Source organism: Agrobacterium sp. 10MFCol1.1, from assembly GCF_000381165.1.
Taxonomy (GTDB): Bacteria; Pseudomonadota; Alphaproteobacteria; order Rhizobiales; family Rhizobiaceae; genus Agrobacterium; species Agrobacterium tumefaciens.
The window spans coordinates 115344-173014 of the sequence record NZ_KB906079.1; the positions used below are offsets into that span (position 1 = coordinate 115344).

Consider the following 57671-nt stretch of genomic DNA (forward strand, 5'->3'; position numbering starts at 1 on the left):
AAATAATACAGGGGGCATTGTCGTCATGATCCAGAACCACACATCCGAAAACCCGCCGGAAGGCGCACTGCATCCGCAGGCCGCAGCAAGTGCGGCTGGCTATATCGGCATCATAGATCGTCGCATGCTGGAGCGGGAATGCCTCGCCCATAGTCTCAACTATCAATATGCGGACAGGCGCATCCTGACCTTCTCCAATCTCGGCGAATGGCAACAGGCACGCGCGGAAATCGGCATGCCTGCGGCAGTTCTGGTCAGCGCCTGGCCCGGTCCGTCTGCAGAGACAAACCGCGATCTTGCAGAGATTGTGGCTGCCGTGTCTCCGGCCGCCGTCGTCGTGCTCTCTGACGATCAGGATATCAATACCATTCTGGATACGATCGCTCTTGGCGTGCGCGGGTACATATCGAGTTCCGTCAGCATCGACGTCTGCGTCCAGGCGATCAGTCTTGCAATCGCGGGCGGCCGTTTCATACCAGCCAGCAGCGTCATGAACATGAAAAGTCTGTTTGGCCTGACTGCACACGCATCCGTTCCTCCGACGAAATTTACAAGCCGTCAATCGGCTATTGCGGAGGCCTTGCGGTGCGGAAAGGCGAACAAGGATATCGCTCTGGAGCTGAACCTTTGTGAAAGCACCATCAAGGTGCATATCCGCAATATCATGAAGAAGCTTGGAGCAACGAACCGCACGGAAGTTGCCTGCAAGATCGGCGACATGGCGTACGACCGCTAAGCACACGACATCCACTGACCGCTACCGAACGCCCCGCTTACAGCAGGAACCGTCATGATCCAGTCGTCATCATCTCCGGTTGAGCAGGAAGGTATTTCCCGCTTCATATCCATACTGCGGGAGCGGCGCAGAGCCGTCTTCATCTGCTTTCTCGCCAGTTTCGCAATCGCGGCAATCGGCTATGCGCTAACCCCCATCCGTTACAAGGCCGAGGCAACCCTTGCGCTTGATGTCCGCAAGCTTCAGGCGCTCCCCACCGAATCCGTGGTCTCTCCGCTGCCGCAGGAAAGCCCGGTGCTTCGAACCGAACTCGACATCATCGGGTCGAGGTCCATGGCGGAACGGGTTCTCGTCATCCTGCAAAAAGATCGACTGCTCGAAGGGCGGCAAACCAAATCCGACCGGACGGCCAACGACGCGATCGTGCTTGGCAACGACGCCGAGACATCGAAAATGATCGATAACCTCATGACCAATGTTCGTGTGATGAATGATGGCCGGTCGTATACAATCTACATATCCTATTATGCCAACGATCCGGCGCTTGCCGCGAAAGTCGCCAATGCTTTCGGAGCAGCCTATATCGACTATCAGATCGACCTCCAGACAACGGCAACCCGGCGTGTCAGCGCATGGCTCGGCGAACGGCTGGTCAGTCTTCGGACGGAACTCGAGGAGTCCGAACGCCAGGCGTCGCAATTTCGCGAAAAATCCGGATTGATAGACACTGGTGGTCTTCCGTTGCAGTCGCAGCGTCTTTCAAGTCTAAATGTCGAGCTGACAACGCTACAGGCCAAGTTGGCGGGGTCAAGGGCGCGCCTGGCCACAGCACTCGAACTGCAGAAAAGCGGTGACGGGCTCGGGATCACCGAAGTTCTGTCCTCACCATCAATCCAGCTTTTAAGGGCCGAGCAGGCAAGGGTCATCAGAGCCATTGCCCAGATCGATGAAAGCGGCGCCGTCATGAATCCAGAGCGGCCGCAGTTATCCTCCCAGCTCAGTTCACTCAACAAGCAGATCGATTCAGAGATCGCCCAGATCATCGCTGCCTTGCGCAACGAGATCGAGGTCAACGAAAAACAGCGGCAGGAAGTAGAGGCCAGCCTCAATGATGTGCAACGCGCCATATCCACGACGGACATGGCAATGGTTCAATCCGGGCAACTTGACCGGGAAGCAGCAGCGAACCGCTCGATCTACGAGACATACCTGGCACGCTACAAGCAGACCATCGAACAGGACGGTATCGCAACTGCCGAGGCGCGGATCATATCGAGCGCCATGCCTTCCCGTAAACCGACCAGTCCTGACGAGCGTCTGTGGGCACTGGTCGCACTTCTTCTCGGTTGCAGCACCGGCTTGGCGGCAGCTTTTATCCTGAACTTTACGGACCGGTCCGTTGGCTCCATCACGTCTCTTCAACAGAAAACCGGACTGAACGTCATCGGGAGCATTCCACGCATTTCCTTCAGAGAGCTCCAGAACACGCCCGGAAAATTCAGCAGCGGCGCGGCGGATTTCTACAGCGCGTTTGCCGACCTTCAGACCCACATACAGTTGGCCGAGAGCAAGGCGAAAGTGATCGCCTTCACCTCTTCGGCCGATGGGGAAGGCAAGACGTTCGTGATCGCCAATCTTGCCAGATCTCTTGCGATGAGCGGCGTTAATCTGCTGCTGATCGATGCCAATCTGCGGAACCCGGCTCTCGGGGGGGAATTCGATGTGGGATCGACGTCGCATGTTGGCCAGGCGGTCAGCCGTGAGGTGTCTCTGGACGACATCATCCAACGCGATCAGGCCTCCGGGGTCGATATCATCGTCGCCGAGAAAAGCGACCTGCCGCCAAATCTTGTTCTTGGAAGCAAGCGCTTCGCCGGCCTGATTGCAGAGGCGAGACAGCGATACGAACTGGTATTGATCGAGGCCCCATCCGTTTCCCATGACCTGGACCTGTTGCGGATCGCCACCCTGTCGGATGCCGTATCATTCGTGGTCCGGCAGGACGTCGCAGATGGCACGGGCATGAAAAATGCCGTCATCAAACTGCGGGTCGCGGGCCGGCCGATCACAGGCATCATCCTCAACGGAATCCGACGCCCGAAAAAGCGCCATCCCCCAGTCTGGCCGAGGATTTTCCGGGACTGGAATACTCATTTCAAGCTGCGGAAACGGGCGACCAGTCTGCGCCCCCCGGCTGTCGTCCATAGCGAGAGGTGAAACATGCGCTTCGTGACAAGGTCCAGGGGCTTTTCCTTGATGATGGCCAGCACCACCTTTCTGTCTCTGGCGGTTTGCCAATTACCGGCCGCCGCAGATGGCACGAACTACAAGGTCGCTACCGGCGACGTCTTGACAATCTCCGTCTATGGCGACCCGGGCCTGACCGGCCTCTTCCCCGTCAGTGCAGATGGAACGATCGGTTATCCGCTTCTTGGCAATGTCAACGTGGTCGACCAGACAGTGAACGAAATCGGTGCGCGGATCAGCCGCGATCTGGCAAGCCATGTGGCAAACCGCTCCGTTGCCGTTGCGGTCAAGGAATATGCTCCGATCTTCGTTGTCGGCGACGTCCAGAAGCCCGGAAAATATGAATACCGTCCCGGCATGATCGTGCTTGAACTCTTCGCACTCGGCGGCGGATTGCGCGAGTCGAATGCACAGAGGGATACCTCGGGCATACAGTTGATCTCGGCCCAGCAGGAATATGAAGACATGTCGATGCAACTCCTGTCGCAGGATATCCGGCGCGTCCGACTGGAAGCGGAACTCAACGACACCGAATTTGAATATAAGGGCGACGAAATCGGACTCGTCCGGGATCGCACCGCACTGGAGAAGATCGTAGAATCTGAAAAAAGTCTGTTTCGCCTTCGCCTCTCGGCGCAGCAAGACGAAAAGACCAACCTCGAGGTCCAACGACAGAACTTCATTCAGGAGATAGACACGCTCCAGAAAAGCAACGTCATGCGCACCCAGCAACTAGAGTTGCTCGACATGGACGTCAACGCCTCGAAGGAACTTGTCACGCGCGGCGCAGCCTCAGAATCAGCACTGAGAGAGCGTAAGCGCGAACTCCTATCCATGAACCAGCAGGTGCTGGAATCGACATCGTTTCTGGCGCGCGCGCAACAAAACAAAAGCGAAGTAGAGCGGCGTATTCTGGAGCTGAAAAGCAAAAGGCACAATGACGCTGCGACCGAATTGCGGGAAACCTCCCTGGACATCATGCGTTTGAAGAAAAAGCTGGCCTTCAGCCTTCAATCCATGGCCGAGATCGGCTCGACGGCGCGGCGGGTTTCCAGCCTCGAGGACATGATCCAGACCAAATTCTTCATCGTGCGTCAGGTTGCAGGTACATACCGCGAAACAGCTGCGGACGAGCATACGCAGGTCCGGGCGGGAGACGTTGTGCGCGTCCGCCTGTCGGTATCCGGCAGAGACCCTGTTTCAGCAGCAGTCGTCACAGGAAGCGTCAACTAAGAGAGACGCGCGTCTCCGACGCCCCTGCTTGAGCGGCCCTGAAAGCAGCTACCGCTTTTGGAGAGCTATAGCGCCATGTCGCAATTTGCTATCCTCAATAGTGCCCTCCAGCAGTCTCGTAGGACCGGCACCAATCAAAAGAGTTTGCCGGCGTTCCGATCGGTAGGATCCCGATTTCCTCCACAGAATAGAAACGACCGGTACCAATGCCAGGGAGACGGAGATGGAATCTGCGAACGTTCCGGTTGGTTATCATATGGTCAGGCAGCGTGCCGTCATCATCGTGAACGGCGAGAAAGGGCTTCAGCCCGTCCATGTGACACAGGATGCCCTGAACGACATCCAGTCCCCACCGCGGTGCGATGCGCAACGTCTGGCGCAATTCGTCGACGTGTTTGCAACGATAGCGGCATCCAAAATCGAGAAGGGAATGTTCGCGTTCGATGGACGGATCTGGATCACAGCGACCGACGTGCATGCCTGGCTAAATTTGGCGGCGGAAAACGGGGCCGCCAAGTAACGTCTCTCAACCTCTAACGCTTTTGTCCCTATACTTTTACCCCAAGCGCGAAAATTCGGCGCACAGCACATGGATGGATGCGAACCCTACCGCTTATAGCTAGATTGAACCGAAACGATAAAAGCGGTTTGTAAGAGTAACCCGTCGCCCCCTGATACTTTGGCGGGTCCCTGGCAACCGGGGTTACCCGGTAACTGGGAGGGCTCGCTCGTTCAACCGGGCGAGCCTATTTGCGTTCGGCACAAACCGTCACCAGCGCCGCGCAAATCTTGTTGCGCCGACGGGTTGAGATTGAAATTTGCAAGAATATTACCCTCGTCAAACTGGAACCACAGATCGCTCGCCACTCATGGAGTAACGAACGATCCGTCGGTCCCCTCGCCTGAAATGAAAACCGTCGAGCCTTGATCTCAATGGCCCGTGGCATCGCATTGCCTTGATTGATTGAGCCATATTCGCCACTTTCCGGCAGCTCGTCAATTCACCGCAGATACGTCATTAGAGGTACCTTGCCGGGGTTTTCGGGGAATAGACTCCGGTTCAATCAGGTGTCAGCCTTGCAGCATTGGAGGACGATTTAACGGTGACGGCCTTAGGCCCCTCGTTTCCCACTGCAAAACCGCTCCATGTAGAGCCGACATTTACCCAGCTGTTCTGCGGATGCATCGTCACGAAGCCCGCACTTTGAACGGGCCCTGGCGTTCCTCCGGTAAAATGATTGTCGTAGAGCACCGTGTTGATCCGCCTTGAGCGTTCGGCCGGTCCGGCCTTGAAGCTGCCGTCGTGCGTCCACATGAGTTTGTATGCATCTACGAAGCCGTAACGGACGTTGGCGAAGGTATTTCCATCGAAGACCGTCCCATTATAGTCGGCGCCGGAGTGGTTCCAGGTTTCATATTCGACGCCGATATAGGCGATATCCGTGAACCTGTTCCTGCGATAAATATTCCCCAGACCGCCCCAGATGCCGGCAACCCCGGAATCCGCGAATGTCGTGCCGACATAGAGGCCGCTGTTGCTGCGTGTCACACTGTTGTTGGAATATTGCAGGAAATACGGGCTGAGTCCCCGCGTCGAGTCCAGCGCAACCGTCATCATGCCGTGTCGCATCTGGGAGATGCGGTTGCTGTCGACCACCACGTCATAGACGTTGCCGTAGAGAAGAACGCCGGTGGAATCGGAATCGTGCTCCGCATAGCTTGCCCTGCCATCGAACACATTATCGTATATCACGGCTCTCGATGCGGTCGCTGCCAGAGCAAAACGGCTCGTTCGATCCGGCACGACATTCCAGGGTTGCTCGAGCAGAACAACAGAACCGTCCGTCGACGCGATGTGACGGTGTTGCCCGGCCCCTCGCCCGCCAACGATGACGAGATCGAAGCCGCCCGGCTTGGCATCCTCCAGATCCGACAGGGACTTGAAGGTAACCGAGTTCGAGGAAGCGCGGACGAAATCGTTTTTAAGCTTGCTCCCGACGATTTCGAAGCAGATCTGTTCGCCCTTGTTGCAATCGACCTTGGTGCAATCATGGGGAGCGGCGTTTCGCGAGATGTTTTTCTCAAAATAGAGGTTTCGCATGCTCCCGAAATGCGCCTGGCCAACAAAAAAACGTCCGATGCCATGACCGTCGTCGCGGCTTTCATCCGCATTTGTCAGCTCGTTGTCCGTCATGGCGAAATCGCGCCCACCCCATAGCGCGACGACGGATTCGCCATAACCCGTCATCCGGAACCGGTTGTTGGAGAAAAATACCTGCCGGCTCGCGCCGTAAAAGGATCCGTTCTCGATCAACTCGGACGCATGCACAAAAAGACCTACGGTGTCCTGGGCATCGAACGCCGGCACGCCCCAGGCGTCGATACGTACGGAATCCAGCCGTGTGTTTTTGGCGTTGCGCAAAGCAAGAAGAGGTTTACCTGCAATGTTGCGGTTGGCATTGAGGGTCAGGTTTCCGAACCGGGTGTCGTCGCCATTAACGACAACCATGCTCTGATCAATCCCTTGGTTCAGCCTGATCTCCGTTTTGTTCACCCCTTCCCCGAACCACGCCACATTGGCGGGCGCAATCAAAGGCTTTGTCACGAGATAAATCCCGGCGGGGAAATACAAAACCGATGGCGCCGTTGCGGCCGCGGCGTCGAGCGCGCGCAAAATGGCTGCGGTGTCGTCGGTCATGCCATCGCCCGTTGCACCGAACTGCCTGGCATCGATGCGCTTTTTATCCTGCGCCGCCCATGGCGATTGCGACAGGATCTCAAGTGTCAGCGGACCGCTCCAGCCGAAGCGGCCGCCATGGGTATTGTGGACCCAAACTTCATAGTTACCCGGTGGCAGAGCCGGCACCTCGAAATCAACCTTGAAGGGGTTGACGGAGATTGCCGGAACATACGAGCCGGCAGCAGCGACCGGCTTGATATAGAGATAGGATTGGCTGGTCCCGTTGGACCGCGAAAGGTTGCGTCCATAGACCGAGACGATGGCTCCCGGCGCTGCGGCATCGGGCCCGACCCACCAGCTTTCCGTGCGATTGATTGCGAAGCTGCGCCCTTGAACAGAGCTACCCTGGGGCCTGATCAGGTAGGTTGACCATGAAGGAAGCGTGGCTGGCAGCAGCAGCGTCGCCGCCGTCGCGTCAGCCGTCAGCGGCGCCAACGGGGTCACCACGCCCTCCGCGGCACCGGGGTGTTGCGAAAAGACTTCGAAACCCGTTCGTCCATCGAGATCGACGCCGGTCATCGAGACAACCTCGCCAGGGCCCGCCGTTCTCGAAATTTCCGCGATTGCCGGCCCCTTGCCGCCTACCTCTGTCCAAGGTGGATTGAAGGCATCCGCATCATCCGGCAATCGTGGTTCTGGAACAGGTATCGGGAAACCGAACTGGCGTGGATCAGGTTGGCTGCCTTGCTTTTGCTCTTGCTCTAGCCCTCCCCGCACCGCAGGCTGCCCGGCAGACGAGAGACCCGAAAATGCGAGCACAAGGGCGGCAAGCAAAACCGATGATGTCAGGGCATTTGGCGATCTCATCTTGCCGCTTGTCGTAACATATCCGATTGCAGCGACTTCGGTTGTCGCCACCACTCATACAAATCCTGAATTCCGTATCTGAGTTCGACCGTCGAGTTCCAGCCAAGCGCGTTGAGCCGCGAGCAGTCTAGCAGCTTTCTGGGGGCTCCATCCGGTTTGCTGGTGTCAAAAACGATCTGCCCATCGTAGCCGACGATGCCTGCAATCAGGTGGGCGAGATTGCGGATGGATATCTCCCGCCCCGAGCCGATGTTGATCAGCGGAAAATGCGCCGATGATTTCATGAGGAAGCAACAGGCATCCGCCAGATCGTCCACATGGAGAAACTCGCGCAGAGGACTGCCCGTACCCCATAGTACAATCTTGTTCTGGCCGCTGATTTTCGCTTCATGCATTCTCCTGATCATCGCAGGAATGACGTGTGAGCTTTGCGGATCGAAATTGTCGTTCAGCCCGTAAATATTTGTCGGCATGACGGAGACGCAATTCAGGCCGTACTGACTGGAGTAGAATTGAGAAAGCTTGAGCGCCGCGATCTTCGCAATCGCGTAGGCCTCGTTGGTCGGCTCCAAAGGGCCTGTCAAAAGGGAATTTTCCGTGATCGGCTGGGCTGCGAATTTCGGATAGATGCAGCTAGATCCCATCCAGAGAAGCTTTTCAACACCGATATCGGCAGCCGATTTCATGATATTCATCGAAATTAGCGTATTGGTGTAAAGAAAGTCCGCCGGATAGGCCGCATTTGCTGCGATGCCTCCAACCTTGGCGGCAGCGACAAAAATGACCTCAGGTCTTGCCGCCGCCATCCATTGCTCCGTCTCGTACTGTCGGGTCAGATCAAGCTCGCTGCGAGAGACTTTGAGAATTTCGCAATTTTCGCGCTGGAGACGTCGCACGAGTGCCGAGCCGACCATTCCGGTATGGCCGGCAACCCAGACGCGCTTGCCATTCAAGCTGAACGGGATTTCTTGCGATTTATGCGACGAATTCATTTCTTCCCTCTTCCAACATCACGAGGCGAAGATCCGCTTCGACCATTTCCTGAACGAGGTCGCAAAAGGAAGTCGAGTGGCTCCAGTTGAGTTTCCTGCGCGCCTTGCTGGGGTCGCCGAGAAGAAAATCCACTTCCGCCGGACGAAAATATCTGGGATCGATTTCGATGATCGTATTGCCGGTTTTGGCGTCGTATCCCACTTCGTCACTGCCATCGCCGTTCCACTCGATGGTCTTGCCGACCACGCCGAAAGCAAGCTCAACGAATTCCCGCACCGTATGTGCCTCGCCGGTTGCGAGCACATAGTCCTCGGGTATTTCCTGCTGCACGATGCGCCACATGCCTTCAACATAATCGCGCGCATGCCCCCAATCCCTCTTTGCGTCGAGATTACCAAGACGCAGCTTGCTCATGAGACCGCGTTCGATGGCAGCAACGCCGCGCGTGATTTTCCGCGTGACGAATGTCTCCCCGCGAATGGGGCTCTCATGGTTGAAGAGAATGCCGTTGGATGCGTGAAAGCCGTAACTTTCCCGGTAATTGACCGTCATCCAGTATGCGTAGAGTTTTGCCGCAGCATAGGGGCTTCTCGGATAGAACGGCGTACCCTCGTGCTGAGCAACGGTGCCCATCCCTCCGAACAGCTCCGATGTGGACGCCTGATAAAACCGGCAACGGTCGCCGAGGTTGAGAATGCGCATGGCTTCCAGCAGCCTCAGCGTGCCAAGCGCATCCGCATTTGCCGTATATTCCGGCGTCTCGAAGCTGACCTGGACATGGCTCTGGGCGCCGAGATTATAGATCTCGTCGGGCTGGACCTCCTGAATGACCCGGCACAGGTTCGTTGCGTCCGTCAGGTCACCGAAGTGAAGACGAAAGCGAAGGTTTTCCTCGAAGGGATCTTGATAAAGATGATCGATCCGGCCGGTGTTGAATGAGGAAGACCGCCTTTTCAGGCCGTGCACGATATATCCCTTGGCAAGCAGCAATTCACTGAGATAAGCGCCGTCCTGCCCGGTTACGCCGATAATCAAGGCTCTCTTGTCTACCATCCACCACATCTCCCAGCGGTTCCGGCCCCGGATGGCGCCTCCTTGAAAGGTATAACGAGGCCCTGCGCATCGGCAGCATACCAAAAGGGAGAGGACGGCCGGTCAGAACTGGCTGATTCACTGTCCACCACGTCGACATCTGCCTTTAAGAGGAGGCAGGGTGGGTATCCCCGCTTCCGACTTAAGCCTTTTGGTCGAGTTGCAGGTCACGCAGGCCGTGCCAGACTTCAAAAATACAACGCCGGGTCGCGCACGATCTTTACGATAACAGGGAGCGCGAGACGACATCATCTACGGTTCATGGAGGCGGATTGGATGGGTACGTTCGCGACGACTTACGAAAAAATGCAGAACTTCAACTGGCTGACGCGCTTTCTGCATGCAGGCCGCTATCGAAAGCTGCTTGAGGTCCTCGAAACAGTGCAGAAGGACGTCGGCAATCGGAAGGTCAGAATACTGGATATCGGCTGCGGCCCCGGAACCGCGGTCGGACATATTCTGGAAAAGTTCGACGTTGATTACGTCGGTATCGACTACGATCCAATCTTCATCGAGGCCGCGCGCAATCGCTACAGCAACTACGAAAACTGCCGTTTCATCGTCGGCGACGCCACCGACGAGAGCCTTTACGAAACGATCGAGGCCGACATCGTCATCGCGCTGGAAACGCTTGAACATATCCACCTCAACCGCACCGTCCGTGTCATCGAGCACGTGTGCGCGATCGTTCGTCCCCGCATTTTCCTGGTTACGGTACCCGTCGAAGTCGGGCCAGCCGTATGGATCAAGAACTGGGGTTCGGCCCTCATGGGCTATAATCGGCAATCCGGCAATCTGAAAGAGACTTTTTGGGCAGGCTTATACCGGCTGGACCGGGTGCCCGCGCACCATACGTCACATCAGGGTTTCGACTGGCGGTGTCTGGCGCAGCTTATCCGCGTCAACGCGCCCCTGCGCGAAATCCGCAGCCTACCGTTTTCTTTTGTTCCACGCTTGCTCAGTCCGAACGTCGCGCTGATCGCCGAGCCGGTAAAATCGAGGATCGATCTGGCAAACGATGACCCCGAAGCATGGAAGATCAACCATGGCCAGACAACCTGGAACCAACAGCATATTGTCGACGGTGCCGTTGCAACCGATGCTGCGCGCCACGCCAAGTCCTCGTCAACATGGTCGATGCGCCTCAAGGGATTGCTGGGAATGGGCCTCGCCACCATGCCATTTGCCTGGCATCGCTGGTCTTACATCTCCATTTCCCCAGGCGAACTGCACTCATCGCATTTCCTGCTGACGATCGACAAACACTTGCTGCGGCCTCATCAACCGATGGAGGGCGACATTATCGTCCTTGCAGGGCAAGCCATTGTTCAACGCATTTCTGAAGCCAGCTATCTGCTGATCTAGGATAAGGACTTGTCAGCCGTAGCGAGCGCAGAGAAGACGAAAGTCGGACATGGATCGTTCCGGGTTGCGGACATCCAAAGGGGGCCGACAACTCCCGTCAAACCCGATATCGCAGGGCCTCCAAAACCCTGACGAACGCCGGTGATGCCTGGCGACGGCTGGGGTAATAGAGGTAATATCCGTCCCAGGGCGGGGAATATTTCTGCAGCACGCGAACCAGCCGGCCGTCTGCGACATAAGGAAGGATCATTTCCTCCGGGATGTAGGCAAGCCCGAAGCCGTCAAGCGCGGCTTCCAGCGAATTGAAACTGTTGTTGAAGGCGAGCTGGCCATCGACCTTGATCTTGATCTCGCGGCCCTTGTCCTCGAACTCCCATACATAAAGGCCGCCGGCACTCGGCAGCCGGAAGTTGATGCAATCATGGCCGACCAGGTCCTTGGGATGCCTCGGGTGTGGTCGGTTCTTGAAGTAGGCGGGCGATCCGACGACAGCGAGACAAAAGTCGGGACCGATCCTTGCGGAGATCATGTCTTTCGCGAGATGTTCACCCATACGCACCCCCGCATCATAACGCTCCGTAACGATGTCGGTCAGTCCGTTGTCGAGGATCAGCTCGACCTTGATGTCGGGATATTGAGGCAAAAATTTCCTGAGTTTGGGCCAGAGGACATAGGTGATCGCGTACTCGGCGGCGACGATACGGATCGTTCCCGCCGGCTTTTCCCTCAGTTCGTTCAACGCATCGACATGCGCTTCGATCTCGTCGAAATGTGGACCGATCCCGTTTAGCAGACGCTCGCCCGCCTCCGTCGGCGAAACCGCTCTGGTCGTCCGCATCAGGAGACGCACGCCCAACCTGGCTTCAAGCTGGCGAAGCGTGTGGCTCAATGCTGACTGCGATACGCCCAGCTTCGCCGCCGCCCGGGTAAAGCTCTGTTCTCGGGCAACAGCAATGAAAGCTGCAAGATCGTTGACGGTATCGCGTGCCATTCATGAGCCTCCTGCATCCAGACCTGTTGATTATGGCATAATGCTCATGCCGCACTAACAGAAAAAGAGCCCGCTTTGGGCGGGCTCCTGAGCTTTTACGTCACTGCAGGACGTATCAAGCCGACAGGTGCTGCTCAAAGAAGCTGGCGAGCTTGGTGAAGGGGATCACATCCATCTTGTCGTAGAGGTCCGTGTGGCTTGCGCCGGGAATGACATGGAGTTCCTTCGGTTCGGCCGCCGCCGCATACGCGGTCTCTGCGAAATAGAGAGAATGGGCCTTCTCGCCATGAATGAATAGAACCGGACGCGGCGAAATTTCCGCGATGTAGCTCAGGATCGGCATGTTCATGAAAGAAATTGGCGTTGTCTGCGACCAGGCGTTACGGGAGTTGACCGCCCGTTTATGATAACCGCGTGGTGTCGAGTAGTAGTCGTGATAATCGATCATGAACTGCGGCGCATTGGGTCCGACTTCCGCGTTGTAGGCCGCCTGATAGGCAGGTGTACCCTTTTTCGCATCGACCCACCGCTGGCGGCTCAACTGTTCCAGGGTCGCCGTGCGCTGCTCCAGCGTGACGCTGTCGTTGTAGCCCTTGGACATGACGCGGGTCATATCGTACATGGTGCTGGCAACCACGGCCTTCACACGCTTGTCCGAGGCTACGGCATTGAGCGCCATGCCACCCCAGCCGCAGACACCGATGACGCCGATCCGTTCGCGATCGACTTCGGGACGCAGGCCGATGTAGTCCACAGCCGCGCTGAAATCCTCGGTGTTGATGTCGGGAGACGCGATATTGCGCGGTTCGCCGCCGCTCTCACCTGTATAGGAAGGATCGAATGCCAGAGTGACGAAACCGCGTTCGGCCATCGTCTGTGCGTAAAGGCCGGACGATTGTTCCTTGACCGCGCCAAACGGTCCGCTCACCACGATTGCGGGGTTTCCGACGCTGTTGCGGGTTTTGGGCATGTAGAGGTCGGCCGCCAGGATGATACCATAACGGTTTTTGAACGAGACCTTCTGGTGATCGACCTTCTCGCTCTTCGGAAAAACCTTGTCCCAGTCCTGCGTCATCTTCAATGTTTGCGCCTCTGCCTTCGATACCGCCATCACTGACGCCGCGCCAATCGCGGCGATGCCGACACCCGTAATCTTGAGAAGGCCACGGCGGCCCATGTCCAGGCCCTCTCCCGTAAAAGCGTTTTCGTTCTGATTGCTCACTTCACTCTCCATTGTCGTTGCCGTGACGAGCGGCCGGTGGGCTGCTTTGAGGGGTGATGCAGCAGCGTCGTTCAAAAGATAGATCGGAGATTGTCGCGAGATTAGACCGCGGCGAAGGCATGCCGTCATGAGCGATATTCATGAATGAACCGAGCCCTTGCATCGACGTGGATAATACGCAAGCAGGCCGGGCGCGGCTAAACAAGACCCTTTGATGAGCATCGTTCATGACTGCATCCCGTGACAGGCGGCTTATTGCAAGATGCTTCATGACTTATGTTCACCTCGCTGCCTCCCATCAGCAGCGGAAGACCGTTGAAGCAATAGCCAAGAAAAGCTGCCGTACCATGTCCATAGAAACTACAATTTCCACAGGGGAAGCCAGATCCCGATCCGCAAACTGGGGCGGTGTGTTGGCGATGACGCTCTGCGTTTTCGCCCTGATCGCGTCTGAATTCATGCCTCTCAGCCTGCTGACGCCGATCGCGGATGAACTGCGCATCAGCGAAGGATCGGCCGGACATTCGATCGCGATCTCCGGCGCTTTCGCCGTCGTCACGAGCCTCTTTGTCTCGTATCTCGCGGGAGAGTGGGACCGTAAGCTGCTGCTGCTTGCCCTGACGGCACTGATGGCCCTTTCTGGCGTGACCGTGGCGATCGCACCGAACTATGAACTATTCATGGTCGGGCGCGCGCTCATCGGGATAGTGATCGGTGGGTTCTGGTCCATATCGGTGGCGACCGCCATGCGTCTTGTACCGGAGCATCTCGTTCCCCGAGCGCTTGCAATCTTTAACAGCGGTAACGCGCTGGCAACTGTCGTTGCTCCTCCGGTCGGCGCGTTTCTCGGATCGATCATCGGTTGGCGAGGTGCCTTCTTCACTGTCGTCCCCGTCGCGGCGATCGCATTCCTGTGGCAGCTGGCAAGCCTCCCTTCCATGAAACCCCTCCCCGGGAAAACGTCAAAGAATGCATTCAGGCTACTGAACCGTCCTTTGATCGCTATCGGCATGGCATCGGTCTCGGTTTTCTTCATGGGCCAGTTCACGCTGTTCACCTATGTCCGCCCGTTTCTCGAAACTGTGACACGAGTAGATATCTCGATACTCACCTTCATTCTTCTGGGCATCGGCGTTGCCGGTATCGTTGGCACGAGCCTTATCGGTTACTTTCTCGCCGACCGCCTGTATCGCGTTCTGATCGTCATCCCGGCTCTGATGGCGGTGACGGCCGTGATACTTGTTGCCTTCGGCAACAGTCTCCCTGTCGCGGCGATAGCGCTTGCGGCCTGGGGAATGATTGCCACCGCAGCGCCAGTGGGTTGGTGGGCGTGGCTCGCCCGCTCACTGCCGCAGGATGCGGAAGCCGGAGGTGGTCTCATGGTTGCGGTCATCCAGCTTGCGATATCAGCCGGTGCGATAGTGGGCGGATTTCTCTACGACGCATCCGGCTACCGCATGACTTTCCTGGCAAGCGCAGGTCTGCTCCTGGCCGCGTCAGCGCTGGCATTCAAATCATCGAGAATATCCTCGTAAAGCAGTTCGGCATGAGAGCATTCCAATGATCGACCGGCGTCTATTTCTTGGGCTGGCTACCGCGGCCACAGCTTTCCCGTCCGCATCGTTCGGTCAGGCAACAAAAACGGAGGTATCCTTGATGAGTTTCCGAATGGCCTTTGGTGGTCACAGCATGACCGCGACCTTGTTTGACAACCCGTCGGCACGCGAGCTCATGAAAATGCTGCCGCTCGATCTCACGATCGAAGACTATTCGACCAACGAGAAAATCGCATATCTGCCTCGAAAGTTGACGCAGGTGACTGACACGCCTTTCGATAACGCACGTCCCGGCGACATCGCTTATTACGCGCCATGGGGTAATCTGGTCTTCTATTACGACAGCTACCGATACTCGAAAGGGCTGATCCGCCTCGGACGTTTCGATGACGGCTTCGAGCCACTTTTCACCCGAGGCGAATTCTTTCTGCGCATAGAGCGCGCCTGACACGCGCCTGCCAACGGTAAATGCCACTAACGACGGGAAAGCAAGCGGGCCATGGCATGATGGGGTGCCGGCTTATCACTATCCGGTCCGCTTTCCCTTTCGAGACGTGCACGAATCTTTTCGATTTCCTCTTCCGTGAGGTGCTCAATCCCAATGAAGTCACCGCGCGCCTGCTCCACCGCCCGCAGCAGCTCGTCCAGTTTTGCTTCCATCGCTGCGGAATCCCTGTTCTGTGAATTCTGCACGAGGAAAATCATCAGGAAGGTGACAATGGTCGTACCCGTATTGATGACCAGTTGCCAGACCTCCGAAAACCCAAACAGTGGTCCGCTTATCCCCCAGACGAGCACGGTTCCGAGAGCCACCATGAAAGCCGTTGGAGAGCCGGAAAATGAAGCTATAGTGCTTGCGAAGCGAGTGAAGAATTTATTCATAACACGCTGCCCCTTGTTGCCGTTTTAGGGATGCCAACCAACAAAATGCACGATTGTTCCGGGGTGCCGTGACAGCAGAAGTTCCAATTTGCACTTCGATCCGCGGCAAGCCCTCATTCTGTTCGTTCTCGCCAAAGTGGTCGGTGAATTCTCCCCAACGACAATGAGCGGCCACCAACTCTCCTACCCCGGCATTCAAGCAGGTCAGCACAAGCGTCGGTGCCATCACCTCCGCTTGACTATTCTCCGCAGCATGGAGCCTCTCGCCTTGCGAGGAATGAGATCGATATCGCTGACAAGCTTTGCGCCCCCCTCCCGCCGTTCCAATGTGATCTTCCGGCTATGAAACGCTTCCAGTTCGGCACGATGCGCTACGCTTACGATCGTCGCATCGGGTAGCTCATCAATTACCGTCTGCATCATCTTGTCCTGACTTTTCTCGTCCAGAGCCGCCGTCGCCTCGTCCATGACGATGATGTCGGGGGCGTTCAGCAACAGGCGTGCGAAGGTCAGCCGTTGTTTTTCGCCACCTGATAACGTCTGGTCCCACGGCGCCTCGTCTTCAATCTTGTCCTTGAGTTGACCCAGACCGACCTTGTCGAGAGCGGCCCCGATCTCTTCCGGCGTCCAGCTCTCGGCCGGTTGCGGATAGCAGACCGCCCGACGTAGCGTGCCGGCCGGAATATATGGCCGCTGCGGCAGCATGAACAATCGGCTGCCGGCGCGAAAATTGACGCTGCCTCCACCCCATGGCCAGAGACCGGAAATGGCCCGAACCAGTGTGCTTTTGCCCGAGCCCGATTCCCCCGCGACAAGCACTCTCTCACCCGCGCCGATCTCGACATCCGTCTCCTTGACGACGGCCGTTCCGTCACCGAGAGAAACAGACACATCCTTGAGGCTGAGTATTGTCTCGCCTTCCGTTTCGCCTCGCACGATCCGACCGAGAGTGTCGCTCTTTTCGGCCCGCTCCAGGCCATCGAGCGACATCATCAGGGAGGCAACACGTCGCGCGCAGGCATTCCAGTCGGCCAGACGGGGATAGTTGTCGACCAGCCAGCCAAATGCGGATTGGACAATGGTGAAAGCGGAAGCAGCCTGCATTACCTCGCCGAGAGACATGCTTCCATCGAGAAACTTCGGCGCGCACAACAGAACCGGTACGACGGGGGCAATCAACATCGATCCATTCGATACGACCGTGGTGCGCATGTATTGCTGCGCCATGAGACGCCACTGCCGCCGGACATTGCCGAAGCGCTTGTCCAGATCGCTGCGCTCCTCGTCTTCGCCGCCAAGCAGGGCGATGCTCTCACCATTCTCCCTGACGCGCGTAAGCGTGTAGCGAAACTCCGCTTCAACCTGGTTCTTGACTTCGGAAACCTTGACGAAGTTCCTGGCAATGAAGGCGATGGAACTGGATGTGATGATTGCATAGATAACAGCCGCAATCACGAGAAAGCCGGGGATCGTGATCCAGACACCCGCGATGGAAACCGTGAGAGCGCCACCAATCGTCCACAAGACAACGATAAAAGTGGAGGCAGACACGAATGCAGCGATGACACCTGAAACAAAATCCACGGGCGCCTCGGTGGCAATACGCATATCCTCCGAGAGCCTTGCCTCGGGGTTTTGATGGTCACCATCGATCAAATTGAGCTGATAATAGCGGCCATTCGCAATCCATCTTCCAACGAGCGCCTTTGTCAGCCAGGAGCGCCAGCGCCGCTGAATGCGCATCCTGACATAGACCTGCGAGGTCACGATAAAGACACTTCCCAGGACGAGCAGCGGAAAGACGGATCCGAGAAAATAGACCGTCGACGCGTCGCGTTTCTCAATCGCGTCAAAAATCCCGCGATTCCAGACGTTGATGCCATACTGGAAGCCGACATTTATGCCGATCATAGCCAGAAGCCCGAGCGAAAACAGCCAGGCCAGCCGATCGCCGCGACGGCTCCAGAAACCTCGCGCGCTGATCCAGAAGCGCTTCAGCAGATATTTCCTGCGAGCCTCCTCGGCCTCCTCCGGCGTCAAGCCCAAAGCAGGTTCCATCTCCTCTGGCGGGAGCGGATCATCGTTTTCATGGGCATCGTTTTCGGATGCGGTTTGGGTGCCAGTCTCGTCGGCACCAACGACCGGCTTCGGTCCTGCGTCATTATCGATCATGGGCGCTAAACGAACGATGCGTCGAAAGGTTTCACGGCTTTGTGATGCGTCGTGAAATATAATTCCGTTGCTGCGCGGGGCTTTTCAAAAGCCTCTAAATACACGGCTTTCTGGCCCGCTGCCGACATACCGGAATCGCGCTGGCGGATATTGTGACCGTTGGTGGAGACGGTCCAGGTGCATCGCCATGGGGTGCCTGACTTGGCCCGCGGTGCGACAGATCATATTGACGGTTAACCGCGTGTTGACTTCCCGTTTGACGAGATGGCCTAACATAAGCAGAATCTGAAATTGGACCCCGCCGCACCCGGTTTTCATGCCGTGCGGCAAGCATACGGCGCCATCATGCGACTTAGTACCATCACGAACCTGGCTTATGCTGTCACCCTCGTGCTCACGACAGTATCGGCGACCACATTCATTCTATCGGCCAGAAGCGCTTCTCAAGAGCGGGTGGCAATCCAGAATCATCTTGAACTGACCGATCTCGCCGAAGAACTGGCGATCATTGCGGACGAGCGCACCGAGGAGGCGCGTCTTTACGTCATGCGAGGCGACGAACAGCATCTCGCAAAATTCTACGTCGACGAAGATCAGGAAAAGCACCTTGAAAACACCCTGGACAAACTCGCAGCTCTTGGTGTTTCGCCGCAAGAGGCAGGCTCATTTCAGGACATACGAAAGAGCGCCGACGCACTGGACAAAATGGAGCGCGATGCAATCGGTTTCTATCGATCCGGCCGCCAGAACGATGCACAGCAGGTCCTGTTCGGCGATGAGCACTATCGACTGCATACGGACCTGCTGACAACCGTCGCGACGCTGAGAGAAGCCATTGCGGCCCGCTCGCAGGCGATGGTTGACCAGGCTAAAGACCGAAGCGATTTCTACGGATCGATCGCGAAAGTGATGCTTGCGCTCACCGCCCTGATGTTTGTGGCCGTACTCTATTTTGTCCTCAGCAGACGCGTTGCCTTGCCGCTTATCAAAATGAGCAACATCGTCACGCGCCTTGCCCGGCAGGATTACAGTATCGACCTGCCCGACGAAGGCCGGCGTGACGAAATCGGTGAAATGAACCAGGCTATCAGGATCTTCCGCAGCAACGGGCTGGAACGGGAACGGCTTGACGCGGAGCACCGCAGGAATCAACGCATCAAGGACCTGATCCTGCAGATGATGCATCGGATTCAGGCCTGCCAGAATCAGGAAGAATTGTCCGACGTCGTTTCGAAATTCATGCCGCAGATTTTCCCGGCCATTGCCGGCCGCCTGCTTGTTCTCAAGGAAAACAGTTCGGTTCTCCAATCGACCGGACAATGGTCCGATCCTTCGTTTTCCGCCCCGGAATTTTCGATAGACGATTGCTGGGCTCTCCGTCGCGGACGTCCCCACGCCAGCAACCCGGGCGGAGACGATGTTGTCTGCCATCACCTACATGGCAGTTTCGGAACAGGCCTGTGCATACCACTCACCGCATTGGGAGAAACCGTCGGCTTATTGTATCTTGAAATTCCGCAGAGTAGCGAGACGCTGGAGTTAGAGCGGCTATATCTCGAACTCCTCGCCGAAAATATAGGCCTTGCCGTTGCAAACCTCCAGCTTCGGCAGCGGCTGGTTGGCATGGCACGGCAAGACGCACTGACTGGTCTTTTGAACCGTCGATCGCTTGATGAGACGCTGAACAGGCATATTGAAAAGCCAACCAATTCGCTTGCATGTCTGATGCTCGACATCGACCATTTCAAGCGCTTCAATGACCGGTTTGGCCATGATGCCGGAGATGCAGTGATGCAATATGTCGCCCAGGTGCTGTCGGAAGCTGTCGGCGATCTGGGTGAACTATTCCGTTTCGGCGGCGAGGAATTCACCGTGCTCATGCCGACTGGAGGCATTGAAGATGCCATCAAGGTTGCGGAGAAACTCCGGCACGCGGTCGAGCGCGCACCTTTCACCTACCGGGGCCGTCTGCTTGACTCGATCACCATATCCATCGGTATCGCAACGTCACCGGGCGCCGGAACCGTGAGCAGCGTCCTGGAACGGGCGGACGCTGCGCTTTTGAGCGCCAAGCAGACAGGCCGGAACAAGTGGGTGTCGGCCGAGAAGCCTCCAACCGATTAGGTAGAGGCTCCGCCGCGCCGATTGCGTGGTTATCGAAGCAGCAGCCGACCTAGCATATTTGACCTACTAGACGATGAGGTTCGGGTTCTTCCACAGCTGGAATCCGCCTTCGAAAGCAAGCGCATTGTCTCCGCGGCGGCATCGGGGCGGCAGGGTATCGAGTTTTTCGACATTACCGCCGCCGATGACCACCTCATCCGGTTCAAGGGCGGCAGTCAGACGCTCTACGACATCAGTGACGCGCTTTTGCCATTTGGCATTGCCCTTCTCTTCGCGATACGCCTCTCGGAGATAGTGCTCGTACGTTTTGCCCTTCCGATAGGGAAGATGAGCGATCTCCATGGGCTGGGCCACGTTTTCAACGATCATCGCAGCCCCCAGGCCTGTTCCGAGACCGAGAAACAACATGCGCCCGCCCTGATAGGAGCCGATTGCCTGCATCAGCGCATCGTTAACGATACGAACGGGGCAGCGGAAAGCGCCGGCGTAATCATAACCGACCCAGCCTGTACCCAGATTGACCGGTTCGCGAAGCGGTTTGTTGTGGACGACCGGACCGGGATATCCCATGGCGATGACGTCATAGGTCATGTCTTTCGCCATGGCGGTTACGGCAATGACCATTTCTAGCCCAGTCATCGCCTTGCCGCTTTCGACCTTGCGCTCGTCGCCACCGGCACTTGAGCGGATCTTGACGTGGCTGCCGCCGATATCGATCGCTAGAACGATCCGATCCTGTGTCATTGAACTACCGTCCGTAGTATTTGCCGGCATGGGCGTCACTCCGGATCAACCCAACCGCCAGGCGGCGCGAAACTCTCCATCTCGACCGGACCCCAGCTTCCTACGGCATAGCGTGGCGGCACCGCCGGGTCGTCGAGAATGGGCTCAACGATTTTCCATGCAAGTTCTGCCGCATCCTGACGGGTGAAAAGCTGGCGTTCGCCCGCCATCGCATCGCCGATAAGCCGTTCATAAGGCGCCATGTCGCCGATGCCGTCATCGACAGCACCCAGTTCCACCGCCTCGCCGAGCATACCGTCCCCGGCAGCCTTGCGGCGCGCGCCAATGCCGATGGCGATATCTGGCCCGAGCCGAAAGCGCACATAATTTGCGGCCGCCGCCTCAACATCGCCGAAAAGCGCTATCGGCGGCCGCTTGAAACGCACCACAACTTCGGTTGCATGGGCAGGTAGGTTCTTTCCGGCGCGGATGAAGAAAGGCACGCCGTTCCAGCGCCATGTGGCCACACGAAACCGCACGGCGGCAAAGGTCTCGCGGCTGGAGCCGGGCGCAACGCCGGGTTCGTCGAGATAACCGTCGAACTGGCCACGCACAACATCCTCGCGGCTGAGTGGTGGCATGGCTTTGAGGATCTGCACTTTCTCATCGACAAGATCGTCCGAAGCGCTTGTTGCCGGTGGCTCCATGGCCAGTAGCAACAGCACGTTGATGAGATGGTTCTGGATCACATCCCGGATGCATCCAACCTCGTCATAAAACTTTCCGCGTCCCTTGATGCCGAAATCCTCGGCCATGGTGATCTGCACGCTTTCAACATGGTCGCGGTTCCAGACCGGTTCAAGAAACGCATTGGCGAACCGGAAATAAAGAAGATTCTGAATCGCCTCCTTGCCGAGAAAATGGTCGATACGAAAAATGGCGTCCTCTTCGAAAACCGCGTGCAGCGACTGGTTCAGCGCCTCCGCCGTGGCAAGATCGCGGCCAAACGGTTTCTCCACCATCAATCGTGCCGAGGCGGCTATTCCGGCCTTATCAAGCCCGGTCACCACGGTTTCAAACAGTGACGGCGGAATGGCGAGGTAATAAAGCGGATGACCGTGGTCACCGAGTTCAGCGCGCAGCTTTTCGAATGTCGCCTCGTTACGGTAGTCGCCGGACACGTAATGCAGTTGAGAAGCGAATTTTTCGAAGACGGCTTCATCGATCTTGTCGACGTGGCTGGTAACCGCGTCGCGCGCCCTCGCGATCAGCTGATCGCGCGACCAGTCATCGAAGGCGACACCGATGACTGGCGTTTGAAGCGCGCCGCGTTTCACCATGGCGTAAAGGGAAGGAAAGATCATTTTGTAGGCAAGGTCGCCCGTGGCACCGAACACCACGAGCACGTCCGATCGCTGCTTGTCCATGGCCGGCGCCCTCATTTTGCTTTTTCCAGATGGCCACCAAAGGCATTGCGCATGGCCGAGAGTACCTTGCCGGCAAACTCCGCCTCACCGCGTGAGGAGAAGCGCTCGAACAGGGCGGAAGCCAAAACAGGCGCAGGAACACCCGTTTCGACGGCCGCCTGAAGGGTCCAGCGCCCTTCGCCTGAATCTGACACCCGCCCGCCATACTGGTCGAGATGAGGGTCCTGCTTCAGCGCCTCCGCCGTCAGATCGAGCAACCACGAGCCGATGACAGACCCATGCCGCCAGACCTCCGTCACGGCAGGAAGATCGATGTCGAACTGGTAGTATTGCGGGTGGGCGAGCGGCGCCGTTTCCGCATCGGCCTCCCGGTGCTGCGTGCCGGCATTCGCGGCCTTCAAGATATTCAGGCCTTCCGCATAGGCGGCCATAACACCGTATTCGATGCCATTGTGAACCATCTTGACGAAATGCCCTGCGCCTGACGGTCCGCAATGCAAATATCCCATTGGCGCCGTGCCGGTGACGGGATCGGCCGCGATGCCCTGGCCCGCACCGGGAGAAAGCGAAGCAAAAATCGGATCGAGCCGCTGCACGGCACCCAACGGGCCACCGATCATCAGAGAATAGCCGCGCTCCAGACCCCAGACGCCACCGGATGTACCGGTGTCGATGAAGTCGATGCTACGGGGCGCAAATTCCGCCGCCAAATCGATGGCATCCCGGTAGAAGGAGTTGCCGCCATCGATGATGGCATCGCCCGCCTGCAGTCTGGCGGCAAAGTCACGAGCAATTTTCGGCGTTATTGCCGCGGGCAGCATTAGCCAGACGGCGCGTGGCGGTGACAGCTTCGCGACCAGGTCGTCCGGCGAGGTCGCGCCAACTGCGCCTTCCTTCACCAATGCTGCGACATTGTCGAGATTGACGTCGAAGACCACGCAATCATGACCCTGTTTCAGAAGACGGCGCACCATGTTTGCGCCCATTCGTCCAAGCCCAACCATTCCGATCTGCATGCTGACACTCCATTTGTCCAATGCGCGATATGTACTTCATTCGCCGAGGCGAACGGTGAAATCCTGGTTTTCCCAATTCCCTGTGTTTGGCCAAAAGAAAGTAAAAACAATTGCGTCGCCCGCCGCCATATCCTGAACGGGCAAGTCGACGAAATATGTGCCAAGGCCGGAAGCAATCGTTCTGGTGTCGCTGGTCGTCACCCAGCCATCCGCACTCCAGTGCACGACAGCATCATCCGTCAGTTCGAGCCGCAACATCTTGCCGGCCGGCATCCCGGCAATCTTGTTATTGAAACACCATATCCGAAGGTGCGACGGCGTCTTGTTGAGGATGTAGCGCTCCACACCCTGCGGCGGCATGTCGAAAACGGAACCATCTGCAAGCGACCGCAGAAGTTTGATATGTTCAGCATGCGCCCAGACCAGCGGCATCGCACTTCCTGAGGGCTGGCCGTAGAAAAGCTCGTATTCGGGGATGTCGGGCTGGTCCCAGATCTGCTCGGGGAAAAGGCCGTTCCCACCGGCCGATTTCTCCAGCGTTACCAGCAGCGCTTCGGCCACCTCCCGCCTTCCCGCAGCAAGCTCGTAATGGGCGCGTTCGCCGGTCAAAAGCGGCCATGGCCGCCCCTGCCCGGTGCCGTCGAATGCTGCTCCATCGGCGTGCTCACCATATCCATCTCCCGTATATCTATACCATACAGGCCCCTGCGGCAGATCGGCACGCAGGCAATGGTCGATTGCTTTGATCGTCGCGAGAATATGCGGATCGTCAGGCGCGCGCAGGCCGAAGCGAACTAGGGCAAGCGCATCGGGGCTGATGACGTCGCTGGTCGGCAGCGTGGAACGGTCCGGCGTCTGGTTGCGGATGGGCGTATCGCCGACTGGTCGAGCTACATCGGTCGCGTCAGGCGAAGCGATGCGAACATAGTGGCCGGAAATGCCAAGCGAGGCGCAGAATGTCTCGTCACCGGCAAAGGTCCATTGTTCGATCTGCTCGTTCCAGCAATCAGCCGTTTCCCGTAGATGCACGGCTACGGCAGCATCATCGTCCATATCGATAAGGTCGGCAGCGGCAAGCAGCGCAGCGATCTCGACGGCAAGGGTGAAGGGACTGTAGCCGGCATCCTCTTCCCACCTGTCCTCCCCGGTCGTCGGGCCGTTTGCCAGAATATAGGCTGCGGCGCGGTGGATCATCGGCATAAAATCCGCCCGCGTGGCATGATCCAGGTGACCATATCGATGCAGCATATCCGCCAGCAGGATCGGAAAGGCGCATTCATCCATCTGTACGCCCGGCCAATAGGGTTTGCCATCCAGCCAGAGATTTTGCGGCCAGCGACCCGATGGCTGCTGCACCTGACGAAGATAATTGAGGATCGCCAGCGCCTCATGGTGATCGCCGGCCGCCAGAAATCCGCCGGCCGCTTCCACCAGATCGCGCGGCCAGACCAGGTGATAGCCACCGAGATCGTCATCGCTCTTCGATGCTCCCCAAGGGATCGACAGGCTTGCAACAACAGCGCCCGGCCGGTCGGCGGCACGATGTGCGGCGAGCACTGCTGTCGACACCCGATAGGAATTGATGCCGTGATGCGTATCGCGGTCGAGCGTTTCCAGCCGGTCTTGCCAGTTGCGCCAGTTGGCAACGTAGGCCTCGTGCGCCCGTTCAAAGCCATGCTTCAGACTGTAAACGGCCGCCGCAGCCGCTTCATATTCCGTCTCGCCAAAGCCGAGCGCCAATGTTGCCGCGCCATTGACATCACTGAAGTCGATCTCACCTGCCAGCGAGACATTTCCGTCATCGGCTCGCTGGTACTCTTCAACGATGCGTCCGTGCCGATGCAACTGCTGCCAACCATCGGAAACACCCACGAAACCGGCGCTGACTGCCCGCCAGGGCAGATCGCAGACAAGCGCGAGATATCGTGAACGGCCGGTCGCGAAGAGGACCTGATGTCCCTCATAGTCGCCAATCCAAGCCGAGTTAAGATTGCCTGCATTGACGAGATGAGGTGCCAGCAGCGCAGTCACGCGATAATCCGAAATTTGTCCCTTCAGGGGAATGAACGAAAGCTGCTGAAGAACACTGGCTCGCGCGGGATCGCTAATCACCTGTTTCTCAATTCTGAACGAGCCATCCGTCGCCGTATTGGTAATGTGAAATGCCGGAATTCCGCTTTTAAAAGGGCGGGTGACGGATACGCAGTCGCGTTTTTCCTCCGAAAAGTAACCCTCAGGCCCAGTGACAACAAAACCGAGATCGCGGGTGCAGGCACTGTCTATCCTCGGATAATAGACCTCGTTCAGAATGCCGTGGCTGAGCGTGAACCAGATAGGCGATGCTTCCGACAGCGCAGTGCCGACCCCGTTTTTGGCGCTCGACGTCCAGCGCGCTTCTATGCCAGGCGCGCCCGGTGCAAAATCCAGTCCGGTGCGCATCATGAAATGTCTCGGTTACGCTGATGAGGCAGGCGAAAGTGGCGCGAATTGCAGTCCTGAACAGTCATGACGGGGTATCTCGACCTTGAACCAAGGCTCTGTTCCTGGATAACAACAGGAAACGGGCTTACCGGTTCCTTGCTCATATCCACAACGGATGCAGCCTCGCCATAAAGCTAGGTATTGGCGAACTGGTACACAACTAAAGATTTGGTAATTTAAGCCGCGCCGCGCGTTGGAGGTTTTGGGTTGCAGGACCAACACGCTCAGCCACCAAGCCGCCGCTAGAGCGGGCGGCCGTTGTGGATCACACCGTTATTGCCGATGAACCGGCTATTCCAAGTGGACATCAACCGCGCGACCAGCCCCTTGCATTGCCTATGGCGCGTGCAAAGCGAGCGTGATCCGCTTCTTCGACCGATCCGTCGGGTTTGAATATCTCGGCATCTTTTCGCATGGCGGTGACATCGATATCGCACAGTTCCGCGAGACCAAGCGCCGTCAACTCGCGCATGGCCGGAACGCAGATGGTCCGACCACTGGCAGCGGCCAGGAAACGGGCGAAATAGCGACTGTTCGACAGGCCGCCATCTATCGAAATCGTATCGCCGATGGGAACGAAAGTCTGCGCGGCTTCGATCAATCGAACCGTCAGCAAGGCAATGCCCTCAAGCAGGGCGCGCACCATGTCACTCCGCGCCGTTGCGTGGTCCATGCCGATGAAAAGCGGTACGGCCTGTCTATCCCAATATGGCGCGGCAAGGCCCGAAAATGCAGGCACGAACACCAGCCCACGACGAACGGCCGATGAACCCTGAAAACCGTCAAGTTCAGTATTGTCAACATAAAGGCCGATCTTTCGCGCCCATTCAAGCGCGGCACCGGCGTCATAAACCCCGCCTTCTATGGCGAAAATGGCCGCGCCGCCTTGCTTTTGCCAGCCAATGGTGGGCAGAAGCTCCCCCGACAACGGGCGTTCGTGACCAGCGATGGCCAACAGGAAGGCGCCCGTGCCGAAGGTTATCTTACAATCGCCCGGTTTGCGGCAACCGTGCCCATAAAGCGCCGCCTGCTGATCGACGATGGAAACGCGAATGGGCGTTCCCTCGATGGAACCGAAGCCGCCATTAACAGGACCGATTGCGGGCAGGCAATCCAGCGGCACCCCATGAAGAGCGCAGAGTTCCGGGCTCCAGGCACCGGTTGCCAGATCAAGCAGTCCCGTCCGCGAGGCCGTTGCAAGGTCGGTGCGGAAACAGCTTGCAAGCCGATCCAGAAAGAATGCGTCGGTGGTGCCCAGGCGCAACCGCCCTTCGGCTCTCGCCCGTGCCACCGCGGGATTGTGCCTTAGCAACCACGACAGTTTGCTCGCCGAAAAATAGGGATCGAGCGGCAATCCGCAAATCTCTTTCGATCGTTCCGCAGCCGATTGGGGCAACGCGGCCAGGGCTTCGGCGGTGCGGGCATCCTGCCAGACGATGACCGGCGACAGCGCTTCCCCACTCTCGGCATCCCACGCCAGGCAACTCTCGCCCTGGTTGGCGATCGCGATCGCATCTACCGGCCCGGCATCGGCCAGTACCGCGCGGATGTTGCGCAAAAGGTCTTCCGGATCATGCTCCACATGGCCGGGTTTTGGATAGAACTGTGCGTGACGCAGGCTTGAGACGAGTTGCGCCGTGCCATCGTCGCTTATCACAAGGCATCGGGTCGACGTCGTTCCCTGATCGATCGCCGCTATGCGCATCAATTCGTCTCCTGAAAGTGAAAGGCAATCTGGGTCGCCTCAACGGCGGCGCGGGGAATGGGCACAAGCACACGGCGTTCCGGCAGCCACCTGCCGGACTTGCTCCACACTTCCGTTCCATCAAGATGAAGCGAAAGCCTGCCTTGAACACGTCTGATGAAGCGCAGCTGAAAATCGAGAAAAGCCGGCCGGTCAAGTCCCCCCGAACGCACCATGGTGGGTACCGCGAGTTTGAGCGGGTCGGCGAAAGCGATACGCACTGCCTTCGCGTTGCAGAGTTCGCGGGTGAGATCGTCGGCAACGGCAGCACCCACGCGGCGGCCTTCGCGAAACGACCAGCCACCCGTTTCCACGGCCCGCAATACGTTCCCCGTGGCGAAGAACATCGGGTTGGCCATCCGGCCGTCCTGATCGATCGTAGGGCCATCGCTGCCTGCCGCCACATCAACAGGGGATGCGTTCAGAAGCGTTGCCTCCGGCGTGAACCGCCCGGTGAGGAGAACACCATCGCACTTGACGGTGAGGATACGGCCATCTGCCAGCCGGATGTCGGCCTCCTCGACACGACCGCTCCCACGAATGTCCACAAGTGTTGCGCGGCAATAAAAGGGCACTCCGACCAATCGCGGAAACCACCGGAAAAGCGACCGCGCCAGCGGTTCCGGCTCAGGCTCGATCATCGCCACCGGCCGCGCGCCATGCGTCAGGCATGTGAGAAGCGCGGAAAAGGAAACCAGTTCCGAACCAAGGATAAGCGGCCGGCGAAAGGGCATGGTGCCGTGAAAGGCGACATAGGATTGCAGCGTGCCGGTGGTGATCACTCCCACCGGCCGGTCGCCCGGCAGGAGCCGCGCTGAGCGTGGTTTTTCCCGCGCGCCGGTCGCCAGCACAATGCGCCGGGCCTTCAACGTCTCCACGCCGCGCGCAGACGTAACCAGCAGCGTACCGTCCTGTCCGAGTTCCACTACGGAATGACCGGTGCGGACATCAACGCCCGCATCCTGCGCCTGCCGCTGCAGACGTCGCGCATAGGCCGGGCCGAAATAAACGCGTCCGAATTCGCGCATGCCGAAAGGCGAATGTGTGCAATGACGGGGTGCGCCGCCAAGCGCTGGCTCACGCTCGAGGATCGTCACACGCGCGACGCCGCGTGCTTTCAGCTCCAGCGCTGCCGCCACGCCCGCCGGGCCGCCGCCGACCACGATTACATCTGCATCCGGAACGTTTTTTTGCATCTGCTGAAAAGGCTTCCGGGAGCTCATCGATCGTCTCCCGGACGGACCGCAAGCGGTACAGCCAGACGGTCGCCCGTCATCGCGGCCAGCCGGGCGTTGCAGTAAAATCCCTGACAGCGCCCCATGCCGGCGCGGGTGCGCCGCCGCAGACCTCCGAAATCACCCGGCGGCACCGGGCTGGAAAATGTCGCCTCGATCTCACGGCGGGTGACAAGCTCGCAATGGCAGACGATTTCGCCATGATCGGCGCGCTGCCAGTCCCGCTCGAAGGTTTCGCTCAGGTTCGGCATCGTCACATGAGGCACTGCGGGCGGGGGCATGAAGCGTGTGCCGAAACTTTCGTGAAGCGCCAGAGCGTGCTGCGCCAGACCAAGTGCCGCACTGAGACCGGTGGATCGCACGCCGCCAAGCGTGATCGCGCGCAGGTCCGGCCGTGCGGAAATCCGGTAATGTTTCTTCTCGGAGGCCGGGCGCAAGCCAGCATAGATAGCGGTCACGGGAATGGAGGCCAGTGCCGGAACGATCTCCCTGCCGCGCGTCAGCAGCGCTTCCAGCGCCGCCGTTTCTACCGTCGCACGCTCGCGGTCATCCTGTTCTTCTGCCGTCGGGCCGATGAGAACGTTGCCGAAGGCGGTTGGACACACAACGATGCCCTTGGTGATTTCGGTGGGAACGGGCAGGACGATGCGCGGCACGTGCCGGCGGGCGGCCTTGTCGAGAACGACGAATTGTCCCTTGCGAGGCTTGATGGTGAACTCTGGGACAAGCCCCAGCCGCGCATCGACGATATCGCCGAACAGTCCGGCCGCATTGACAACGCTCGCCGCAAGAATCAGACCCGCCGTCGTCTGTATCTGCCACGCGCCATCAAACCCACCGAACAGGACTTCGGCGTTGCGCACCAGCTGCGCGCCAAGCGCCACCGCTTGCGTAAGATAGCCCAGCGGCGCGGACCAGGGATCGATGACATGTTCACCCGGAACTTCAAGTGCTGCGACAAGACGGTCGGACAAGCCGGGCATGGATTCCCGGGCCTGCCGGGCCGTGAGCAGACCGAGCTCGGCAATGCCGTTGCGTCGCCCCTGCTCGGCGATCGCCTCCAGGCTTTGCGCCTCGTCGGGATTCCACGCACAGACCAACGCGCCGGTTTCAACGAGGCTAAGGCCCATCTGCCTGTGGATGGACAGATATTCTGCCCGGCCTGCTTTCACCAATTCCAGCTCCAGACTGCCTTCGGGCGCATCGAAGCCAGTGTGGAGGATAGCGCTGTTAGCCTTCGATGCCCCGGAAAGAATATCGGACCCCTTCTCGATGATCACGACCTTCGCACCAGCCAGTGCGAAACGACGGGCAACCGCGCAACCGACCACCCCGGCACCTATGATGGCGACGTCAAATGCTGTGGAGAGGCTCTGGACCATGGGCTTGCCTTTATTTTCGTGGTTCGAAAGCGAAATCAACAGGCGCAACGGATCGAGCCGATGCACCTTGCCGGTTCGTGGCTATGAATGAAATCTGCTTTGTTTCTAGTCGGACAAAGCCGTCAGCGGCTTTTCGAATTCAACCAGCGTCACGCCACTTGTCTCCTGCTGGCACATGGCGCTGATCAGGGTCATGATCTTTCCCGCCGCTTCGACGGGCGGCACGCCACCATCACGAATATTGGAAATGCAGTTGCGTCGGGAATCCGGCAACCCGGTCTCCGGCCTGAAGGTGACATAGGCGCCAAGACTGTCGGCTGCCGAAAGGCCCGGCCGCTCGCCAATCAGGATCACCGCCACCTTTGCGCCGAGCACGGCTCCCACATCATCCGCCAGCGCAACCCGTGCCTGCGTGGCAAGTGTGAGCGGCGCAACCGTCAATCCCTTGCTTGCGAGTGAATTAAGCAACGCCGTTGCCACCGGCACTGCATTCATCTCCACAGCCGTTGCGGAAAGCCCGTCGGCGATTACCAATGCGACATCGGCTCCCTTGGCCTGCCCGTCGAGCGCCAGCCGGCCTTCGTCTGAAAGAGCACGGCCGAGATCGGGTCGGCGCAGGTAATCCGCACGGTCCTGCGCGCGGCTTGCGACATGCACGACATCCGAACCCGAAGCGCGCAAGTCACGCTCCATTTTTTCAATGTCCAGCGGACGCCACACGGCCTGGCGCGCCTGCGCATGATCCAACAGAAATGTCTGTACCGCGCGCGTGGGCGGGCTTGCACCCGTGCGGCCGAGCGCCACGCGTGCATCGGTTGCCACACGCAGGGCCTTGAGACGTTCCGGCGGGCTGGAGATGAGGGAGGGCCGGCGGTCACGCATCAGGCGGCGTCCCTTCCAAGAAAATCAAGTTCGCGAAGCCCGCGGTTCATCAGCGCAGGGTTCTCGATCATATGGCCGGCGGCATCCGTCACGCCCATATTCACCAGCCACTCCTCAAACTCCGGCGCAGGCCGACGCTTCAGCGTTTCGCGGGCATAGATTGAATCGTGATGGGAAAGCGTCTGGTAGTTCAGCATGACGTCGTCCGAGCCTGGCACGGTAATGACGAAGTTCACATCAGCGGCGCACAGCATGGTCAGCAGCACATCCATGTCTTCCTGGTCGGCATCGGCGTGGTTGGTGTAGCAGACGTCGACACCCATCGGCAGGCCAAGCAGCTTTCCGCAGAAATGATCTTCAAGCCCGGCGCGAATGATCTGCTTGCCATTATAGAGATATTCCGGACCGATGAAGCCGACGACGGTATTCACCAGAAGCGGCGAGAATTCGCGCGCCACGGCATAGGCACGCGCCTCCATCGTTTGCTGATCGACACCAAAATGCGCATCGGCCGACAGGGCAGCCCCCTGCCCCGTCTCGAAATACATGAGGTCGCTGCCGATAGTTCCGCGCTTCAGCGACTGACCAGCCTCATGAGCCTCTCGCAGAACGGCAAGATCAATGCCGAAGCCCGCATTGGCCTTCTGGGAACCCGCAATCGACTGAAAAACCAGATCGACGGGTGCAGCGCGCTCCATCGCCTTGATAGCCGTCGTCACATGGCCAAGGCAGCAGGTCTGGGTTGGAATGTCCAGCCATTGCCGCAGATCGTCGAGCAACTGCACGACGCGGATATAGTCCGTCACAGCGCTGGTGGCCGGGTTAACACCGATCACCGCATCGCCGCTCCCCAGCAGCAACCCGTCAATGGCCGAGATGGCGATGCCACGGGAACTGTCAGTCGGATGATTTGGCTGGTTGCGGGTGGAAAGGCGGCCGGAAAGACCAATAGTGTTGCGAAAACGGGTCACGACTTCCCGTTTGGCCGATACCGTCACGAGATCCTGCAGACGCATGATCTTGGAGACTGCCGCCACCATTTCCGGTGTCAGACCCCAGCTTACCGCTTCAAGTTCCGCGTGCCCGACCTTGGAATTGAGCAGCCACTCGCGAAATTCACCAACCGTCAGAGAAGACACCGGCGCGAAGGCCAGTGCGTCGTGCTGGCGCGCTATCAGGGCCGAAATCTCGTCCTCGTCCGAGGCGATCAATTCCTGTGCAACAAAGGTGGAAAGCGGCAGATCGGCCAGCGCCATCTGCGCCGCCAGTCTCTCCACCGGCCCTTCCGCCGCGATCCCGGCCAATTGGTCACCGGACCTTTCCGGCGTCGCCTTTGCCATCAGGGTTTTCAGATCGTCGAAACGATAGGTCGTGCCGGCTGCGATCTGTCGATAAGCCATTTTTCCGGCCCCTTACTTCACGAAAGTCTTCGTCAGGCCCACCGTGCGGTCCACGATCAGGACGACGGCAAGCGTGAGCACGATCAGAAGAACGGAGATGGCGGCAACAAGCGGATCAGCCTGGGTTTCGACATGCTGATACATGGCAACGGGAAGCGTCGTGATGCGCGGACCGGTGAGGAACAGCGAAATCACGGCTTCATCGAACGAGACGAGAAAGGAAAGCGCTGCCGTTGCAACGATGCCAGGCGCGATCATCGGCATGGTGACGCGGCGAAAGACGGTAAGAGGTGACGCCCCGAGCGTGGAGGCGGCCTCCTCGTAGATCAGCGGCAGGCCCGCAAGCGACGTGGTGAGTACACGCAGCGCATAGGGCAACACGATGATCAGATGCGCGATCACCAGACCCGTGAATGTACCGAGCAGACCCGCACCGGCAAAGACGATCAGGATCGCAAGGCCAAGAACGATAGTCGGCAGAAGAAGCGGCGCGGTGAAGAAGGCGAGCAATGTATCCGCGCCAATCACCCGCATCCGCACGATGGCATAGGAGGCGGGCAGCGCAATCAGCATGGACAGAACGGTAACGATGACCGCAAGGAGCGTGCTGGTGCCCAGGGCGCCGATCATCTTTGAATTGTGCATGAGATCCACATACCAGCGCAGGCTCCAGCCGGAGGGTGGGAAGGTCATGTAGCTGTCGGCCGAAAACGAGATCGGCACGACGAGCACCACAGGCGCAAGGAGGAAAAGGAACATGATGAAGGCGACAATTTTCAGCGCCAGCGGAGCGGGACGTTCTTCCATCTTCGATCTCCTTTACAGAATGGCCCGCAGAAGCCGGGAATAGAGCACCAGGGCGGCACCGAAAATCACGAGGATGATCATCGAAAGCGTAGCGGCGAGTGGCCAGTTGAGCGTCACGATGGCCTGATCATAGATTTCCGTTGCCAGAAGGAAGACGCGGCCACCGCCGAGCAGCTTGGGAGTAATGAACGAACTGACGGCCAGCACGAAGGAGAGCAGGCAACCCAGGGCCACGCCGGGCATGGTGAGCGGCACGATGATCCGCCAGAACACTTTCCAGGGCGATGCGCCGAGCGTTTCCGCAGCTTCCTCGACGCGAGGATCAAGCCTGCCGAAGCCGGCGAGGAGCGCCAGTATCATATAGGGCATCAGGATTTCGGTAAGCCCGATGACGACGCCGATCTTGTTGAACAGCAGACGCACCCCGTCTTGCGCACCCAGTGCGAAGAGGATGTTGTTGATGAGGCCGTCATCCGCCAGGATTGCGATCCAGCCATAAGTGCGCACCACCGCCGAGGTGAGCAGCGGCGAAATGACCAGCACCAGCAAAAGCGTTTTCCAGCGCCCCTGCGCCCGGTGAAGATAGAGGGCGATGGGATAGGAGGCGAGCAGCGTGAGAACGGTGATCATAAGGCTGGTCAGGATGCTCTGACCAATCAGCTCGATGTAAAAACCGTCGGTGAGTGTCGACGACCAGTTGTCGAGCGTATGGGCTTCCCCGAGACCGCCGCCGCCGAGGCTTTCGCGGAAGGAAAGCAGCAGCAGGTTGAAGACGGGCAACACGAAGGCCAGACCGTTGACCGCAATGATGGGTCCAAGAAGAAGGGTTGCGAGAAACACGATGGAAGAGGTACGGCCACCGGGAGCCGTGATCATGACCGCCGCCGTCATCGGTTTGCTCCGAAGACCAGAGTATCCTCCACGCGCCAGACGAGACTGACCGCGCTGCCTGCCGCGACCGGCGTTTCACCGCCGGAGGTCGCGCGTTCCACGGACAGGGTCTGCCCGCCAGCGGCGATCTCGTAGTGGAGGATGTCGCCGGCATAATAGACATCGCGGACTTCGCCGGCGATGCGATTGACGGGCGCTCCGTCGAAATCGGGGACGGCGTCGCCAGCGACGGTCATGGCCATGCGATGCGGCCGTACCATCAGGTCGATCTTACCGCTGTGCGCGCCGGGCGCTCGCAGCACCGCATCGCCGACCGTGATGCGGTCACCGGCGGCGTTGCCGACCAGCCTGTTGGTGCGACCGACGAAAGAGGCGACGAATGCAGTGGCCGGGCGCTCATAGAGATCGTGCGGCGTGCCAAGCTGTTCCAGGTGCCCGCCATTGAGCACAGCGACCTTGTCGCACATGCTGAGCGCCTCAACCTGATCATGCGTGACGAAGATGGAAGTGATGCCAAGCTGTTTCTGGATACGGCGAATTTCGGCGCGCATCTCGTCCCGCAGCTTTGCGTCAAGATTGGAAAGAGGTTCGTCAAACAAGAGAATGGACGGCTGGATGACGAGGGCGCGCGCCAGTGCGACGCGCTGCTGTTGGCCCCCGGAAAGCTGTGCGGGGCGACGGTCCTCGCGCCCTTCCAGACGCACCATGGCAATGGCCTCACGGGCACGGCGTTCCGCCTCGGCAGCAGGCACTTTGCGCATTTCAAGACCGAACATGACATTCTTGAGGACCGTCATGTGGGGGAAGAGCGCGTAGCTCTGGAAAACGAGGCCGATGTCACGCTTATAAGGCGCAAGTTTCGTCACGTCCTTACCGTCGATCAGGATAGACCCCGAGGAGACAGGAGAGAGGCCTGCAATCATGCGCAGCGACGTCGACTTGCCGCAGCCGGAAGGACCAAGGAAGGCAACCAGTTCGCCCTTGGGAATCTCGAGATTGAGATTATCCACGGCGACGATTGTCTCGTAGCGCTTGGTCAGTGAACGAATCGAGAGGAATCCTGGCTGCATGGTATCTGAAGTTCCCATTCTGGCTTCTTGCCTTTCTCCAGAACATCTCCGACCCACAGGGAATCGGAAATGCCTTGGCCCTTGATCTACGCAAGCGCGGCGAAAATTCGCTGCGCCGTTCCGCGGTGCCTCCCCTGGTGCAGGCCTTGGGGGCCGCTCGGAATGCAAGTCCGCGTCGGCTCCCACCTCTTCCGCCCTAGCGCCGACAGAGGAGATGATCCGAGGGTTTTGGTATGCTGCTTCCGCGACTGCCATGGGAGCCGCGGAAGTCCTTTCATTTTTTTGCGCTCTGCGCAGAAGTCTCAACGGCTGAGGGGAATGACCTTGCGGCGCCAGTCCTGCGTAATCTGGTCGCGGACCTTCGAGAGGCCAATCCAATCCACCGGGATGACCTTGTCCATCGCCTTGGCGACCGTGCGCTCACTCACATCGGCAGAGACAGAGGACTTGGAATTGGTCGGCGCATAATACATGGCGGCGGTAAAGGCAGCCTGGGCTTCCGGGCTCAGCGCATAATCAACGAACTTGCGCGCAGCCTCGGATGACGGACCACCCTTGACGAGGTTGAGCGTGTTGATCTGGAGGATCGTGCCTTCCTTCGGAAGAACCACCTTCATCTTGCCTTTGGAACCGTCAGCATTCACCTGGCTACGGGCGTTCCAGCCCACGCCCAGCGAAACCTGGCCGTTGACAACGTTCGGATAGACTTCCGGCTTCGGCTCCCAGGTCTGCACATTCGGAGCAACTTCAGCCATCGCATTGATGCCGGCATCGATGTTCTTGATAAAATCAGTGCCGCCATTCATATGATCCATGATGATGGTGGTACCGATACCGACGATATCGGGGGCGCTCAGCATGGCGACTTTGCCCTTGAGGGCGCTATCCTTCAGAGCGTTCCAGCTGTCGGGAGCCGTCTTGATGGCATCGGTATTGTAGATGAGCACGAGATTGTCGAACGTTACGCCAACCCCGGCCACGCCTTCGAAGCGGGCATTAGGATAGAGGTCGGCGACATTCTTGGTCACGCTTTCGTCGATCTTGTCAAACAGACCTTCGTCCGTACCTGTTTTGGCGACAGAGACATCCATCAGAGCGATATCGGACTGCGGCGCAGCCTTCTGGGCGCGCAGCGAGCCGAGCATTGCAGCAGAGCCCTGCTGCGGGAAATATTCGATCTTGATATCAGGGTTAGCCGCCATGAAAGGTTCGATGACGGCCTTGGTGTAACGCTCCTGGAAAAGGCCGCTATAGCCGAGGAACGTCACGGTCTGCTGGGCGTGCGCCGGAAGAGCGGCCGCGCCGAGCATGAGAATCCCACTCAGAAGTATTGTTTTCTTCATTGTCCTGTTCTCCTCTATTGTTATTTGGAGTGGCGGACTGATCCGCCACCCATAAGACGATGTCAGGCGCTCAGCTTGGCCTGAACGAGCTTGTTGGCGCCAGAAATGTCCGGCAATTTCTCACCGTTGCGCAGGCGCTGCAGAAGCACGAGTTCGGCTTCCTGCATGCCGATGGCGCGTTCAGCCATGGCTCTAGCCTGGCTTGGATGAAGAGCGACAACACCGCTTTCATCGCACAGGATCGCATCGCCCGGATTGATCACCTGGCCGCCGACGCTGATCGGAACGTTGATCGCGCCTTCGAGGCCGAGGATCTTGGTGGTGATGGGCGAAGGACCACGGCACCACATCGGCATGTCGACTTTGGCGAACTCCGAGAAGTCGGTCGCCGGGCCATCAACGACACCGGCCTTAACGCCGGCCATCTTCATGGTGTTGGTGATAACACCGCCCCAGCAGGCGTGACGGGTATCGCCGCAACGGTCGATGAGGACGATATCCCCGGGACGCACGAACTGCGACAGATAGTGGAGCATGGTCGAATCCGCATTGGGGATGCGCAGCGTGACGGCAGTGCCTGCCACACGTTTGCCCGGAAGGACGGCGCGGATTTCAGGATCGACGAAGCCGGAGTGAAGCACGTGACCGATCGTTGCGACTTCGACCTTCTCAAGAAGCTCGATGATGTCGGCACCGATCTGTTCGGGCATGGGATTGGCGATAAACATTGAGTCTTTCTCCGATCAGAGAACGTGGTGGTTCGCCACCGGTACGTTGGCGCGCACCTTGGCCGAATAGTCGAAGTCAAGGACGGCACCGGCCGTTCCAACGCTGTCGGAGCATTGGGCGACGATGTGGCCCCACGGATCGATGACCATGGAATGCCCCCAGCATGCCTTCTTGCCACCCGCATGGGTGCCGATCTGGCCGACGGCCAGAAAGTAGGTCTGGGTTTCGACGGCACGGGCGCGCGCCAGAACTTCCCAATGGTCCTTGCCTGTCATCAGGGTGAAGGCCGCTGGCAGAACGATGACGTCTGCACCTTTGTCCCGCAGGGCGCGAAACAGTTCAGGGAAGCGAATATCGTAGCAGATGCCACAACCGACCGTCTTGTCGCCAACCTTGTAGGTCACCACTTCTTCGCCACGGGCAACGGAGTCGGATTCGCGGTAGCTGATGCCGTTCGGCGTATCGACGTCGAACAGGTGCATCTTGCGGTAACGCGCGATCTGTTTGCCATCCGGCCCGAAAACGAGCGTCGAATTGTAAAAGCGATTGCCTTCCTTCTCGACGATGGAGCCGGCATGCAGCGTGATCGCGTGCTTCTTGGCCAGCCCCGAGAGCAGCGTGTAAATCTCGCCGTCAGGGAATTCCTCCCCGCTCTCATGCATCTCCTGGGGATTATCTCCAAGAAATGCAAAGTATTCCGGAAGAACAACAAGGTCAGGATTATCCGCCTTGACTGCCTTCTCAATAAGATCGGCAGCAACCTTAAGGTTTTCTGCCTTGTCATTCTGGGTATTCATTTGAACAAGTGAGACTTTCACGTTGCTCTCCTCTCATGTTGCGAGGAGAATTAAGAACGGGAACTGTTTTCATTACAAACGGAAAAACTCTATCGAAACCCATAAGGTAAGCTTATAGATTAATCATTTTGCGCTGCAGCGCAAAATTTAGGCGGCAGCCGTCATCCATTGCGTGGTGGTTTCACTCACGATTTCCGTCGCCATATCGGCAATGGCCCGGGCAATCGCGTTGTCGCCACGCTCCTGATAAACGGTGTGAAATGTGAGGGGCGGTACTGTCGGACTAATGTCGAGAATACGCGCCTCACCGGATTTGATGATGCCGTCCACCAGCACACGTGGCAAAGCGCCCACCCCAACGGCCGCGGCCACAAGGCGGGTCATGATAGACAGCGAATTGGAATTATAGATGCGGCTGTCGGACAACCCGTGAGAATCGAGCAACGCGCGCAACGCCTGATGTGGCTGCGAGCCTGTCGAGAAGGTAAGTAACGGAAAATGCGCGATATCTTCGAGTGTGACGCCCGTTTCTGGCAGCGGCAATTCGACCGCGCCAACCCAACAGGACTCGAACGTACAGAGCGGTGAATTGTAGATATTTGCAGCCATGATCGGCCCCATGATGAAACCGACATCCACCTCACCGTTTTGAATGCGCTGGGATAGTTTCAGGCTGGTGTCGATGGTCAGATCCAGGCTGACGCCGGGGTAACGTTCGTTCATGCGGCGAATGAGCAGCGGTAACCAGGCATAGACGATCGTGTCGGCAGCACCGATGCGCACGGTGCCTCTCAGCGCCTCCCGGCTACTCACGATCTGTCGGAACTCACCGGTCAGATTGACGATCTTTTCGGCATGCTGCAGCGCCAGACGACCAGCAGGTGTCAAGTTGACGCAGCGCACATCGCGCGTGAAAAGCACGACGCCAAGCTCCCTTTCGAGGGCGGCAATTCGGTTGGACACCGACGCCTGGGTGGTATTCAACCGTTCCGCGGCCGCCGAAAAGCTGTTCAGTCGTGCAGCCCAGAGGAAAGTTTCGAGAAATCGCGTATTCATGAGGTAAAATCTTCCCGCATGGCTCCGCGAGCCGGCACTAACGTCGCTGGCTCGTCTTGCCCTTGGTCCTTTGTGGTTCGAGTGCAAGTATGTCCGATGCACGCCCCCATAAGCAAGGGATCAACGCCCTGGCACTGGCACCGCTTTTTCGCACCGGCTGGCGCTGGAAGAGGGATGACGGTCACAAGGATGTTTCAAATGAGTGGCCTGTTTTGCACCAGCTGCTTCCCAAACCATTGAACGCAAACAGGGCTCTGCGTCTCCTCGGAGCCCTGTTTCTTTAAATCTTTGATTGTCGGACCATCAGCGTTGCACCGGATCGCTGTGACGAAAGACAGATCGGCGAGACCTAAATCCTCGTGCCCCGCATACAGGACACAGCCTGCCTTAAGTCTGCAGGCACCCCTCCCCCAAACCTCACGGCTTAGGGATGACAGTTGCGAGCTTGCGGAACGGCGACAGGATTTCGAGGCGGCTTGGCACGCCCTTGGCGATGCTGATAATCGATCCGGGACCGATCTTCACCGGGACGGCTTCGCCCTGCGAATACATTGCCTCGCCCTCAACGACGACAAAAGTTTCCTCGAGGTCACGACCCGGATAGTTGTAGATGCCGGGCTCGGCCTTCCAGACTGCGACGATCGTGCCATTTTCGATCGGGTCCTGCCATATCTGGCGACGATACGAACCGCCTTCACGGCCTTCGGCGGGCATGGCCGGAACAAGATCCACGTCATCGGAAATATTGAAAATCGGCATGGTCACGGGAATTCTCCTTGCTTGGTCAATGTTGGCACGGACCTTGTGGCCGCGCCGGTTCAGGCATGGGGTGGCAGTTCCGCCCCAGCTAGTTTCGTGGATATGTTGTCGCGCAGCCGGTAGTAACGCAGCGCCATTGCGGGTGCGAAACCCATAAAGAAGGGAGCTGCCTTCAGTGGTTCCAGCTTCAGGGCAAGCTCGTTCTCCGGCTTGCCAAGCGCCCATTCCGAAAGAATGGAACCGAGCATCGAGCCGGTCGGCACACCACGGCCCGAAAGACCGGTCAAAGCCACAACGCCCGGCGCGAGACCATAAAACCGCGGTACGGTGCGATATTGCATATCGAGTTCGCCGAACCAGAAATACTCCCAGCGGATCTCTTCCCGGAGCTTTGGATGCAGCCATTTGAGCCGTTCGCTCATGACCTGTCTCGTATAGGCCATGTCGCGGCCGCGGCGTCCCATGGGAAACATCGATGCGACGATCCGGCCTTCGGCATTGTATTTGTAGACGTAGATATCGCCGCGACCATCATGAATGGTCGTGTTCTGCGGCAGGACCGTCCGGCGTGTCTCTTCGGACAAAATTTGCGTAGCGGCAACGAACACGCGTTGAATCTTGAAGGTTCGATCCAGCTTGGGCCAACCACCAACCGTATAAGCGCCAGTGGTAAAGATCACTTTCGACGCGACCACTTCTCCGCGATCGGTCTTGACCTTCCAGCCTCCGGTTATGTCGCGTTCGCAACCCGTCACCGCCGAGCCGGTAAATATCTTTCCGCGCTCCTGGATGACAGCACGGCCGAGACCGCGGGCGTAACCGAGCGGATTGAGGTGACCTGCCTCTTCGTGCAGCCAGCCGCCGTCGAAACGCGGACTGCCGGTGACCGCTTCCACCTCGTCACGGTCGAGCAGCCGGGTTTTCGCGCCCACCGCATTATAGGTCTCGACCTTGCGCCTGATCTCATCCATGGCGCCCTTATGCGGTGCGCCCATCACATAACCGTTCTGCACCCATTCGCAGTCGATCTGATAGTCGCGGATCATGCTCGAGACGCGGTCATTCGCCCGCGTTTGCCGTTCGATCAGCCGTTCCGCCCAGGGCTCGCCCAGCATCCTGCGCAGCTCTGGCAGGCTATAATGGGTAAAGGTCGGGGTGCAATGTCCGGCATTGCGGCCCGAACCGCCGAAGCCGATTTCCTGCCGATCCAGAAGCACGACATTGATGCCGGTTTTCGCCAGCTCCAATGCGGTCGTCAGACCGGTATAACCCGCGCCGACGATGCAGACATCGGCCTGCACGCGACCCGAAAGAGGCTCCGTATGCGGTGCTGAAGCCGCGGTCGCATACCACAGTGTCACGTCAAAGGGTGAGAACGAAACCATCTACCGAAACCTTCAGTTCAGGTCGCTGCGCGCATCGAGCGCATCACGAAGCCCATCACCGATGAAATTGAAGCTGGTGACGGCAAGCGTGATGGCGACGCCCGGCACGATGGCGAGCCAGGGCGCCTTGTCGAGATATTGCTGGGCTCCGTTCAGCATATTGCCCCAGCTCGGCAGCGGCGGCTGAATGCCATAACCGAGAAAGCTGATATAGGCCTCCAGAAGGATGGCACGCGCGACCGTCAGGGTCGCGGCAACGATGATGGGGCCGACAGCATTTGGCAGCAGTTCCCGGAACATGATCCAGCCATTAGGCAGGCCCAGCATACGGGCTGCCATGACGAAGTCGCGTTCGCGCAGAGACCGCACTTCCGCTTCAACCAGACGGGCAATTTCCATCCAGCTTGTGACGGCAATGATAACCGTGATCATGAACGGGCTCGGTTTGACGAAAGCAGCCAGAGCGAGAAGCAGGAAAATACTCGGGAAAGACAGAAAGGCATCGACGAAACGCATCAGTATAGCGCCGATGCGCCCGCCATAATAACCGGCAACGACACCGATGATGGTGCCGATCAGTGTCGACAGCACCATGGCGAAAAACCCGACCAGCAGTGAAATGCGGCCGGCATTGAAAAGGCGCGCGGCTATGTCGCGTCCGAGCGGATCGGTGCCGAAAATATGGTAACCGGTCATCGGCGGGGCAAAACGGGCGCGCAGATCGATGAACAATTCGTCGTAAGGCAAGAGATAGGGCCCAACCACGCAGGCGAAAATCATGACGGTGATCATGATGAGGCCGAGCACAGCAAGCTTGTGGCGGGCGAAACGGCGCAGCGTGCGGTTCTGCCACCAGTGAAACCGCGGTGCGGCCTGTGAGGGATGGAGGGTTGCAGCGGACATGGTCTTTCCTTCGATTGAGTGCGGCGTTTCGTCGATCCGGCCCTATCCGAGCCGGATGCGGGGATCGACGAGAGCAACCATGAGGTCAGCGAGCAGACTTCCGATGAGCACGAGGATTGCGGAAAACATCAGAAGCCCCATCACGACGGGGTAGTCGTGATAACCAAGGCTATCGAGGAACAGGCGGCCCATGCCGGGCCAGGTAAAGACCGTCTCCGTTACGAGGGCGCCGCCGAGAATCGTCGGGAGCTGGAGACCGGCCAGGGTGATCATTGGCAGAAGTGCATTGCCGACGACGTGTTTCATCAGAACCCGGCGCGGGGTCAGCCCCTTGGCGCGGGCGGTGCGGACGAAATCCTGATTGATGACGTCAAGCGTCGCAGTCCGCATGTAGCGGCTCCAGACGGCGATGTTGACGAGGGCAAGTACCAGGCTCGGCATGATCAGGTGAATTGCATAGTCATAAAAAGACTGATCGCCGATCGTATACATGTTGCCCGCCGGTAACCATTTCAGCCTGAGCGCGAAAACATAGATGGCCACCAGCCCGAACCAGAAGGTGGGAATTGAAAGCGCCACCATGGCCCCGACCGTGGCGGTGTAATCGAACAGCGTGTAACGTTTGGTCGCCCCCTTGATACCGATCCAGGTGCCGACAAGGATGGATACGACGGTTGATGAGACCATCAACAGCAGGGTCGCAAACAAATGGCCGGAGATGATATCGAGAACCGGACGTTGGTCGCGATAGGATTTCCCCCAATCGCCTTGCAGCAGGCGCCAGGCCCATTCGAGATATTGTACCGGCAAGGGTCGATCGAGACCCATCTGGTGGGCGATGCGATCAAGCGCCTCCCGCGTCATGCCGGGCGTCAGGGCAAATTGCGACAATGGCCCGCCAGGCGCGAGGTTGAGGATGGCAAAACCGATGATCGAGACAAGCAGCAGAAGTACGAGGCTCTGCCATATCCGATGGAGAAGAAAGGTCAGCATGATGAGACTCCAGGTCGCATCGTGGAACTGGCTAGCACCATCCACGAATAGCCGTCAGAGTGCCGGCTGCTTCAAAGCCGGCACTTCACATGGATCGGGGCATAAAGCCCTGTCTGCGGCAGGCTTTACGCCAGACGCCAGGTCGCAACGTTCCAGGTATCGATACGGTTATTGACGTTTGGCTTCACGTTTTCGACGCCCTGCTTGTGACCACGCACTGTTGCGTACTGGAACAGTGGCAACAGCGGCAGTTCCTTGCGCATGATCTCCTGAATCTTCAGGTAGACGGCCTTGCGTTCCTCCGGCACGAAGAGACTGCCGCCCTTGGCCAGAAGATCATCGACGTCCTTGTTGACGAACTGCCAGGTATTCTGGCCCGAGCCGCCTTTTGCAGCACTCGACGTCGAGCGGAAGAAGTCGGAGGTATCGGGATCCGGGCCGGTCAGGAAGTCGAGCCCGACTATAACCGAATCGAACTTCGACAGCATCCAGTAGTCACCCCACATGACAGCTGGCGGCAGGTTCGAAATGGTCATCTCCACGCCGATATCCTTGAAGGATTGCTGCATGTATTGCTGAACCTGTTCGCGGATGTGATTGCCCGCTGTCGTGGAGCAGGTGAAGGCGAGCTTCACGCCATCCTTGGCGCGAATGCCGTCTGCCCCGGGCGCCCAGCCCGCATCGTCGAGCAGCTTTTTAGCTTTCTCGATGGAATATTCATGCTTGGGAAGATCTGGATTGTAATAGAAAGACTGCTGCGGAACGTAGCTTTCGGTGGGTGTGGGCAAACCGTAATAAAGTGCCTCGATGATCGATTGTTTGTCGATCGCCGCATAAAGCGCCTCTCTTACCGCCGGCTCCTTGAACTGTGGACGTTCCATGTTGAACGAGAGGGATTCAATCGTCGAGCCCGGCACGACGTTGACCACCTTGCCGGCGAGATCCTTGGCCTCGTCATAATGGTCGGGTGTGATCCATTGCAGGCCCACCACGTCTATGTCGCCGGTCTTGAACTGGGTGTACATCACATTCAGGTCGGGTACGTATTTGTAGACCAGACGCTCTATATGCGGGCCATCACCAAAATACTCGGTATTGGCGTCGAGCAGAATGTAGTCACCCGCAACCCGCTCCTTCCATTTGAATGCGCCCGTTCCAACCGGCGCGTTGTTATAGGCGGCGGTATTGCGGTCAGCTTCCGCACCTAGGAGGTGCTTCGGCGTAATAAATGTGGAAGCAAGGATCGAGGGATAGGGCGCGAATGGCTTTTCCATCTTCCAGGTAATTTCCGTCGGCGAAACCACGGTCAAATCCCTTACGAATTCGTGCCCGGTCTTGCGCCATGAACGGAAGTTGGGATCGACCAGAAGTTCAAGCGTGAACTTAACGTCTTCAGCGGTGAACGGCTTGCCGTCGTGCCATTTGACGTCGTCACGCAGCTTGACCTTCCAGTTGAGACCATCGGCGGAAATGCCGCCGTTTTCGACCGTCGGCACTTCGGCGGCGAGAGCTGCCACGAAGGCACCTTTCTCGTCGACATAAAACAGCGGGTCGAAGATGCTGAAATGGATGCCTTCGTCTACTTCAATATGCGGCATATGTGGATTGAACACGGTAGGCTCCTGCGAGAAGCCGACCGTCAGCTGGCCTTTGGCGGCCTTGTCCTGCGCCATGGCGCGGGAAAAACCCGGAAGACTGGAAAGGACGACGCCGGATGCGCCGAGCGCCAAAAGGCCGAGTGCCTGGCGGCGGGTGGTATTGATAAGCGGCTTGTTCTGGTCGGACATTTTTAGTTCCCCTTGATCCGATGGTTGAACACGACGATTATTTTTGCTTCCGCCTCTTTGGGCGGTACTACTCCCATCAGCAGTTGCCTGCCTCATGCGTCAAAAGGATCGGCGCCACCTGACCGCCGGGCTTCTCATTTCAAAAACCGCTGACCAACTCGATCTTCGAGCCGTCGCTGAAGCGGCTGAAACGGAAATCGCGACGATCGACAATCGGATTGCGGCCTGTGACGATATCAGCCATGAGTTTTCCAGCCGCCGGGCCGATGCCGAAGCCATGGCCGGAAAAGCCGGTTGCAACATGAAAGCCCGGAATGGCGTCGATATTGTCGATGACCGGAATAGCGTCAGGCGTCACATCGATCATGCCCGCCCAGCGCTGCGAAATTTCGGCCTTTTCGAAAACGGGGAAGGCCTTCTTCAGCTTGGAAAAGGCGCCGTCCGTCATGTCCATGGCCGGAACGGGATCGAGCACGCGGTTATATTCGAAGGGCGAAGCCTCATCGAGCGCCCAGCGGCGCGGAATGCGCCATTCATCGTAAAAGCGGCCAGTCAGGCGCAGGTCGAGCGAGCGCCACTCATGCCGCAGAGCCGGCAGGAATTTCAGTGCATAACGGAAAGATGCGGGCACGATGTCGACGATGTTCTGGAAGCCGTTCGCGATCGTATATCCGCCGTCGAGGCGCTTGCGGATCGCAAAACCGTTCGACCAGATTGCCTCTTCCGGACCGCCTTCCAGCGGCTTTGTGCGCAGCACGGAATTCATGACCTTGAGCTGCGGCAGATCGAGACCGTTGTTGCCGAGAAACAGGCTGGACCACGCGCCACCCGCCATGACCGCCGCCTTGCAGGCAATTTCACCGCGCTCTGTCACGACACCAGACACCTTGCCGCCGGAAAGCTGCAGACCACGCACGGCGCATTCGGTCAGGATGAAGGCGCCGCGGTCGCGGGCAGCTTCGGCGATTGCCGGGGCGGCGCGCTGCGGCTCGGCCCGGCAATCACCGGCAGTATAGAGGGCACCGGCGACATCCATGTTGGAGCCGGGATATTTCGCCTTGAATTCCTTAGCGCTCAACATGCGGCTTTCAATCTGGTAGCCTTCCAGATTGCGGTTCCAGCGTTCGTGCTCGGAAAATTCCTTTTCGTTTGCGCATGTAAAGACGATGCCGGAACGCTTGAAACCAGTCTCCCGCCCTGTACGACGATTGAGATCCGCCCAGATGCGCAGCGATTCTGCCATCAAGGGCACCTCGCGTGGGTCGCGGCGGGAAATGCGCACCCAGCCCCAGTTGCGGCTCGACTGCTCGTGGCCGATACCGCCCTTTTCGCAAAGCGCAACACGCAGTCCCTGATCGACGAGTTCAAGCGCGGTGGAGGTGCCGATAATGCCGCCGCCAATGACGACGACATCGACTTCTTTCGGCAATTCCGCATCGCCATGGACGGGAACGACATAAGGACCGGGCATGTCAGAAAAACTCCTCAAGCTGGCAATTGATGGCAAATTCGGCGACGGAAGCCTCATTCGGTAAGGACAGCAGCATGGCAATGATGCGGGCAAGATCGGCGGGCTGGGTCATTTGATCCGCCGGCCGTTCGGATAAGGCGGTCGCCATATCTGTCGCAACGAAACCGGGGCATACGGCTGTCGCGCGCACGCCGCTTTCGAAGCCCGCCTGTCGGATGGCATGCGCAAGCGCGACCGCCGCAAATTTGGAGAGAGAATAGCTACCGGCAGATGCGGACTTCACCCGCTTGCCGGAGAGGGAAGCGAGGATGATGACCCGGCCACGACCGCTCTCGCTCAACGCCTCCCAGGCGGCCTTAACCAGCCTTCTCGGTGCCTTGACGTTGACCGCAAGCATGGCGTCGATGTCTTCGTCATCTGCTTCGATCACTGTCTTCGGTATCATGATGCCGGCATTGGCCACGACAGCATCGATACGACCGAAATGCTGATGCGCTTCATCGGCCCAGCGCTTCTCCGCACTCGCATCATTTGCGTCATAATGGGCAAGATGGACCTGTCCCTCGTGACCCACAGCCCATTGCGGCAGCGACGGGCTGCGCATACCAAGCGATACCGACCAGCCTTCGCCAAGAAGAGTAGCAGCGATATGGTCGCCTATACCCCGGCTTGCACCGGATATGAGAGCAACGCGTTTTGTCGTTCGTTCCATCATGCTAGCCCCACAATATGGCGGTAGGCGCGACGCAAAATGTCGATAACCTGCTTCTGCTCGTCTTCCGGGATGAAGCTGAAGAAATCGCGCGATTGCTGCGGAACGATCTCCCGGATTTTCGTTGCAAGCGCCGCTCCGGCTTCGGTGATGTAAAGCTCCTGGGCGCGGCTGTCCTCCTGCGACACTTCCCGGCGTATCAGATCGTGCGACACCATCTGGTCGATGATCCTGCCCATTGCAGACCGGTCCCGCATCGTCAGATGAGCTATCACTGAAGGACGGATACCCGGGTAGTCATCGACGAGCAGCAAAGTCGTGATCTTTCCAGTTCCCTTCGCCACATCCAGCCCGTCCAGCCGGGCATCGAGATCGCGCGATACGGCAAGGTTGATCGTGCGGATGTAAAAGCTCAGCGTGTCTTCAAGCACGTCGAGATTGATATCAGTTGGCGATGTCGGCGGGTTTTCAGTTGGTTTGGACATGGAGTTTCCGTTCGAATGGTCAAAGATCGACATTGGCGCACACGCTTTCCCGGCGTGCCGCAGTGCAGGTTTTCGGCCATGTCGTATGTCAGTTTCGTGACTGAATGAAAGGATAATTAGTAGACAAACGCAACTACTTTTTATTCCTGAAATCATATTTTTATTATTTAAATCATATATTTAAAAGGAAAACCTCTCGCGCCGCCGGATCCACGATAATCCGGCGGTGCAATCGGTCTTTGATGTCGCGCGATGCAAAGTCTGACGAGATGTCCGGCTCGTCAGACTTCGATGTTATGTGCCGACGGCAGTTGCCGCAGGTTCCCAATCCGCACCGGGGATCGCAGCAACGAGTTTGCGGGTGTAGGGATGGGCCGGCGACCGGAAGATTTTTGTCGGCGGCCCCTGTTCGACAACCGTTCCCTTGTGCATGACAAGCACATCGTCGCAAATCTGGCTCGCGACTCTCAAGTCATGGGTGATGAAGATCATCGCCACCTTCATTTCAGCCTGCACCCGCGCCAGAAGCTCCAGAACCTGCGCCTGTATGGAAACGTCGAGAGCAGACACGGCTTCGTCGGCCACAAGGACGACCGGATCAAACATCAGTGCACGGGCAATGCCGATGCGCTGGCGTTGGCCGCCGGAGAATTCGTGCGGGTAACGGTCATAGGCCTGTTCATCCAGCCCCACGAGCTTCAGAATTCCGAGAGCCTTTATTCTCGCCTCATGCACAGCCATTCCGTGGGCAACGGGGCCGACCGTCAAGATCCTGCCGATCGTATGGCGGGGATTAAGCGACGCGAAAGGATCCTGAAAAATCATCTGGATATAGGGCCGCAACGATCGAAACGTCGTTTCGTCCATCGCTGCTATGTCACGGCCATCGAAGCATATTGAACCGCCATCCGCCTCCAGCAATTTCAGCAGGACACGCCCGAGCGAGGACTTGCCCGACCCGCTTTCGCCAACGATACCAAGGGTCTGGCCCTTGTGAAGCTTGAAGCTGACACCATTGACCGCCTTGACGATACGGGCCTTGCGGAAAAACGAGCCGGAGCTGCGATATTCCTTCTCAAGATTTTCGACCTTGAGAACGACGGGGGCATCTTCGCTGACTGAACGCTCAGTGCTCCGCATCCGTGGCACCGCAGCCACAAGTCGCTGGGTATAGGGGTGGACGGGATTGACCAGAACCTGGTCCGCCCTTCCCTGCTCCACAAGATATCCCTTCTCCATCACCACGACGCGATCGGCAATTTCGGCAACGACGCCGAAATCGTGGGTGATGAACATGACGCTCATATTCTTGCGCTTCTGTATCTTGCGGATGAGCTCAAGGATCTGCGCCTGGGTGGTAACGTCGAGAGCGGTTGTTGGCTCATCGGCAATCAGGACATCCGGATCGAGTGCCAGAGCCATGGCGATCATGACCCGCTGGCGTTGTCCGCCAGACAGACGGAATGGATATTGCAGCCGCATCAGAGGCGGGTCGGGAAGACCGACTTCTTCAAGTAGATCCAGAACCTTGGTCTTGCGGGTTTCAGGCGTTCCATAGCCATGCGCTTCAAGCACTTCGGCGATCTGATCCCCGATTGTCATCAGCGGATTGAGCGCGGAGAGCGGATCCTGGAAAATGATTGAGACCGCCTGACCACGCAGCGGCCGGATTTTATCTTCCCTGGCCGCAAGTATGTCCATTCCCTTGAAATGGATTTCGCCGGAGCTGACTTTTATCACGGGCGATAACAGCCCCATGATCGTGCTGGCAGTGACGGATTTGCCAGACCCGGATTCACCGATAATGCACAGGATTTCACCTGCGTGGAGGTCGAAAGAGATATTCTTGACCGCGTGGGTGCGCTCCATTCCCGGCGGAAGATCCACCGTGAGATTGCGAACGGACAGCACCACGTCGGCTGACGTGGTTGGATGCGACATAAGTTCCCCTTGTTTTTTTGTAACTTTGTTCGCTTTGGCCGACGCTTCATACGTCGGAAACAATATGGTGGACTATGTCTACTATATTGTCCAGTGAGTGGCGGTAGCTGAGACGGTCGAACCGGCACCGCGTTGGCGCTGTCCAGCATTCTTGACCTTTATGATCTGCAAAATGCCAGGCTGTCCCGTTTGATGTTTGGTCAGGAGCGGACCCGGCGTTTTGCGTTTTGGGACAAGTTCTCCAACTGTCCCGCTAGCGCCCACTTGCGGAGCAACTTTCGCGTGCTTAAAAGGCGTGCAGTTTCAAATCGCGTCGGAGAGGACCAATTTCGTGGAACAGGTAAATACCCAAACCGGTAAGGGCCGGACCAAAGCTTTATGGGCGGCGGTTGCGATTATTGCTGTTGCTGCTGCAGGCGTCATCGGGGGTAAGGCCTTCTACGAAGCAAAGGTCAGCGAACTCGTTGCTCGCACTGGCGCAACTGCCCGTTCCGTTGAGGTTGATTTCCTCGGGCAGATTCATATTCGCGAACTGGCCTTGCCGCTTGCCGATGGCAAGAACATCCGGATTGCAGCTATCGATGGACGTCCAAAATTTCCTTTCCTGGATGGCGCACTGGAGCTGAACGACATTAATGTTGATGTGCCAACCGGCAAGATCTCGATGGCGCATGCGCGTGTCGAGAATGCCGCGTTCACAAAACCGGATGCGGCTGAAGTATCCGGAGACGGAAATGCCAACTCTCTGCCTAAGCGCATAGAGCGCTTTGCAGCAGAGCGTATTTCCACGCCTGAGATGACATTCACGCAGTCCATCGCCACCACCGAGCAGAAGACTGTTTATAAGAACGTAGCCTTCTCGGACATCGCCAAAGGCCGGGTCGCCCGATATTCCATCGACAACGCCAGCTACGACATCCAGATGGATCTACCGGACAGCACTGGCGCGATGAAAAAGAAGCACTTGGTCGTATCGACCGGCGCCGTAGCCGGACAGGACTTCGATGCCGCTTACCTCGCAAGGCTCTATACGGAAAAAGCGGGTCCCGAAGATAAGGACGCAAAGCTTCTCTATGGCCCGCTTTCCGTCAGCAAAATCTCGTTCTCGGACGGAGACGGTCATTTCACCTACGATGAAATACGCAGCGACGGCTTCAGCGCCCGCATGCCGGCCGAGCCGCTTCTGGAAACGATGAACGCGCTTTCGGCGGCCAAAAATACTGACGAGCTTTCACCTCAGGAACGCCAGGCAATTTTCGCCAAGGCCCTGTCCATTCTCGATATGATTGGCAAGAGCAACATGCAGTTGCTCGGGTTCAAAGCCGACGCGCCTGATGAAAGCGAAGGGGCTGCCGGCAAAAGGGTCAAGGTCGGCATTGATCGTATCGATATGCAGATGGACAGCCGTAAGCTCGACTTCGGCCTGAATGGCATGTCGATCGGAAATGGCGTCGACACGATCGAAGTCGCCGAGGCAAGCCTCAAGGGCTTTGACTGGAGTTCCACAATCGAGAGTCTCTCCAAAATCGTCGGGCTTGACGACAAGCAGATCGAGACTTTCCCGTTTAATCACCTGATACCGGAACTGGGCACCGTCCGCGTCGGAGGCATCAATGTTGATGTCGCCGCCCCGGAACAGACAGACGACGAGACTGGTGAAAAGACGGAGGGCGTGCCTGAGCGCATCAAGTTCACGCTCAGGAATTTCGAGATGGGTCTGACAAAGCCCTTCAACGGCATACCCACAGATATCGTGATCAGGCAGGATGACCTTTCTCTTCCGATCCCGGAAGATTCGACCGAGGAAGTTTTTGTTGAAGCCCGCAAACTGGGTTTCGAGGCACTCGCCCTGTCTTATGCCCTTGCCGCCGGCTGGGATGAACCGAACAAGAACCTGGTGATCCGGGAAATCTCCATGCGCGGCAAGGATATTGGCAGCGTCAATTTTTCCGGTCTAGCGAGCGGGTTCACGGAGGAGTTCTTCTCCTTCGACACCAATCGTACTCAGGCCGCCCTCCTGGGGCTCGCGGGTCGCGAGGTAAAGCTGACGATCAAGGACGAAGGTATGATGGCCAAGGCTATCAAGCTGTATGCTCTGCAAAACGACATGACCGAGGATCAAGTGCGCGGTGTTCTGACACTTGTGGCAAGCGCGGGGTTGCAGCAGATCGCAGCTGAACAGCCCAAACTCAAGAGTGCGGTGGACGCGTTGCTTCGCTTCATCAACAACCCAGGTACTCTTACGGTTACCGCCCGCTCCACTGGACCAAATGGCCTTGGTCTTTTTGATCTGGTTGCGGCGTCTGAAAACCCGATGCTTCTTCTCGACAAGGTCGATATCCAGGCGACGGCCGAGTAAGTCGTCCGATCGCACCCCCAAACGGTTCAAGCTCCGGTTCTCGGAGCTTGAACGCACCGGGCGCGGAGCTTCTGGCAAAGCTTAGATGCGCCGCGCCTTGATCGTGTTCATGACAAAGCTGGTCTCGATGGTGTCGACGCATTTCAGCTTCGCGATCTTCTCTTTGATGAAGCGCTCGTAGTCCTCGAGCCCACCGCACATGACCTTGAGCATGTAGTCCCTCGAACCCGTGACGAGGTGACATTCCAGAACCTCGTCCCAGTCCAGAACGGCCGCCTCGAACATCTGGATTTCGTCATCGTGCTGGCGACTGAGGCGGATGGATGCAAGCGCGGTCATCGTCCATCCCTCGATTGCCGGATCGACGATCGCGGAATAACCTTTGATCACCCCCGTCTCTTCCAGCCGTCGCAGCCTCCGCAGACATGCAGATGCCGACAAGCCGACTCGCTCGGCAAGTTCGTTGTTGGTGATCCTTGCGTCGGCAGACAGCTCCTTGACTATCCGCCGGTCGATTGGATCTGCAATTTTTTGCGACATAAAGCACAATTCTCCGCAATATATTGCTTCATCAGACATATCCACGCTTCAGAATGCAAGGTATTTTGGCTTGATTGGATGTAAGCTGCGGACAGTTCAACGTCTGTTGAGGAGGACCTTCCGCAAATGACCGCACCGCATCCGTCTAAAACCCATATTGGCAACCACGCTCTCCATCCTGAAACCCAGATGCTCAATTACGGCTACGATCCGGAATTGTCGGAAGGAGCGGTGAAGCCGCCTGTGTTTCTGACCTCGACCTTCGTCTTCAAGTCGGCGGAAGACGGTCGCGACTTCTTCGACTATGTCTCCGGCCGCAAGGAGCCGCCCGCAGGCAGAGGTGCAGGCCTCGTCTATTCGCGTTTCAACCATCCCAATAGCGAGATCGTCGAGGACCGCCTTGCCGTTTACGAACGCACCGAGAGTTGTGCGCTCTTCTCGTCCGGCATGTCCGCCATTTCGACGACGCTTTTCGCTTTCGTCCGGCCCGGCGACACCGTACTCCATTCCCAGCCTTTGTACGGCGGCACTGAGACGCTGCTGGCAAAGACCTTCCACAATTTCGGCGTTTCGGCGGTGGGTTTCGCCGACGGTGTCAGCGAGGCCTCGGTGATATCCGCCGCAGAGGCTGCGATGGCGAAAGGCAGGGTGTCCGTCATCCTCATCGAGACCCCCGCCAACCCGACAAACAGTATTGTCGATATCCCCATGATCAGCCGCGTTGCCGACGTGATCGGCGAGAAGCAGGGGCACAGGCCAATCATCGCGTGCGACAACACACTCCTCGGTCCGGTGTTCCAGCGGCCTATCGAGCACGGTGCCGATATCTCGCTCTATTCACTGACAAAATACGTTGGCGGGCACTCCGACCTCATTGCCGGAGCAGCGCTCGGTCGCAAGGATGTCATGAAGCAGGTGAAGGCATTACGCGGAGCGATAGGCACGCAGCTCGACCCGCATTCGTGCTGGATGCTCGGGCGCTCGCTTGAAACGCTACAAATCCGCATGGAGCGGGCAAACAGCAATGCCGAGGTGGTGGCCGAATTCCTGAAGGCGCATCCCAAGGTCGAGAAAATCCATTATCTGCCGTTTCACGATCCGGCGTCCCCGGTTGGCAAGGTGTTTGCAGATCAATGCACCGGTGCGGGATCGACCTTCTCGTTTGACATTGCGGGCGGGCAGGCAGCGTCTTTCAAATTCCTCAACGCTCTCACGATATTCAAACTCGCGGTCAGCCTTGGCGGTACGGAATCTCTCGCCTCCCATCCTGCAACGATGACGCATTCGGGTGTTCCGGCCGATATCCGCCAGCGCATTGGTGTGCTTGATTCCACGATCCGGCTGTCAATCGGCATCGAACATCCCGACGATCTGGTCGCCGACCTGACCCTCTCTCTGGATGCCGCCTGACGAAGAGGCAAATGCCGCTCCTCCCCGACTGCAATACGTATGGGTTTTCCAGTACATACGAAACACGGAAACAAACGTAGTGCAGGAAGGCGATAAGGGGAGCGGCGTTACCTTCCGCTACGAGTGGAGCCAGTCCCGAACCGGCAATATGATACAGAAGCGGCGAATGACGGGTTGAGATGGCGTCGGGCAAAGGGTATCAGGTGCCTCAATTCCAGGCGGACCTCCCGCAAGCAACAAGGCTTATCCTGACATGATCCCGGATTTTCTCGTCACCCATTCCGGTGGCTTCCATGCCGACGAACTGCTGTCCAGCGTCATCCTGACCCGACTTTTCCCGCAGGCCCGCATCGTCCGCAGCCGGGCGCCGGAATGGATCACCCCCGGCGTGGACCGCATCATCTACGATGTCGGCGGCGCCTATGACGCGACAAGCAGGATATTCGATCACCATCAGCGCGGCGCGCCGCTGAGGGATGACGGTCAGCCATATAGTTCATTCGGACTGATCTGGAAGCATTTCGGCCGGGACTATCTTGCCACCTTCGGCATCCCCGATGAAAATGTCGAAACCGTCCATAGCTCTTTCGATGGCAGCTTTGTGCTACCGGTCGATCTGGTCGACAATGGTGCGGTCAGCCCCTCCGTCGCCGGGCCGCTGGTTGCGCTGACGTTGCCTGTCCTGCTGGAAACTCTGAAACCTGTTTTTGACGAGACCGACCCCGAAGCCGATGATCGCAGTTTCCACGCGGCGCTCGTCATTGCCCGCAGCTTCGTCGAGGCGAAAATAGCCAAAAGCGCTGCGAAACTGCGCGCCGAGGCGCTTGTAATGCAGGCTATCGTCGATGCCGGTGAAGGTCATATTCTGGAATTGCCGATGGGTATGCCGTTTCGGCCCGCCATTGTGAAGGCGGGCGCCGACAATCTACTGTTTGTCGTTCACCCGCGTGACAAGGACTGGTGTCTGACCGGTATCCGTCGCGCAGATGAAGGCTTTGAACTGCGGGCAGACCTGCCTGCGGCATGGGCGGGCCTTACAAATGGCGATCTGGAGGCCGTTTGTGGCATTGAAGGCGCGAGTTTCTGCCACAATGGCCGGTTTATTGCCGCCGCCAAAACCCGCGATGCCGCCCTCGCCATGGCAGAACTGGCTGTGAAAGAGGCGATCTTGCCTGCTCCCGTAGTCTAGTTCATTGAACAACGGCACATGAGTAGGAGATCGCCCGGAAGGCGGGCCGGCGGAGCATATCAAAGGATATGCCCGCAAATGTTCTTCGGCCGCATCACTGGACTCTCTAACTCCATGCCCAACCGGGAACACCGTGTTCGTTCCCGATAATCTACGGAGCCGTCACCTTGTCGGCGACCGCAGCACTATTGGGCAGCAGGAAAAGGACTGCGATGGCGCATAGCGTCGTCACCGCGGCAAGCCACCAGCAAAGTGTCGAAAACGCAGTCTGATAGGCATCCCGCAACAGGTCGTCCCCGATGTGGGACGATATTGCCGCTGCACCCGCCAAGTCGCCCACTGCCAGACGCTGACCTGTCTGATTCAAGAGGGGCGTAGACAAAGGCGCCAGCCGTCCGAGGGATGCCGAGGTCAATGCCGACAGGGCGGCGCTGACGACTGCAAGCGCGATGCCCTCACCGGCAACCCGCACGGTACTGAATATGCCGGTCGCCATTCCCGCACGCTCCACCGGCACGACGCCAACGGACAAGCCATCCATCAGGCCCCATGGCAGGCCGGCGCCCACCCCGATGACGAGCATGGGCAGAACGATCATGGCTCCATCCTCTGCGGTGAAGCCGGCAAGCCAGACGAGGCCAGAGGCGGCGATCAGCAGGCCGATGCCGCAGAGCATGCCCGGGGAAACATGACGCGCCAACATCGTCGCGACTATAGGCACCACCAGCATCGGAGCCGACAGTCCCAACATGATGAACCCCGCCCCGATTGCTCCTTGTTGCTCGATACCGATGAGGCGCAACGGAATGATAACAAGAAGAACAACGAAACAGGCGCAGGTGGCGATTGGCAATAGCTGCACCCCCACGAACCGCGGATAACGGAAGAGCGATAAGTCCAGCATCGGTCGCGCCGCCCGCATCTCGATCAAGACGAAGGCTGCAAGCGAAAATGCAAATCCTGTGCTGAAAGCGATGATAGCGTTAGACCCGAGAACAGGCAGTTCGATCATCGCAACGGTGAAGAGGGTGAGTGTGAGGGTAAAGCTTGCAGCGCCCAGCCAGTCGAGTTCCGCCGCATTGGGATCCCTCGTTTCACGCATCCGTGGCGGGCCGAGGATCAGGGCAAGGAGGCCGATCAGGCCGCCGGCAAGGAATATTGCCCGCCATCCGACCGTTTCGATCATCAATCCCGTCAGCAGCGGACCAGATGCAAGACCGACGCCGAAGGTCGTTCCAAGCAACCCAAAGGCGCGCGTCCTAGCGTGGCCGTCGAATTCCTGCGCAAGTGCGGCCGTCCCTCCGGCCAGGGCAGCGGCGGCGCCCACGCCTTGACCGGCACGTAGCAGATCGATGATCCACACCGAAGGCGCAAATCCAAGCGCAAAGGAGAAGCCGGTAAACAGCGCAAGGCCGAACAAGAACACCCGCCTTCTGCCATATCGATCTGCCAGCGCGCCTGCCGCCATCAGAAGACTTCCGAAAGCCAGCATGAAGGCATTGGTGATCCAGGTGAGGGATGCAGACGATCCCCCGAGGTCCTGCCCGATCGCCGGCGTGGCAACCGCACCGGCGGAGAAGTTCAAAGGAAGGGTCAAGGCGGCAAGACACACCGCCACCAATACCGAATTCCGGCTGGCTGAGGCTCTATGAGGGGCGTCGTTCATGCGAACTCCAATCGTGAAATGGCATCGCGACACCAAGGTCGCGTATCGGCATCCATTCTCATCAGACGACATGAATTCGACAATCGGCCTCACGGGCCTTTCATTGCGGATTAAAATTCTCTAATCAGTGACAATGGATAAGTTGAGCGAGATCGATGCCTTCGTCCGGGTTGCCGAAAGGCTGAATTTTGCCAAGGCCGGGCAGAGCCTGGGCCTGTCACCTTCTGCTGTCGGAAAGAGCGTTGCCCGACTGGAGGCATCTCTGGGCGTACGGCTGTTCAATCGCACCACCCGGCAGGTCTCCCTGACCAATGAAGGGGCAATGCTGTTTGAGCGGTATCGGTCCATCCTCACCGATCTGCGCGACGCACATGAAGCAGTCACGGACAATCTGGCCCTGCCCCGCGGCAGTCTGCGCGTGACGCTTCCGACAATCGGATACCGCTTTCTGCTGCCGATAGTGCCTGAATTTCGCCGGCGTTATCCCGATATCGATCTGGAACTCGACTTTAACGACAGGCGCGTCGATCTGATCGAGGGCGGCTTCGATGCTGCAATCCGCAGTGGCGAGCTTGATGATTCCAGCCTGATAGCGCGGCGTCTTGGTCCATTCCGCTTCATTTTATGCGCGTCGCCGGACTATTTTCAACGAATGGGCACGCCCCTGCACCCCAGCCAATTGCCAGAGCATGATGCATTGCGCTTCCGCTTTCCGACCTCCGGCAGGTTTCAGGAATGGCTGCTGGAAAACGGCGACAACCCCCTGTCGAGCATGCGTATCGCCCTTACCTGCGGCAATATGGAGGCGATAAGGGCGGCGGCGATTGACGGGATGGGGCTCGCTTACATGCCTGAATTCCTGGCGACGGACGCCATCACGGATGGCCTGCTCGAGACGGTCCTGAACGAGCATCTCGCCGCACCAGGC

At 58.3% G+C, this 57671-nt stretch carries 46 protein-coding genes (1 of these 46 only partly in view); 12 read left to right on the forward strand and 34 right to left on the reverse strand.

The annotated features are described in order from the left end of the window. Positions 1–25: 25 nt before the first annotated feature. The 4 genes from F617_RS27200 (at position 26) to F617_RS0119170 (ending at position 4736) form a co-directional block, all read left to right on the forward strand. Complete coding sequence (locus F617_RS27200; RefSeq protein WP_019566373.1) at positions 26–736, forward strand: LuxR family transcriptional regulator; 711 nt, start codon at positions 26–28, stop codon at positions 734–736. Positions 737–790: 54 nt separating this feature from the next. Further along, a complete protein-coding gene (locus F617_RS0119160) occupies positions 791–2953 on the forward strand; it encodes a polysaccharide biosynthesis tyrosine autokinase (RefSeq protein WP_019566374.1) in 2163 nt (720 codons plus the stop codon). Between the two features lie 39 nt (positions 2954–2992). Further along, entirely contained in the window at positions 2993–4216 is a 1224-nt protein-coding gene (locus F617_RS27205) for a polysaccharide biosynthesis/export family protein (RefSeq protein ID WP_233283671.1), read from the forward strand. Positions 4217–4439: 223 nt separating this feature from the next. Continuing rightward, positions 4440–4736, forward strand: a complete 297-nt coding sequence (locus F617_RS0119170; RefSeq protein ID WP_019566376.1) for a hypothetical protein — start codon at positions 4440–4442, stop codon at positions 4734–4736. A gap of 540 nt (positions 4737–5276) precedes the next feature. Here the strand turns inward: F617_RS0119170 and F617_RS0119175 are convergent. Genes F617_RS0119175 through gmd form a run of 3 tightly spaced genes read right to left on the reverse strand, consistent with a single transcriptional unit; the run spans position 5277 to position 9809 of the window. Next, positions 5277–7817 carry a glycoside hydrolase family 28 protein gene (locus F617_RS0119175; RefSeq protein WP_245260835.1) on the reverse strand — a complete coding sequence of 847 codons (2541 nt, stop codon included), beginning with the start codon at positions 7815–7817 and terminating at the stop codon, positions 5277–5279. Then, entirely contained in the window at positions 7760–8755 is a 996-nt protein-coding gene (locus tag F617_RS0119180) for a GDP-L-fucose synthase (RefSeq protein ID WP_019566378.1), read from the reverse strand. The genes F617_RS0119175 and F617_RS0119180 overlap by 58 nt, the downstream gene beginning before the upstream one ends. After that, positions 8739–9809: a GDP-mannose 4,6-dehydratase gene (gene gmd, locus F617_RS0119185; RefSeq protein WP_019566379.1), complete on the reverse strand. Its 1071-nt coding sequence runs from the start codon at positions 9807–9809 to the stop codon at positions 8739–8741. Before gmd ends, F617_RS0119180 begins: the two co-directional genes overlap by 17 nt. Before the next feature lie 315 nt (positions 9810–10124). On the opposite strand from gmd, the gene F617_RS0119190 reads away from it, so the two are divergent. Further along, entirely contained in the window at positions 10125–11213 is a 1089-nt protein-coding gene (locus F617_RS0119190; RefSeq protein WP_019566380.1) for a class I SAM-dependent methyltransferase, read from the forward strand. Positions 11214–11310: 97 nt separating this feature from the next. On the opposite strand, the gene F617_RS0119195 is transcribed toward F617_RS0119190, so the two are convergent. Both F617_RS0119195 and F617_RS0119200 read right to left on the reverse strand, forming a co-directional pair. Continuing rightward, complete coding sequence (locus F617_RS0119195; protein WP_013761305.1) at positions 11311–12204, reverse strand: LysR family transcriptional regulator; 894 nt, start codon at positions 12202–12204, stop codon at positions 11311–11313. A gap of 115 nt (positions 12205–12319) precedes the next feature. Beyond that, complete coding sequence (locus F617_RS0119200) at positions 12320–13381, reverse strand: alpha/beta hydrolase (protein ID WP_111795271.1); 1062 nt, start codon at positions 13379–13381, stop codon at positions 12320–12322. 392 nt (positions 13382–13773) lie between these two features. On the opposite strand from F617_RS0119200, the gene F617_RS0119205 reads away from it, so the two are divergent. Together F617_RS0119205 and F617_RS0119210 are read left to right on the forward strand one after the other, a co-directional pair. Further along, a complete protein-coding gene (locus tag F617_RS0119205) occupies positions 13774–14961 on the forward strand; it encodes an MFS transporter (protein WP_196811690.1) in 1188 nt (395 codons plus the stop codon). A 25-nt stretch (positions 14962–14986) separates the two neighbouring features. After that, positions 14987–15430 carry a cyclophilin-like fold protein gene (locus F617_RS0119210; RefSeq protein WP_019566383.1) on the forward strand — a complete coding sequence of 148 codons (444 nt, stop codon included), beginning with the start codon at positions 14987–14989 and terminating at the stop codon, positions 15428–15430. A gap of 26 nt (positions 15431–15456) precedes the next feature. Here the strand turns inward: F617_RS0119210 and F617_RS0119215 are convergent, their stop codons facing one another. Both F617_RS0119215 and F617_RS0119220 read right to left on the reverse strand, forming a co-directional pair. Then, the gene (locus F617_RS0119215; protein WP_026330957.1) at positions 15457–15864 is read right to left on the reverse strand and encodes a low affinity iron permease family protein; all 408 of its coding nucleotides are present in this window, start codon (positions 15862–15864) and stop codon (positions 15457–15459) included. Between the two features lie 225 nt (positions 15865–16089). Further along, a complete protein-coding gene (locus F617_RS0119220) occupies positions 16090–18036 on the reverse strand; it encodes an ABC transporter ATP-binding protein/permease (protein WP_019566385.1) in 1947 nt (648 codons plus the stop codon). 345 nt (positions 18037–18381) lie between these two features. Here F617_RS0119220 and F617_RS0119225 point away from each other — a divergent pair, with 345 nt between their 5' ends. Then, positions 18382–20160 (forward strand): diguanylate cyclase, encoded by a 1779-nt coding sequence (locus F617_RS0119225; RefSeq protein WP_026330958.1) that lies wholly within the window; start codon positions 18382–18384, stop codon positions 20158–20160. Between the two features lie 66 nt (positions 20161–20226). Here F617_RS0119225 and F617_RS0119230 read toward each other — a convergent pair whose 3' ends face one another. From F617_RS0119230 to F617_RS0119350, 25 genes are all read right to left on the reverse strand, one after another. Continuing rightward, entirely contained in the window at positions 20227–20904 is a 678-nt protein-coding gene (locus tag F617_RS0119230; RefSeq protein ID WP_019566387.1) for an ROK family protein, read from the reverse strand. A 35-nt stretch (positions 20905–20939) separates the two neighbouring features. Beyond that, positions 20940–22310 (reverse strand): glucose-6-phosphate dehydrogenase, encoded by a 1371-nt coding sequence (gene zwf, locus F617_RS0119235; protein WP_026330959.1) that lies wholly within the window; start codon positions 22308–22310, stop codon positions 20940–20942. 11 nt (positions 22311–22321) lie between these two features. Further along, a complete protein-coding gene (gene gnd / locus F617_RS0119240) occupies positions 22322–23326 on the reverse strand; it encodes a phosphogluconate dehydrogenase (NAD(+)-dependent, decarboxylating) (RefSeq protein ID WP_019566389.1) in 1005 nt (334 codons plus the stop codon). 36 nt (positions 23327–23362) lie between these two features. After that, a complete protein-coding gene (locus F617_RS0119245; RefSeq protein ID WP_019566390.1) occupies positions 23363–25768 on the reverse strand; it encodes a glucan 1,4-alpha-glucosidase in 2406 nt (801 codons plus the stop codon). 346 nt (positions 25769–26114) lie between these two features. Continuing rightward, positions 26115–27512, reverse strand: a complete 1398-nt coding sequence (locus F617_RS0119250; RefSeq protein ID WP_019566391.1) for an FGGY family carbohydrate kinase — start codon at positions 27510–27512, stop codon at positions 26115–26117. Continuing rightward, a complete protein-coding gene (locus tag F617_RS0119255) occupies positions 27512–28774 on the reverse strand; it encodes an NAD(P)/FAD-dependent oxidoreductase (protein ID WP_019566392.1) in 1263 nt (420 codons plus the stop codon). Before F617_RS0119255 ends, F617_RS0119250 begins: the two co-directional genes overlap by 1 nt. Next, on the reverse strand, positions 28771–30168 hold the full coding sequence (locus tag F617_RS0119260; protein WP_026330960.1) for an NAD(P)/FAD-dependent oxidoreductase: 1398 nt from the start codon (positions 30166–30168) through the stop codon (positions 28771–28773). The genes F617_RS0119255 and F617_RS0119260 overlap by 4 nt, the downstream gene beginning before the upstream one ends. 105 nt (positions 30169–30273) lie before the next feature. Next, positions 30274–31050 carry an ethanolamine ammonia-lyase subunit EutC gene (gene eutC, locus F617_RS0119265; protein WP_019566394.1) on the reverse strand — a complete coding sequence of 259 codons (777 nt, stop codon included), beginning with the start codon at positions 31048–31050 and terminating at the stop codon, positions 30274–30276. Further along, positions 31050–32450, reverse strand: a complete 1401-nt coding sequence (locus tag F617_RS0119270; RefSeq protein WP_019566395.1) for an ethanolamine ammonia-lyase subunit EutB — start codon at positions 32448–32450, stop codon at positions 31050–31052. The genes eutC and F617_RS0119270 overlap by 1 nt, the downstream gene beginning before the upstream one ends. Before the next feature lie 12 nt (positions 32451–32462). After that, positions 32463–33257 carry an ABC transporter permease gene (locus F617_RS0119275; protein WP_013761321.1) on the reverse strand — a complete coding sequence of 265 codons (795 nt, stop codon included), beginning with the start codon at positions 33255–33257 and terminating at the stop codon, positions 32463–32465. A 12-nt stretch (positions 33258–33269) separates the two neighbouring features. Next, positions 33270–34148: an ABC transporter permease gene (locus tag F617_RS0119280; RefSeq protein ID WP_019566396.1), complete on the reverse strand. Its 879-nt coding sequence runs from the start codon at positions 34146–34148 to the stop codon at positions 33270–33272. Further along, positions 34145–35218: an ABC transporter ATP-binding protein gene (locus F617_RS0119285; RefSeq protein ID WP_019566397.1), complete on the reverse strand. Its 1074-nt coding sequence runs from the start codon at positions 35216–35218 to the stop codon at positions 34145–34147. The genes F617_RS0119280 and F617_RS0119285 overlap by 4 nt, the downstream gene beginning before the upstream one ends. A gap of 302 nt (positions 35219–35520) precedes the next feature. Beyond that, the gene (locus tag F617_RS0119290) at positions 35521–36561 is read right to left on the reverse strand and encodes an ABC transporter substrate-binding protein (RefSeq protein WP_019566398.1); all 1041 of its coding nucleotides are present in this window, start codon (positions 36559–36561) and stop codon (positions 35521–35523) included. A gap of 62 nt (positions 36562–36623) precedes the next feature. Next, positions 36624–37289: an RraA family protein gene (locus F617_RS0119295; protein WP_003517685.1), complete on the reverse strand. Its 666-nt coding sequence runs from the start codon at positions 37287–37289 to the stop codon at positions 36624–36626. A 15-nt stretch (positions 37290–37304) separates the two neighbouring features. Then, the gene (locus F617_RS0119300) at positions 37305–38087 is read right to left on the reverse strand and encodes a carbon-nitrogen hydrolase family protein (RefSeq protein WP_003517686.1); all 783 of its coding nucleotides are present in this window, start codon (positions 38085–38087) and stop codon (positions 37305–37307) included. 147 nt (positions 38088–38234) lie between these two features. Next, complete coding sequence (locus tag F617_RS0119305) at positions 38235–39143, reverse strand: LysR family transcriptional regulator (protein WP_019566399.1); 909 nt, start codon at positions 39141–39143, stop codon at positions 38235–38237. Positions 39144–39560: 417 nt separating this feature from the next. After that, on the reverse strand, positions 39561–39902 hold the full coding sequence (locus tag F617_RS0119310; RefSeq protein WP_003517688.1) for a cupin domain-containing protein: 342 nt from the start codon (positions 39900–39902) through the stop codon (positions 39561–39563). A gap of 59 nt (positions 39903–39961) precedes the next feature. After that, on the reverse strand, positions 39962–41287 hold the full coding sequence (locus tag F617_RS0119315; RefSeq protein WP_019566400.1) for an FAD-binding oxidoreductase: 1326 nt from the start codon (positions 41285–41287) through the stop codon (positions 39962–39964). 12 nt (positions 41288–41299) lie between these two features. Beyond that, a complete protein-coding gene (locus tag F617_RS0119320; protein WP_003517690.1) occupies positions 41300–42190 on the reverse strand; it encodes an ABC transporter permease in 891 nt (296 codons plus the stop codon). 42 nt (positions 42191–42232) lie between these two features. Continuing rightward, positions 42233–43183 carry an ABC transporter permease gene (locus F617_RS0119325; protein WP_013761327.1) on the reverse strand — a complete coding sequence of 317 codons (951 nt, stop codon included), beginning with the start codon at positions 43181–43183 and terminating at the stop codon, positions 42233–42235. A gap of 125 nt (positions 43184–43308) precedes the next feature. After that, positions 43309–44970, reverse strand: coding sequence for a peptide ABC transporter substrate-binding protein (locus F617_RS0119330; RefSeq protein ID WP_019566401.1), 1662 nt, complete (start codon positions 44968–44970; stop codon positions 43309–43311). Between the two features lie 139 nt (positions 44971–45109). Next, on the reverse strand, positions 45110–46441 hold the full coding sequence (locus F617_RS0119335; protein WP_019566402.1) for an FAD-binding oxidoreductase: 1332 nt from the start codon (positions 46439–46441) through the stop codon (positions 45110–45112). A 1-nt stretch (position 46442) separates the two neighbouring features. Beyond that, positions 46443–47153 (reverse strand): SDR family NAD(P)-dependent oxidoreductase, encoded by a 711-nt coding sequence (locus tag F617_RS0119340; RefSeq protein ID WP_019566403.1) that lies wholly within the window; start codon positions 47151–47153, stop codon positions 46443–46445. After that, the gene (locus F617_RS0119345) at positions 47153–47638 is read right to left on the reverse strand and encodes a MarR family winged helix-turn-helix transcriptional regulator (protein WP_026330963.1); all 486 of its coding nucleotides are present in this window, start codon (positions 47636–47638) and stop codon (positions 47153–47155) included. The genes F617_RS0119340 and F617_RS0119345 overlap by 1 nt, the downstream gene beginning before the upstream one ends. Before the next feature lie 294 nt (positions 47639–47932). Continuing rightward, the gene (locus F617_RS0119350) at positions 47933–49579 is read right to left on the reverse strand and encodes an ABC transporter ATP-binding protein (RefSeq protein ID WP_019566405.1); all 1647 of its coding nucleotides are present in this window, start codon (positions 49577–49579) and stop codon (positions 47933–47935) included. A 331-nt stretch (positions 49580–49910) separates the two neighbouring features. Between F617_RS0119350 and F617_RS0119355 the strand changes: the two genes are divergently transcribed. After that, positions 49911–51938 carry a hypothetical protein gene (locus F617_RS0119355; RefSeq protein ID WP_019566406.1) on the forward strand — a complete coding sequence of 676 codons (2028 nt, stop codon included), beginning with the start codon at positions 49911–49913 and terminating at the stop codon, positions 51936–51938. Between the two features lie 81 nt (positions 51939–52019). On the opposite strand, the gene F617_RS0119360 is transcribed toward F617_RS0119355, so the two are convergent. Further along, positions 52020–52478, reverse strand: coding sequence for an Lrp/AsnC family transcriptional regulator (locus tag F617_RS0119360; RefSeq protein WP_013761333.1), 459 nt, complete (start codon positions 52476–52478; stop codon positions 52020–52022). A 126-nt stretch (positions 52479–52604) separates the two neighbouring features. Between F617_RS0119360 and F617_RS0119365 the strand changes: the two genes are divergently transcribed. Together F617_RS0119365 and F617_RS0119370 are read left to right on the forward strand one after the other, a co-directional pair. Next, on the forward strand, positions 52605–53888 hold the full coding sequence (locus F617_RS0119365) for a cystathionine gamma-synthase family protein (protein WP_019566407.1): 1284 nt from the start codon (positions 52605–52607) through the stop codon (positions 53886–53888). Positions 53889–54141: 253 nt separating this feature from the next. Next, positions 54142–55077, forward strand: coding sequence for an MYG1 family protein (locus tag F617_RS0119370; RefSeq protein ID WP_019566408.1), 936 nt, complete (start codon positions 54142–54144; stop codon positions 55075–55077). A gap of 151 nt (positions 55078–55228) precedes the next feature. Here the strand turns inward: F617_RS0119370 and F617_RS0119375 are convergent, their stop codons facing one another. Next, on the reverse strand, positions 55229–56743 hold the full coding sequence (locus F617_RS0119375; RefSeq protein WP_026330964.1) for an MFS transporter: 1515 nt from the start codon (positions 56741–56743) through the stop codon (positions 55229–55231). 133 nt (positions 56744–56876) lie between these two features. Here F617_RS0119375 and F617_RS0119380 point away from each other — a divergent pair, with 133 nt between their 5' ends. Further along, positions 56877–57671: the 5' portion of a LysR family transcriptional regulator gene (locus tag F617_RS0119380; RefSeq protein ID WP_019566410.1), read on the forward strand. Its footprint extends 96 nt past the window's final position; only the first 795 of its 891 coding nucleotides appear in the window; the start codon lies at positions 56877–56879; the stop codon falls past the right edge of the window.

What these genes read in the sequence shown, in the direction of transcription:
- F617_RS27200 (WP_019566373.1), top strand. Translation starts at nt 26, where the DNA reads ATGATCCAGAACCACACATCCGAAAACCCGCCGGAAGGCGCACTGCAT.
- F617_RS0119160 (WP_019566374.1), top strand. Translation starts at nt 791, where the DNA reads ATGATCCAGTCGTCATCATCTCCGGTTGAGCAGGAAGGTATTTCCCGC.
- F617_RS27205 (WP_233283671.1), top strand. Translation starts at nt 2,993, where the DNA reads ATGATGGCCAGCACCACCTTTCTGTCTCTGGCGGTTTGCCAATTACCG.
- F617_RS0119170 (WP_019566376.1), top strand. Translation starts at nt 4,440, where the DNA reads ATGGAATCTGCGAACGTTCCGGTTGGTTATCATATGGTCAGGCAGCGT.
- F617_RS0119180 (WP_019566378.1), bottom strand. Translation starts at nt 8,755, where the DNA reads ATGAATTCGTCGCATAAATCGCAAGAAATCCCGTTCAGCTTGAATGGC.
- gmd (WP_019566379.1), bottom strand. Translation starts at nt 9,809, where the DNA reads ATGGTAGACAAGAGAGCCTTGATTATCGGCGTAACCGGGCAGGACGGC.
- F617_RS0119190 (WP_019566380.1), top strand. Translation starts at nt 10,125, where the DNA reads ATGGGTACGTTCGCGACGACTTACGAAAAAATGCAGAACTTCAACTGG.
- F617_RS0119195 (WP_013761305.1), bottom strand. Translation starts at nt 12,204, where the DNA reads ATGGCACGCGATACCGTCAACGATCTTGCAGCTTTCATTGCTGTTGCC.
- F617_RS0119200 (WP_111795271.1), bottom strand. Translation starts at nt 13,381, where the DNA reads ATGGGCCGCCGTGGCCTTCTCAAGATTACGGGTGTCGGCATCGCCGCG.
- F617_RS0119205 (WP_196811690.1), top strand. Translation starts at nt 13,774, where the DNA reads ATGTCCATAGAAACTACAATTTCCACAGGGGAAGCCAGATCCCGATCC.
- F617_RS0119210 (WP_019566383.1), top strand. Translation starts at nt 14,987, where the DNA reads ATGATCGACCGGCGTCTATTTCTTGGGCTGGCTACCGCGGCCACAGCT.
- F617_RS0119215 (WP_026330957.1), bottom strand. Translation starts at nt 15,864, where the DNA reads ATGAATAAATTCTTCACTCGCTTCGCAAGCACTATAGCTTCATTTTCC.
- F617_RS0119220 (WP_019566385.1), bottom strand. Translation starts at nt 18,036, where the DNA reads ATGATCGATAATGACGCAGGACCGAAGCCGGTCGTTGGTGCCGACGAG.
- F617_RS0119225 (WP_026330958.1), top strand. Translation starts at nt 18,382, where the DNA reads ATGCGACTTAGTACCATCACGAACCTGGCTTATGCTGTCACCCTCGTG.
- F617_RS0119230 (WP_019566387.1), bottom strand. Translation starts at nt 20,904, where the DNA reads ATGACACAGGATCGGATCGTTCTAGCGATCGATATCGGCGGCAGCCAC.
- zwf (WP_026330959.1), bottom strand. Translation starts at nt 22,310, where the DNA reads ATGGACAAGCAGCGATCGGACGTGCTCGTGGTGTTCGGTGCCACGGGC.
- gnd (WP_019566389.1), bottom strand. Translation starts at nt 23,326, where the DNA reads ATGCAGATCGGAATGGTTGGGCTTGGACGAATGGGCGCAAACATGGTG.
- F617_RS0119245 (WP_019566390.1), bottom strand. Translation starts at nt 25,768, where the DNA reads ATGATGCGCACCGGACTGGATTTTGCACCGGGCGCGCCTGGCATAGAA.
- F617_RS0119250 (WP_019566391.1), bottom strand. Translation starts at nt 27,512, where the DNA reads ATGCGCATAGCGGCGATCGATCAGGGAACGACGTCGACCCGATGCCTT.
- F617_RS0119255 (WP_019566392.1), bottom strand. Translation starts at nt 28,774, where the DNA reads ATGAGCTCCCGGAAGCCTTTTCAGCAGATGCAAAAAAACGTTCCGGAT.
- F617_RS0119260 (WP_026330960.1), bottom strand. Translation starts at nt 30,168, where the DNA reads ATGGTCCAGAGCCTCTCCACAGCATTTGACGTCGCCATCATAGGTGCC.
- eutC (WP_019566394.1), bottom strand. Translation starts at nt 31,050, where the DNA reads ATGCGTGACCGCCGGCCCTCCCTCATCTCCAGCCCGCCGGAACGTCTC.
- F617_RS0119270 (WP_019566395.1), bottom strand. Translation starts at nt 32,450, where the DNA reads ATGGCTTATCGACAGATCGCAGCCGGCACGACCTATCGTTTCGACGAT.
- F617_RS0119275 (WP_013761321.1), bottom strand. Translation starts at nt 33,257, where the DNA reads ATGGAAGAACGTCCCGCTCCGCTGGCGCTGAAAATTGTCGCCTTCATC.
- F617_RS0119280 (WP_019566396.1), bottom strand. Translation starts at nt 34,148, where the DNA reads ATGACGGCGGCGGTCATGATCACGGCTCCCGGTGGCCGTACCTCTTCC.
- F617_RS0119285 (WP_019566397.1), bottom strand. Translation starts at nt 35,218, where the DNA reads ATGCAGCCAGGATTCCTCTCGATTCGTTCACTGACCAAGCGCTACGAG.
- F617_RS0119290 (WP_019566398.1), bottom strand. Translation starts at nt 36,561, where the DNA reads ATGAAGAAAACAATACTTCTGAGTGGGATTCTCATGCTCGGCGCGGCC.
- F617_RS0119295 (WP_003517685.1), bottom strand. Translation starts at nt 37,289, where the DNA reads ATGTTTATCGCCAATCCCATGCCCGAACAGATCGGTGCCGACATCATC.
- F617_RS0119300 (WP_003517686.1), bottom strand. Translation starts at nt 38,087, where the DNA reads ATGAATACCCAGAATGACAAGGCAGAAAACCTTAAGGTTGCTGCCGAT.
- F617_RS0119305 (WP_019566399.1), bottom strand. Translation starts at nt 39,143, where the DNA reads ATGAATACGCGATTTCTCGAAACTTTCCTCTGGGCTGCACGACTGAAC.
- F617_RS0119310 (WP_003517688.1), bottom strand. Translation starts at nt 39,902, where the DNA reads ATGCCGATTTTCAATATTTCCGATGACGTGGATCTTGTTCCGGCCATG.
- F617_RS0119315 (WP_019566400.1), bottom strand. Translation starts at nt 41,287, where the DNA reads ATGGTTTCGTTCTCACCCTTTGACGTGACACTGTGGTATGCGACCGCG.
- F617_RS0119320 (WP_003517690.1), bottom strand. Translation starts at nt 42,190, where the DNA reads ATGTCCGCTGCAACCCTCCATCCCTCACAGGCCGCACCGCGGTTTCAC.
- F617_RS0119325 (WP_013761327.1), bottom strand. Translation starts at nt 43,183, where the DNA reads ATGCTGACCTTTCTTCTCCATCGGATATGGCAGAGCCTCGTACTTCTG.
- F617_RS0119330 (WP_019566401.1), bottom strand. Translation starts at nt 44,970, where the DNA reads ATGTCCGACCAGAACAAGCCGCTTATCAATACCACCCGCCGCCAGGCA.
- F617_RS0119335 (WP_019566402.1), bottom strand. Translation starts at nt 46,441, where the DNA reads ATGCCCGGTCCTTATGTCGTTCCCGTCCATGGCGATGCGGAATTGCCG.
- F617_RS0119340 (WP_019566403.1), bottom strand. Translation starts at nt 47,153, where the DNA reads ATGGAACGAACGACAAAACGCGTTGCTCTCATATCCGGTGCAAGCCGG.
- F617_RS0119345 (WP_026330963.1), bottom strand. Translation starts at nt 47,638, where the DNA reads ATGTCCAAACCAACTGAAAACCCGCCGACATCGCCAACTGATATCAAT.
- F617_RS0119350 (WP_019566405.1), bottom strand. Translation starts at nt 49,579, where the DNA reads ATGTCGCATCCAACCACGTCAGCCGACGTGGTGCTGTCCGTTCGCAAT.
- F617_RS0119360 (WP_013761333.1), bottom strand. Translation starts at nt 52,478, where the DNA reads ATGTCGCAAAAAATTGCAGATCCAATCGACCGGCGGATAGTCAAGGAG.
- F617_RS0119365 (WP_019566407.1), top strand. Translation starts at nt 52,605, where the DNA reads ATGACCGCACCGCATCCGTCTAAAACCCATATTGGCAACCACGCTCTC.
- F617_RS0119370 (WP_019566408.1), top strand. Translation starts at nt 54,142, where the DNA reads ATGATCCCGGATTTTCTCGTCACCCATTCCGGTGGCTTCCATGCCGAC.
- F617_RS0119375 (WP_026330964.1), bottom strand. Translation starts at nt 56,743, where the DNA reads ATGAACGACGCCCCTCATAGAGCCTCAGCCAGCCGGAATTCGGTATTG.